Annotated in this window: 60 protein-coding genes and 1 tRNA gene (1 of these 61 cut by a window edge); 27 read left to right on the forward strand and 34 right to left on the reverse strand. The window is 45.4% G+C overall.

Annotated features, from left to right (window positions below; all coding sequences use genetic code 11):
- From recJ to xerD, 3 genes are all read right to left on the reverse strand, one after another.
- Positions 1-1176, reverse strand: partial view of a single-stranded-DNA-specific exonuclease RecJ gene (gene recJ, locus QMA41_RS14955; protein ID WP_281630062.1) — the 5' portion only. The gene continues 561 nt to the left of window position 1, outside the view; 1176 of the gene's 1737 nt are visible here — the first part of the coding sequence; it begins with the start codon at positions 1174-1176; its stop codon lies off the left edge, out of view.
- A gap of 148 nt (positions 1177-1324) precedes the next feature.
- A complete protein-coding gene (locus QMA41_RS14960) occupies positions 1325-2077 on the reverse strand; it encodes a thioredoxin fold domain-containing protein (protein WP_281630063.1) in 753 nt (250 codons plus the stop codon).
- Positions 2078-2116: 39 nt separating this feature from the next.
- Positions 2117-3013 (reverse strand): site-specific tyrosine recombinase XerD, encoded by an 897-nt coding sequence (xerD, locus tag QMA41_RS14965; RefSeq protein WP_129542214.1) that lies wholly within the window; start codon positions 3011-3013, stop codon positions 2117-2119.
- Positions 3014-3176: 163 nt separating this feature from the next.
- Here xerD and fldB point away from each other — a divergent pair, with 163 nt between their 5' ends.
- Positions 3177-3698, forward strand: a complete 522-nt coding sequence (gene fldB, locus QMA41_RS14970; protein ID WP_281630098.1) for a flavodoxin FldB — start codon at positions 3177-3179, stop codon at positions 3696-3698.
- Positions 3699-3825: 127 nt separating this feature from the next.
- Here fldB and ampD read toward each other — a convergent pair whose 3' ends face one another.
- Complete coding sequence (ampD, locus tag QMA41_RS14975) at positions 3826-4371, reverse strand: 1,6-anhydro-N-acetylmuramyl-L-alanine amidase AmpD (RefSeq protein WP_281630064.1); 546 nt, start codon at positions 4369-4371, stop codon at positions 3826-3828.
- A 131-nt stretch (positions 4372-4502) separates the two neighbouring features.
- Here ampD and nadC point away from each other — a divergent pair, with 131 nt between their 5' ends.
- From nadC to yacG, 8 genes are all read left to right on the forward strand, one after another.
- Complete coding sequence (gene nadC / locus QMA41_RS14980; protein WP_038163308.1) at positions 4503-5390, forward strand: carboxylating nicotinate-nucleotide diphosphorylase; 888 nt, start codon at positions 4503-4505, stop codon at positions 5388-5390.
- Positions 5391-5617: 227 nt separating this feature from the next.
- On the forward strand, positions 5618-6058 hold the full coding sequence (locus QMA41_RS14985) for a prepilin-type N-terminal cleavage/methylation domain-containing protein (RefSeq protein WP_281630065.1): 441 nt from the start codon (positions 5618-5620) through the stop codon (positions 6056-6058).
- A gap of 2 nt (positions 6059-6060) precedes the next feature.
- Entirely contained in the window at positions 6061-7707 is a 1647-nt protein-coding gene (gene pilB, locus QMA41_RS14990; RefSeq protein ID WP_281630099.1) for a type IV-A pilus assembly ATPase PilB, read from the forward strand.
- A gap of 8 nt (positions 7708-7715) precedes the next feature.
- Positions 7716-8951 carry a type II secretion system F family protein gene (locus QMA41_RS14995; RefSeq protein ID WP_281630066.1) on the forward strand — a complete coding sequence of 412 codons (1236 nt, stop codon included), beginning with the start codon at positions 7716-7718 and terminating at the stop codon, positions 8949-8951.
- Positions 8952-9000: 49 nt separating this feature from the next.
- Entirely contained in the window at positions 9001-9870 is an 870-nt protein-coding gene (locus QMA41_RS15000) for an A24 family peptidase (RefSeq protein WP_281630067.1), read from the forward strand.
- 1 nt (position 9871) lies between these two features.
- The gene (gene coaE, locus QMA41_RS15005; RefSeq protein WP_281630068.1) at positions 9872-10480 is read left to right on the forward strand and encodes a dephospho-CoA kinase; all 609 of its coding nucleotides are present in this window, start codon (positions 9872-9874) and stop codon (positions 10478-10480) included.
- Positions 10481-10513: 33 nt separating this feature from the next.
- A complete protein-coding gene (gene zapD / locus QMA41_RS15010) occupies positions 10514-11254 on the forward strand; it encodes a cell division protein ZapD (protein ID WP_006958141.1) in 741 nt (246 codons plus the stop codon).
- A gap of 51 nt (positions 11255-11305) precedes the next feature.
- The gene (yacG, locus tag QMA41_RS15015; RefSeq protein ID WP_019277521.1) at positions 11306-11500 is read left to right on the forward strand and encodes a DNA gyrase inhibitor YacG; all 195 of its coding nucleotides are present in this window, start codon (positions 11306-11308) and stop codon (positions 11498-11500) included.
- A gap of 246 nt (positions 11501-11746) precedes the next feature.
- Here yacG and rplS read toward each other — a convergent pair whose 3' ends face one another.
- The 5 genes from rplS to ffh form a co-directional block, all read right to left on the reverse strand.
- Positions 11747-12100 (reverse strand): 50S ribosomal protein L19, encoded by a 354-nt coding sequence (rplS, locus tag QMA41_RS15020; RefSeq protein ID WP_006958143.1) that lies wholly within the window; start codon positions 12098-12100, stop codon positions 11747-11749.
- 41 nt (positions 12101-12141) lie between these two features.
- Positions 12142-12885: a tRNA (guanosine(37)-N1)-methyltransferase TrmD gene (gene trmD, locus QMA41_RS15025; protein ID WP_006958144.1), complete on the reverse strand. Its 744-nt coding sequence runs from the start codon at positions 12883-12885 to the stop codon at positions 12142-12144.
- Positions 12886-12912: 27 nt separating this feature from the next.
- Positions 12913-13461 carry a ribosome maturation factor RimM gene (rimM, locus tag QMA41_RS15030; protein WP_031343344.1) on the reverse strand — a complete coding sequence of 183 codons (549 nt, stop codon included), beginning with the start codon at positions 13459-13461 and terminating at the stop codon, positions 12913-12915.
- A gap of 29 nt (positions 13462-13490) precedes the next feature.
- Positions 13491-13739, reverse strand: a complete 249-nt coding sequence (gene rpsP / locus QMA41_RS15035) for a 30S ribosomal protein S16 (protein WP_005438039.1) — start codon at positions 13737-13739, stop codon at positions 13491-13493.
- Positions 13740-13947: 208 nt separating this feature from the next.
- The gene (gene ffh / locus QMA41_RS15040) at positions 13948-15357 is read right to left on the reverse strand and encodes a signal recognition particle protein (protein WP_281630069.1); all 1410 of its coding nucleotides are present in this window, start codon (positions 15355-15357) and stop codon (positions 13948-13950) included.
- A gap of 205 nt (positions 15358-15562) precedes the next feature.
- Here ffh and QMA41_RS15045 point away from each other — a divergent pair, with 205 nt between their 5' ends.
- Complete coding sequence (locus QMA41_RS15045; RefSeq protein ID WP_038164050.1) at positions 15563-16357, forward strand: inner membrane protein YpjD; 795 nt, start codon at positions 15563-15565, stop codon at positions 16355-16357.
- 122 nt (positions 16358-16479) lie between these two features.
- Complete coding sequence (locus QMA41_RS15050; protein ID WP_281630070.1) at positions 16480-17754, forward strand: CNNM domain-containing protein; 1275 nt, start codon at positions 16480-16482, stop codon at positions 17752-17754.
- Between the two features lie 67 nt (positions 17755-17821).
- Here QMA41_RS15050 and rpoS read toward each other — a convergent pair whose 3' ends face one another.
- From rpoS to folB, 11 genes are all read right to left on the reverse strand, one after another.
- Positions 17822-18805 (reverse strand): RNA polymerase sigma factor RpoS, encoded by a 984-nt coding sequence (gene rpoS / locus QMA41_RS15055; protein ID WP_006958149.1) that lies wholly within the window; start codon positions 18803-18805, stop codon positions 17822-17824.
- A gap of 66 nt (positions 18806-18871) precedes the next feature.
- Complete coding sequence (gene nlpD / locus QMA41_RS15060; RefSeq protein ID WP_065741166.1) at positions 18872-19783, reverse strand: murein hydrolase activator NlpD; 912 nt, start codon at positions 19781-19783, stop codon at positions 18872-18874.
- Between the two features lie 2 nt (positions 19784-19785).
- Entirely contained in the window at positions 19786-20412 is a 627-nt protein-coding gene (locus QMA41_RS15065) for a protein-L-isoaspartate(D-aspartate) O-methyltransferase (RefSeq protein ID WP_038164045.1), read from the reverse strand.
- Positions 20413-20414: 2 nt separating this feature from the next.
- Positions 20415-21158 (reverse strand): 5'/3'-nucleotidase SurE, encoded by a 744-nt coding sequence (surE, locus tag QMA41_RS15070; protein ID WP_172845461.1) that lies wholly within the window; start codon positions 21156-21158, stop codon positions 20415-20417.
- Between the two features lie 11 nt (positions 21159-21169).
- Positions 21170-22216, reverse strand: a complete 1047-nt coding sequence (gene truD / locus QMA41_RS15075; RefSeq protein ID WP_281630071.1) for a tRNA pseudouridine(13) synthase TruD — start codon at positions 22214-22216, stop codon at positions 21170-21172.
- A gap of 46 nt (positions 22217-22262) precedes the next feature.
- Positions 22263-22742 (reverse strand): 2-C-methyl-D-erythritol 2,4-cyclodiphosphate synthase, encoded by a 480-nt coding sequence (gene ispF / locus QMA41_RS15080; RefSeq protein ID WP_281630072.1) that lies wholly within the window; start codon positions 22740-22742, stop codon positions 22263-22265.
- A 3-nt stretch (positions 22743-22745) separates the two neighbouring features.
- Positions 22746-23450, reverse strand: coding sequence for a 2-C-methyl-D-erythritol 4-phosphate cytidylyltransferase (gene ispD / locus QMA41_RS15085; protein WP_171352568.1), 705 nt, complete (start codon positions 23448-23450; stop codon positions 22746-22748).
- 2 nt (positions 23451-23452) lie between these two features.
- A complete protein-coding gene (ftsB, locus tag QMA41_RS15090; RefSeq protein ID WP_019277512.1) occupies positions 23453-23731 on the reverse strand; it encodes a cell division protein FtsB in 279 nt (92 codons plus the stop codon).
- A 112-nt stretch (positions 23732-23843) separates the two neighbouring features.
- Positions 23844-24647, reverse strand: coding sequence for an undecaprenyl-diphosphate phosphatase (locus QMA41_RS15095; protein WP_038164036.1), 804 nt, complete (start codon positions 24645-24647; stop codon positions 23844-23846).
- Positions 24648-24658: 11 nt separating this feature from the next.
- On the reverse strand, positions 24659-25153 hold the full coding sequence (gene folK / locus QMA41_RS15100; protein WP_019277510.1) for a 2-amino-4-hydroxy-6-hydroxymethyldihydropteridine diphosphokinase: 495 nt from the start codon (positions 25151-25153) through the stop codon (positions 24659-24661).
- Positions 25150-25503 (reverse strand): dihydroneopterin aldolase, encoded by a 354-nt coding sequence (folB, locus tag QMA41_RS15105; protein WP_019277509.1) that lies wholly within the window; start codon positions 25501-25503, stop codon positions 25150-25152. Before folB ends, folK begins: the two co-directional genes overlap by 4 nt.
- Before the next feature lie 158 nt (positions 25504-25661).
- On the opposite strand from folB, the gene plsY reads away from it, so the two are divergent.
- Entirely contained in the window at positions 25662-26273 is a 612-nt protein-coding gene (plsY, locus tag QMA41_RS15110; RefSeq protein ID WP_043009255.1) for a glycerol-3-phosphate 1-O-acyltransferase PlsY, read from the forward strand.
- Positions 26274-26290: 17 nt separating this feature from the next.
- Here plsY and QMA41_RS15115 read toward each other — a convergent pair whose 3' ends face one another.
- Both QMA41_RS15115 and tsaD read right to left on the reverse strand, forming a co-directional pair.
- Positions 26291-27106, reverse strand: coding sequence for an alpha/beta fold hydrolase (locus QMA41_RS15115; protein ID WP_281630073.1), 816 nt, complete (start codon positions 27104-27106; stop codon positions 26291-26293).
- A 133-nt stretch (positions 27107-27239) separates the two neighbouring features.
- Positions 27240-28256 (reverse strand): tRNA (adenosine(37)-N6)-threonylcarbamoyltransferase complex transferase subunit TsaD, encoded by a 1017-nt coding sequence (tsaD, locus tag QMA41_RS15120; protein ID WP_006958176.1) that lies wholly within the window; start codon positions 28254-28256, stop codon positions 27240-27242.
- 228 nt (positions 28257-28484) lie between these two features.
- On the opposite strand from tsaD, the gene rpsU reads away from it, so the two are divergent.
- The 5 genes from rpsU (at position 28485) to QMA41_RS15145 (ending at position 33187) form a co-directional block, all read left to right on the forward strand.
- On the forward strand, positions 28485-28700 hold the full coding sequence (rpsU, locus tag QMA41_RS15125) for a 30S ribosomal protein S21 (protein ID WP_001145625.1): 216 nt from the start codon (positions 28485-28487) through the stop codon (positions 28698-28700).
- A 26-nt stretch (positions 28701-28726) separates the two neighbouring features.
- Complete coding sequence (locus QMA41_RS15130; protein ID WP_019277505.1) at positions 28727-29170, forward strand: GatB/YqeY domain-containing protein; 444 nt, start codon at positions 28727-28729, stop codon at positions 29168-29170.
- A gap of 93 nt (positions 29171-29263) precedes the next feature.
- Positions 29264-31021: a DNA primase gene (dnaG, locus tag QMA41_RS15135; RefSeq protein WP_038164023.1), complete on the forward strand. Its 1758-nt coding sequence runs from the start codon at positions 29264-29266 to the stop codon at positions 31019-31021.
- Between the two features lie 97 nt (positions 31022-31118).
- A complete protein-coding gene (gene rpoD / locus QMA41_RS15140) occupies positions 31119-32972 on the forward strand; it encodes an RNA polymerase sigma factor RpoD (RefSeq protein WP_006958179.1) in 1854 nt (617 codons plus the stop codon).
- Positions 32973-33111: 139 nt separating this feature from the next.
- Positions 33112-33187 (forward strand) — tRNA-Ile (locus tag QMA41_RS15145).
- Between the two features lie 61 nt (positions 33188-33248).
- On the opposite strand, the gene djlA is transcribed toward QMA41_RS15145, so the two are convergent.
- On the reverse strand, positions 33249-34100 hold the full coding sequence (djlA, locus tag QMA41_RS15150; protein WP_281630074.1) for a co-chaperone DjlA: 852 nt from the start codon (positions 34098-34100) through the stop codon (positions 33249-33251).
- Between the two features lie 148 nt (positions 34101-34248).
- Here djlA and lptD point away from each other — a divergent pair, with 148 nt between their 5' ends.
- The 6 genes from lptD (at position 34249) to apaH (ending at position 41052) form a co-directional block, all read left to right on the forward strand.
- Positions 34249-36621 (forward strand): LPS assembly protein LptD, encoded by a 2373-nt coding sequence (gene lptD / locus QMA41_RS15155; RefSeq protein ID WP_281630075.1) that lies wholly within the window; start codon positions 34249-34251, stop codon positions 36619-36621.
- Between the two features lie 54 nt (positions 36622-36675).
- Positions 36676-37971 (forward strand): peptidylprolyl isomerase SurA, encoded by a 1296-nt coding sequence (gene surA / locus QMA41_RS15160; protein WP_281630076.1) that lies wholly within the window; start codon positions 36676-36678, stop codon positions 37969-37971.
- Positions 37961-38953, forward strand: coding sequence for a 4-hydroxythreonine-4-phosphate dehydrogenase PdxA (pdxA, locus tag QMA41_RS15165; RefSeq protein WP_281630077.1), 993 nt, complete (start codon positions 37961-37963; stop codon positions 38951-38953). Before surA ends, pdxA begins: the two co-directional genes overlap by 11 nt.
- A 12-nt stretch (positions 38954-38965) precedes the next feature.
- Positions 38966-39772 (forward strand): 16S rRNA (adenine(1518)-N(6)/adenine(1519)-N(6))-dimethyltransferase RsmA, encoded by an 807-nt coding sequence (rsmA, locus tag QMA41_RS15170; protein WP_171354227.1) that lies wholly within the window; start codon positions 38966-38968, stop codon positions 39770-39772.
- A gap of 72 nt (positions 39773-39844) precedes the next feature.
- Positions 39845-40222 (forward strand): Co2+/Mg2+ efflux protein ApaG, encoded by a 378-nt coding sequence (apaG, locus tag QMA41_RS15175; protein WP_019277498.1) that lies wholly within the window; start codon positions 39845-39847, stop codon positions 40220-40222.
- Between the two features lie 20 nt (positions 40223-40242).
- Positions 40243-41052 (forward strand): bis(5'-nucleosyl)-tetraphosphatase (symmetrical) ApaH, encoded by an 810-nt coding sequence (gene apaH, locus QMA41_RS15180; RefSeq protein WP_281630078.1) that lies wholly within the window; start codon positions 40243-40245, stop codon positions 41050-41052.
- Positions 41053-41102: 50 nt separating this feature from the next.
- Here apaH and folA read toward each other — a convergent pair whose 3' ends face one another.
- From folA to rplU, 6 genes are all read right to left on the reverse strand, one after another.
- Complete coding sequence (gene folA, locus QMA41_RS15185) at positions 41103-41588, reverse strand: type 3 dihydrofolate reductase (protein WP_281630079.1); 486 nt, start codon at positions 41586-41588, stop codon at positions 41103-41105.
- A gap of 22 nt (positions 41589-41610) precedes the next feature.
- Complete coding sequence (locus tag QMA41_RS15190; RefSeq protein WP_172845462.1) at positions 41611-42081, reverse strand: threonine/serine exporter family protein; 471 nt, start codon at positions 42079-42081, stop codon at positions 41611-41613.
- Entirely contained in the window at positions 42081-42848 is a 768-nt protein-coding gene (locus tag QMA41_RS15195) for a threonine/serine exporter ThrE family protein (protein ID WP_019277495.1), read from the reverse strand. Before QMA41_RS15195 ends, QMA41_RS15190 begins: the two co-directional genes overlap by 1 nt.
- A gap of 120 nt (positions 42849-42968) precedes the next feature.
- Positions 42969-44141 (reverse strand): Obg family GTPase CgtA, encoded by a 1173-nt coding sequence (gene cgtA / locus QMA41_RS15200; protein WP_006958202.1) that lies wholly within the window; start codon positions 44139-44141, stop codon positions 42969-42971.
- A gap of 277 nt (positions 44142-44418) precedes the next feature.
- The gene (gene rpmA, locus QMA41_RS15205) at positions 44419-44676 is read right to left on the reverse strand and encodes a 50S ribosomal protein L27 (RefSeq protein ID WP_004409945.1); all 258 of its coding nucleotides are present in this window, start codon (positions 44674-44676) and stop codon (positions 44419-44421) included.
- A gap of 20 nt (positions 44677-44696) precedes the next feature.
- Complete coding sequence (gene rplU, locus QMA41_RS15210; RefSeq protein WP_006958203.1) at positions 44697-45008, reverse strand: 50S ribosomal protein L21; 312 nt, start codon at positions 45006-45008, stop codon at positions 44697-44699.
- 272 nt (positions 45009-45280) lie between these two features.
- On the opposite strand from rplU, the gene ispB reads away from it, so the two are divergent.
- From ispB to QMA41_RS15225, 3 genes are all read left to right on the forward strand, one after another.
- The gene (gene ispB / locus QMA41_RS15215; RefSeq protein ID WP_006958205.1) at positions 45281-46252 is read left to right on the forward strand and encodes an octaprenyl diphosphate synthase; all 972 of its coding nucleotides are present in this window, start codon (positions 45281-45283) and stop codon (positions 46250-46252) included.
- Positions 46253-46624: 372 nt separating this feature from the next.
- On the forward strand, positions 46625-48379 hold the full coding sequence (locus tag QMA41_RS15220) for a lysophospholipid acyltransferase family protein (RefSeq protein WP_281630080.1): 1755 nt from the start codon (positions 46625-46627) through the stop codon (positions 48377-48379).
- A 264-nt stretch (positions 48380-48643) separates the two neighbouring features.
- Complete coding sequence (locus tag QMA41_RS15225) at positions 48644-49723, forward strand: TRAP transporter substrate-binding protein (protein WP_281630081.1); 1080 nt, start codon at positions 48644-48646, stop codon at positions 49721-49723.
- Between the two features lie 163 nt (positions 49724-49886).
- Here the strand turns inward: QMA41_RS15225 and QMA41_RS15230 are convergent, their stop codons facing one another.
- The 5 genes from QMA41_RS15230 to QMA41_RS15250 all read right to left on the reverse strand — a co-directional run bounded on the left by QMA41_RS15230 (position 49887) and on the right by QMA41_RS15250 (position 55435).
- The gene (locus tag QMA41_RS15230; protein ID WP_281630082.1) at positions 49887-51281 is read right to left on the reverse strand and encodes a heavy metal sensor histidine kinase; all 1395 of its coding nucleotides are present in this window, start codon (positions 51279-51281) and stop codon (positions 49887-49889) included.
- Complete coding sequence (locus QMA41_RS15235; RefSeq protein WP_281630083.1) at positions 51274-51963, reverse strand: heavy metal response regulator transcription factor; 690 nt, start codon at positions 51961-51963, stop codon at positions 51274-51276. Before QMA41_RS15235 ends, QMA41_RS15230 begins: the two co-directional genes overlap by 8 nt.
- Positions 51964-52057: 94 nt before the next feature.
- Complete coding sequence (locus QMA41_RS15240) at positions 52058-52441, reverse strand: DUF3316 domain-containing protein (RefSeq protein ID WP_281630084.1); 384 nt, start codon at positions 52439-52441, stop codon at positions 52058-52060.
- Between the two features lie 289 nt (positions 52442-52730).
- Positions 52731-54563 carry a glutamine--fructose-6-phosphate transaminase (isomerizing) gene (gene glmS, locus QMA41_RS15245; RefSeq protein WP_281630085.1) on the reverse strand — a complete coding sequence of 611 codons (1833 nt, stop codon included), beginning with the start codon at positions 54561-54563 and terminating at the stop codon, positions 52731-52733.
- A 110-nt stretch (positions 54564-54673) separates the two neighbouring features.
- Entirely contained in the window at positions 54674-55435 is a 762-nt protein-coding gene (locus tag QMA41_RS15250) for a DeoR family transcriptional regulator (RefSeq protein WP_239838562.1), read from the reverse strand.
- Positions 55436-55867: 432 nt separating this feature from the next.
- Here QMA41_RS15250 and pykF point away from each other — a divergent pair, with 432 nt between their 5' ends.
- Positions 55868-57280 (forward strand): pyruvate kinase PykF, encoded by a 1413-nt coding sequence (pykF, locus tag QMA41_RS15255; RefSeq protein WP_006958219.1) that lies wholly within the window; start codon positions 55868-55870, stop codon positions 57278-57280.
- Positions 57281-57311: the final 31 nt, after the last annotated feature.

The following is a 57311-nucleotide window of genomic DNA, read 5'->3' on the forward strand; positions in this document are numbered from 1 at the left end:
GCTCCCTTCACCACCATCCGCGAAGGCAATCACAGGACGATGAAACTTCTCTTTGATTCGAGATGCTAAAATGCCAATCACACCTTGGTGCCAGTCACGTTGAAAGAGCACCAATCCATGAGGCATATCCTTGTCACCAAACTGAAGACGCTCACAAAAAGCCATCGCTTCCTGCTTCATACCTTCTTCAATTTCTTTACGCGTTTGGTTCAGACCATCCAGCTCACTCGCCATACGACGTGCAGCATGGATGTTGTTAGCCATCAAAAGCTCAACGCCAAACGACATATCATCCAAACGACCAGCTGCGTTGATACGCGGACCTAGTGCAAAACCGAAATCGGCAGCGACCAATCGACGCGCATCTCGCTTTGCGACTTCAATCAATGCTTGAATACCAGGTCGTGCTTTGCCGGCACGAATACGCTGCAGGCCTTGGTGAACCAGAATGCGATTGTTTTCATCTAGTGGTACAACGTCAGCAACAGTACCCAAAGCAACCAAATCAATTAGCTCCATCAGTTTTGGTTCAGCCATGCCCTGCTCGGCAAACCATCCGTGCTTTCTCATATGAACACACAACGCCATCATGAGATAAAACGCCACTCCCACGCCAGCCAACGCTTTCGAAGGAAAAGCGCACTCTTCGAGATTTGGGTTGACCATCGCATCGACGTTAGGTAATTCATGGCCCGGCAGGTGGTGGTCAGTAACTAATACCTTTAGCCCTTGCTCCTTGGCGTATCGCACACCATCAATTGAAGAGACACCATTATCGACCGTCATGATCACTTCAGCGCCAATTTCAATCGCCTGATCAACGACTTCTGGGCTAAGGCCATAACCATCTTCAAAACGATTCGGCACCAAATAATCGACGTTATTGGAACCTAGCATTCGTAATGCAATCACCGACAAGGCCGAACTGGTTGCCCCATCGGCGTCGAAATCTCCGACAACGATAATGCGTTTATTACCCTGAATGGCTTCAAATAGCAGCTCGACCGCGGCGTCAATACCGTGCAGTTTTTGATAAGAGTGCAATGCACGCGCCGTCGTTTCTAACTGCTGGGCACTGGTGATACCGCGTGAGATATAAATGCGCTTAAGAAGTGGAGCAATGTCGGTGGAAAGCAGACTGAGATCAACCTCAGGCCGGCGTTGGATTTCGATCATAGATTGGATTGAGCCTTGTTCTTGGGCAGGACGCCTGATTAGCGAACAAGTTAACAGATGAGAATCTTATATCAAACTAATTCATGACATAGGATTCTCATCACAGGGTCGCTTCTCAGGCGCTCAAAACGTGAGTCTGGAGGTTGAGTTACGATTTTTGTGTTTGTTGTAGGCGTTGCAGCATCTGTTCTGGTGGTAAATAGCCACCAACCATTTCACCGTTTGGTAGGAAAATCGCTGGCGTACCGCTGATACCTAACTCACGTCCAAGAGCATAATGCTCTTTGATGATTTCCTGATACTTGGCGAAGTCTTTGCTCTTCTCAGGGAATTCACGTTTTACCTTGCCATTATGCATGGCTGCTTGAGGATCATCTGAACCCCAAATCGTTGCCATTTGATCCGCAACAGAACCCGTTGCTCCCTGGCGTGGGTAAGCCATGTAACGAATAGTAATACCCAAGTCGTTGTAGTCTTTCATTTGGCTATGAAGACGTACACAGTAACCACAAGTAATATCCGTGAAGACAGTGATAACGTACTTCTCGTCTTTGGCCTTAAACTCGATCATGCTGTCTTTGAAGGTTTCAATTTTAGCCGCATTGATCGGTGCCTGACGTTTCGCCAGCACATCTTCATACTGACCATTACCATCAAGCTTATAAAGTGTGCCCGCTAAAAAGTATTCACCGTCTGGCGAAGCGAAAAGAATTCCGCCACTGGTCTGCACTTCGACTAAACCATCGATCTCTGCAGGAGCGACTTGTTTCACTTCTAGTCCTAGCTTGCCAAAACGCTCTTCAAGCTGAGCTTTATCAAATTTTACTTCCGCTGCAGATACTGCCTGTGCTGCCACAAGCAGCGGTAACGTAAGTAGAGTCATTCGGCGTAGTACGCTCATTCAATTCACCTTATTTTTAATATGATAAGAGATAATTCCTTATGCTCTTGGATGATGTTCACTGTGTAGCTGTTTTAGCCGTTCTGTCGCTACATGAGTATAAATTTGTGTCGTCGACAAGTCGCTGTGCCCGAGTAACATCTGCACTACGCGCAGGTCGGCGCCGTAGTTGAGCAAGTGCGTCGCAAAAGCATGGCGCAATACGTGAGGCGATAACATTTCGGTATCGATACCAGCCAAAACCGCATAGTGCTTAATACGGTACCAGAATGTCTGTCGAGTCATCTGGCGTGCTCGTTTACTCGGAAAGACGACATCAGATGTAGTTTCCCCAAGTAACTCAGACCTGCCTTGTTGGATAAAAGTTTCAATCCAATCAACTGCATTTTCACCCATTGGTACCAAACGCTCTTTACCGCCCTTACCTGTAACACGAACAACGCCCTGACGAAGGCTGACGTTTTCCATCGTCAAGCTGACCAATTCGGTCACACGCAAGCCTGTCGCATAGAGTAATTCCAACATGGCTTTATCACGCAGTTCCATCGCATCGTTTGGATCCGGCGCATTCAGCAGCGCTTCAACCTGCTCTTCGCTCAGGTCTTTGGGTAGCCTCTTAGGTAACTTAGGGCTGACCAATAAAGCACTAGGATCATCCGCTCGCACTTTTTCTCGATGCAGATACTGAAATAAGCGACGAATTGCAGACAGCATACGGGCTCGTGAGGTCTGCTTGTATCCCTGATCCATTAACCAACTTTGGTAGTCCTGTAAACCAGACAGGCTAATAAAATCGAGCCTGTAGTTATTTTCAGTCATCCACTGAAGTAGTTTGGATAGATCATTGCGATAAGATGCCAGCGTATTTTCCGACAACCCTCGCTCCAACCACATCGCATCCAGGAACTGCTCCACCATCCCCTGATCGGCCGACATCACTTCTGACACAGTAATCCTCAACTTTATGATATGCGCTCAATGTAAGTGCCACGCAGCAATAAAGCCATTAAAATTGCCATTCGATATGGATATTCGCTGCAAAGCTCGCCATTTTGTGTTTAGAATTCGCTATTGATTCAAAATAATGAAAAAGAAAGTGATGAAAATTGGTCTGTTTTACGGTTCTACGACTTGCTACACAGAAATGGCAGCGGAGAAAATGCGTACCATCATAGGTGAAGAACTGGTGGATATCCGCAATGTCAAAGAAACGCCTCTGGCAGAGATGGCTGATTATGACTTTCTGATTTTAGGCATTTCAACTTGGGATTTCGGCGAAATTCAAGAAGACTGGAATGAGATATGGGATCAAATCGATGGCGTATCACTAAATGGCAAGACCGTCGCATTGTTCGGCTTAGGCGATCAAGAAGGCTATGGCGAATGGTATCTGGATGCAATGGGCATGTTGCACGACGAACTGAAGAAGACAGGCGCTAACCTGATTGGTTACTGGCCAAACGACGAAAGCTACGAGTTTGAAGCATCAAAGGCGCTGACGGAAGATGGCAGCCAATTTGTCGGCCTCGCTCTAGACGAAGATTCTCAGTATGAGTTAAGCGACGAGCGCATTGCGACTTGGATTGAACAAGTCTTAGTGGAATATCAGGAAACGCTATAAAAGCGGGATGCGGGAACGGGCTTCGCTCTTCAGATAAGTGGATAAACTAAACTTGCCCACTTTAATTGGGGGCTCAACTCCAGTTTTCCTGCAGCTCGTTCCCGAAGGACGAAGTTCGTTGTTATTGCTAAGAACGTAGCGCGTTTCGATACCTCACCCAATCAAACACCAAACCCGGATCAGTTTTGCGCAATGGGGCAATATATTGATGACCTGTGATTCTGGGTAAGGTGATTTTAGGGTACTGACGTTGTATCGATTGTGTCAGTTCACTGAGGGCTTGATATTGCTCATCGGTATACGCGATGTAATCACAACCTTCCAATTCAATACCAATTGAGTAGTCGTTGCACTTTTCTCGCCCCGCAAAACTTGATACACCCGCATGCCACGCTCTTGCTGTAAACGGCACAAACTGCACCACTTCACCATCACGCCTTATCAGACAATGCGCAGAAACGCCCATCTGATGAATAACCTTAAAAAACGGATGTTCTTCAGCATTCAGTTGCCCAGTAAAAAACTGCTCGATGTATGGCCCGCCGAATTGGCCTGGTGGCAAGCTGATGTTATGTACCACCAGCAAGGAGATATCTGTTACATCGGTTCGTTGATCAAAAAAGGGAGACGGAACATGTCTGGCACCTTGATACCAACCGCTTTCATCAATCATGTTTGTCTCCTTTTGCTTACTAAGCTCTTGATTTTAGACTTTCAATGGTGAAATACCAGAATAATGGCTGAATTTCCCTCGCAGTCATCGTATCATGCGCACCTTATGTTCAACTGCCTATTAGATTTGCAATGAAAGAAACCCACAATAGCCAAGAACGTCTTGAATATTTGAAGCAGCATTTACCTCTGGAAATCTCTCGCTCCGTTACCGAAACCATAAAAGAAGATCTCGGTGGTACTTTAGATCCAGCCGCTGATATCACCGCAAGTCTAATCCCCGCTGATGCTCACAACGAAGCCACCATCATTACCCGTGAACACGGCGTATTTTGTGGTCAAGCATGGGCTGATGAGGTGTTCAAGCAACTGGGTGGTGAAGTAAAGATTGAATGGCACGTGCAAGATGGCGATGCAGTTGAACCTAATCAGGTACTTTGTCACCTTTCTGGTCCTTCACGCGCGTTACTAACCGGCGAACGTAATGCGATGAACTTTATCCAAACCCTATCAGGTTGTGCCACTATTACTGCAGAGTACGCAAAGCACCTCGAAGGCACAAATTGCCGACTGCTGGATACCCGCAAAACCATCCCAGGCCTACGTAGCGCACTAAAGTACGCTGTTGCGTGTGGCGGTGGTTTCAATCACCGTATCGGTGTTTTCGATGCCTATCTAATTAAAGAAAATCACATTATTGCCAACGGCGGCATCGCTCAAACGATTAAGAACGCTAAGCAGTTGAATCCGGGTAAACCTGTTGAAGTTGAAACAGAAAGCTTAGAAGAACTGACTGAGGCCATTGAGGCCGGGGCTGACATCATCATGCTTGATAACTTCACTACCGACATGATGCGTGAAGCGGTAAGAATTAATGCTGGTCGCGCTGCGCTAGAAAACTCAGGTAATGTCACTCTAGAAACCCTGCGTGAATACGCTGAAACGGGGGTCGACTACATTTCTGTTGGCGCTCTCACCAAGCACGTCAAAGCCATGGACTTGTCGATGCGCTTTAAATAGTCCGATGAAATAGAGAAAAAGGGAGGCGATGCCTCTCTTTTTTCGTTTTGAAAGCCGTCCCTCTCCCAAGCATAAAGTGTCTCAGATCGACTTCACGTGAAACTCGCATGTGAAATACTAACTAATCACCACTTACCTACTCGACTCCCCACTTCACCAAAGTATTCTCAATCTTTCTCTAACAATTACTCTTCAGCGACTCAAATCGAACAGCGTTGGAGAGCAACATGACTTTATCCAGAGTCAATACATCAAGAGGATTTACCCTGATAGAACTAATGATCGTTGTAGCGATCATCGGCATATTGTCTGCTTTTGCCGTACCTGCCTACCAAAACTACACCATGCGTGCCCACGCAAGCGATATGCTAAGTGCCACTTCTTCAATGAAGACAGCTGTGGGGATATGCTTGTCAAATAATGCTTTAACCGCTAGCTGCACTTCGGGCAGTAACGGCATACCCTCTCAGCAAAATTTCAACGGTTTCTACGTTTCAGCTCAGGTAAGCGGAGCTATCAGCATCATCAAAGCCGCGTTGTCTGGAGCGAAAGGATCACTGCCGAGTAACGCCAGCGTAAGTCTGACTCCTGATGCTTCCAACAGCGGGCTATCGTGGACTGTCAGTTGCAGCGGTACAGACAGCCAAAACTGGTGCCCGAGTCACTAGCCATGAGTGAACTGCCCTTCTTGCTGAAAAAAGCCAATAAAATTACTGAAGAACAAGCCCTGCAAGCAATATCAGCTATAGAAACCCGACAAATTGAGGCGTATTCTGCTCTGCTAGAGATTAGTGACCTGACATCCAAACAGCTGACAGCAGCTATCAGTGAACTCTATGCTCTCCCTATCTTGTCGTTAGATGACTTCGATTATCGAACTTGTTGCGAGCAGCTCGGCATTGGCGACTTAATTCGCAGCCACACGGCACTGCCACTAGAAGTAGAGCGACAACATCTTACTCTAGCGCTCGCCGATCCTTCCATTTCCGAGATAGAACAAGAATTTCATTTTGCAACTGGCCTAGCAATCAAACTCGTATTGGCCGAGTTACCGACTTTAGCCCGTGCGATAAACAACCTATATGGAGCTCAAAGCGCCAGTGACTCTTTAGGCTACAAAGAGCTTAGCGCCCTAGACCTTGAACAGTTAGTCGAAGCTGAAGAACATGAATTAATAGACAGTGAGGATCTCAATCACGATAGCTCGCCAATCAGTCGCTATATCCAGCAGATACTGCTGGATGCCGTACGTAAGCAAGCTTCTGATATCCATTTTGAACCTCATGAATCATGGTTTCGCGTCAGGTTTCGTTGTGATGGCTTGCTTGTTGAAGTGCAGCGACCTCCTCAGCACTTATGCCAAAGGTTAACCGCCAGACTCAAAATCCTCGCTAAGCTGGACATCGCCGAGCGCAGACTCCCGCAAGATGGCCGTATCACTCTCAATGTGACTCAAACTGATTCTATCGACATACGTGTATCGACTCTGCCCACCATATGGGGTGAAAAAATTGTCCTTAGATTGCTCGACAACAGAATGACCAGCTTTGACTTAAGCAGCCTTGGCTACAATCACATTCAAAACGAAAGCTATCGTCAGGCGCTGACCAAGCCTCAGGGACTCATTCTAATCACTGGCCCCACGGGAAGCGGTAAGACTCTGTCTTTATACAGTGGACTTAACATCATCAATCAGAATGAGATCAACATCGCGACGGCAGAAGATCCCGTAGAGATTCACCTAACTGGAATCAATCAGGTGCAAATTCAACCTCAAATCGGCTTTGATTTCGCTCAGGCACTCAGAGCCTTTCTACGTCAGGATCCCGATGTGGTTATGGTGGGTGAAATTCGCGATCGAGAAACTGCCGAGATAACCACCAAAGCGGCTCAAACAGGCCATTTAGTCCTTTCAACACTCCATACCAACTCAGCAGCAGAAGCTATTCTTCGCCTCCAGAATATGGGAATAGAAGCTTTCAACCTTGCTGCTTCTCTTAGCCTCATCATTGCCCAGCGTTTAGTCAGATGCCTATGCACTCAATGCAAGCGCCCTACGAGAGCCCGGACAGGTCAATATGAGGCTTCTTCTGAAGGTTGTCAGGACTGCAACCAAGGCTACTCAGGACGAACTGGTATTTATGAAGTACTCACAGTGACACCTGAAATTGCGCAAGCTATTAACGACGGCGCCACAGCTCACCAGATTGAGGACTTAGCGATACAACAAGGCATGCAAACATTACCGCATTCGGGCTTAGAAAAGCTGTCCCAAGGTATCACTAGCCAGGCAGAACTGCAGCGAGTGCTAATTTAGTAACCCGTATGAAAGCCGAAGACTCTCATTTCAAAGCCAAATTGAGACTGTATAAATGGCAAGGTATCAACACATCAGGTGTTCGAGTTAGAGGGAAAATGCTGGCAATATGTGAGGCGCAGGTGATTGACCAACTTAATGAGCACAACGTTCAAGTACGTCTCATTCAGCATCGTTCTCCTTCCAGCTATCAGCGAATGAATCACCGCATAAAAGCCAGTGACATAACCCGATTCACTCGTCAATGGTCAACTATGCTGATGTCCGGCTTGAACATTACTACATCGCTCAAACTGATTGCGAAAAACACTCATTGCGCTGAAATGACATCCGTCCTGTGGCTTATTCAGCAACAGCTCCAATCTGGTCAATCTGTTTCGCAGTCGCTCAAGCAATCATCTCGATATTTTGATTGTCTTTACCTAGATATTGTTCGAGTGGGAGAACAGACAGGTCGCCTTTCCGAATCTCTGGAACGGATTGCGAGCTATCGAGAAAAGTCAGAACAGCTCAAGGCCAAAGTTCTGCGTGCTGCTATATACCCCAGCATAGTGGTCATGACGGCGTTAATTGTCGCATTCTTAATGCTCACCCAAGTTATTCCTGAATTTGAGAGCATGTTTGGCGGATACGGGGCACAGCTGCCTTGGTTCACTCAGCAAGTGCTGGCTTTATCTCAGACAACGCAACATCACAGCATCCATCTCACGACAGGCATTCTTCTCGCAGCCCTGAGCATTACGCTTGGTTATCGCTGTTCGAGTCGCTTTCGCTTTTGGCTTGATGAAATCCAAACCCACTTACCGATTGTTGGCAATGTGCTAGTGAAAGCTTCATTAGCTCGCTTCAGTCATACGCTTGCTATTAGCCTAAACTCTGGATTACCCATCATTTCAAGCTTAAATATCGCGGCACGTACCACTGATAACCGTCACTATCAGCGAATCATCGAACAAGTCACACAGCAGGTAAGCACTGGAGTTGCATTGAATGCGGCAATGCGTAGGTCAGGCAATATTCCCGAGCTTCTATTGCAAATGATCATTATAGGGGAAGAATCCGGTCAACTTGACAAGATGCTCAACCAAATCGCCAATCAATATGAAGCAGAGGTTGAGTCTGTCATCGAGAATCTGGGCAAAGCTATCGAGCCCATGCTCATCCTGCTACTTGGCGGGTTGGTGGGAAGTTTGGTGATCGCTATGTATCTGCCTATCTTTAACTTAATGAACATTATGGGATAGTATATCCGCCATAACTCAAATACGACGTGCACAACCAGCTGAATCATTTATGGATCTGTTTAACTATTACCCGTGGTTGTTTCCCACACTTGCCACTATTTTTGGCCTGATCATTGGCAGTTTTCTCAACGTAGTAATCCACCGTTTACCACAAATGATGGAGCGAGAGTGGCGACGCGAGTGTGCTGAAAGCTTCCCAGAATACGGTATCGCTCCTCCACACGGTACCTATAACCTCAGTATTCCTCGCTCCACCTGCCCAAGCTGTAAAACGCAAATCCGTAATCTCGACAATATCCCGGTTATTAGCTGGCTACTTTTGCGTGGTAAATGTCGTGCCTGTCAGGCCAAAATTAGCCCTCGCTATCCGTTGGTTGAGTTGCTGTCAGGTGCAATGAGCTTTGCTATTGCTTATCAGTTTGAACTGAGCGCTTTTGCCATCGCCCTGCTATTTTTTACCTTCGTCCTGATTGCGGCAACATTCATTGATTTTGATACCATGCTGCTGCCAGACCAGCTTACCTTTCCGCTAATTTGGTCAGGTATTGCTCTTGCCTTATTAGACTTCAGCCCGGTTTCCCTGCAAGATTCTGTTATTGGGGCTATGGCGGGTTATTTATGTTTCTGGTCTGTCTACTGGGGCTTCAAGTTACCCACTGGTAAAGAAGGCATGGGCTATGGAGATTTCAAACTTCTTGCCGCACTAGGCGCTTGGTTAGGTTGGCAGTACTTGCCTGTTATCGTGTTACTTTCCTCATTAGTAGGCCTAGTCTTTGGCATTATTCAACTGCGACTACAAAAGCAAGGTATAGATAAAGCTTTTCCATTCGGCCCTTATCTCGCTATTGCGGGATGGGTCAGTGCCATGTGGGGAGAGAACATCATAAATTGGTACTTCACACAAATCTTGGGGATCTGATATGCCTTTTGTTGTCGGATTGACTGGCGGCATTGCCAGTGGAAAAACCACCGTAGCAAACCTTTTTCAATGCCAATTTGGCATTGAGATTGTTGACGCTGATGTCGTGGCTAGGGAAGTGGTTGAACCCGGAAGTGAAGGCTTAAAAGCCATTGAGGAGCGTTGGGGGTCAGGTATCTTATTACATGACGGAACATTAAACCGAGCTAAGCTTAGAGAAGTCATCTTTGCTAATGAAGAGGAAAAAGCTTGGATCAATGGATTGCTTCACCCCATGATTCGCGAAAAAATGCAGGCTGATATCGCGAAGGTTACATCACCCTACGGTTTGTTGGTGATTCCGTTAATGGTCGAAAACAACCTGCAAAGCTTGGCAGATAGAGTCTTGGTAGTTGATGTAGACAAACAAACCCAAATGCGGAGAACAGTGGAAAGAGACGGTGTTCCACTGGAGCAAGTGGAGTCAATCTTAGCTGCGCAAGCTAGTCGTACACAACGGCTGGCGATCGCAGATGATGTGATTAAAAATAATGCAACAAACCAAGAACTTTTGCCTCAAATCACAGAATTACATCAAAAGTACCTAGAAATATGTAGGGAAAATCGGTGAGAATAAAGGAAGAAGAATCTAAGGCCGCATGTAATGACAACGCACTTTTTTGAACATCCATTAAATGAGAAAACTCGCATATATCTACGCGTAGAAGCTTTGCTGAATCAGTTAAGTGTTTCTTCTCAATTTAGTGATGACATGCAGCACTTGTTGTTCTTTCGTTCCTTGTTTGATCTATTAGAAATCTTCGAGCAAATACAGTTAAAAAGTGAACTGGCTAAAGACATTGAGAAACAGCGCTTAACCTATCGCTCATGGCTTGATGTCGAAGGGGTCGATCAGGACATGCTAAGTAACATCCTGGCTGAAGTCGATAATGTGCACAGTAAGTTGATGGCTGCAGAACGTTTTGGTCAAAGCCTGAAAGAAGATCGTTTTCTCAGTGCTATACGTCAAAGGTTCAACTTACCCGGCGGATCATGCTGCTTTGACCTACCAGCTTTACACCATTGGCTTCACTTACCTGTAGAGCAGAAAACCAGAGACACCAACCTCTGGCTGGATACACTTCAGCCCCTGACAGATGCACTCAAACTTTGGTTGCGCCTAACTCGTGAAACAGGCCACTTCCAACCACAAGAAGCCGCCGCTGGTTTCTACCAAAGTGATGCAGAGGATGCCAATATTCTACGCCTCGAAATTCCAATGCAATACGGTGTGTTCCCTATGATTTCCGGCCATAAAAACCGTTTTGCGATTAAATTCATCAACTTTGCTTCAGGACAAGCTTCCGTTGATAACATTCAATTCCGTCTGGCAGTATGTAGCTAACTGAGATAGCGCTATACTCGACCAGAGTTCAACATTTTCAGAGATAATCTCATGTCCAAAATTACCATCGTACCTTGCCCAAAATGCGGTACAGACGTCGAGTGGGGAGAACAAAGCCCTTACCGTCCATTCTGCAGTAAACAATGCCAAATGATCGACTTTGGTGAATGGGCCGATGAAGAGAACAGTATTCCAGGCGCACCGGATATGTCCGATTCTGATGGATGGTCTGAGGAGCAATATTAACTGAGGCGTGTCATTTACTCAGGCATAGAGGGCTGATGTGAGAACATCGGCTCTTTTATTATCTAATGTAACGCTCAGGTTGATTTATAAAGCTACTTTTAGCTCAGGACGTAGATATCTTTCTGTCTAGAGTTTGGCTATAAAACAAGCGCCGATAGCAACGGCAGAAAGGAAGTTATAAGCAGCGAATAAAAAAGCGGAGGCCTAAGGGCCTCCGCTAATACTATGAGAACGCTAGTTATAGCATTACTTCTTAGCAAGCTTCTCTTTAATACGAGCTGACTTACCAGAACGCTCACGTAGGTAGTACAGTTTGGCACGACGTACTGCACCGCGGCGTTTAACTTCAATGCTATCAACCATTGGAGAGTGAGTTTGGAACGTACGCTCTACACCTTCACCGTTAGAAATCTTACGTACAGTGAATGCAGAATGTAGACCACGGTTACGAACACCGATTACAACGCCTTCAAAAGCCTGTAGACGCTCACGGTCACCTTCTTTTACCTTAACTTGAACAACAACTGTGTCACCAGGTGCAAAGTTAGGTAGGTCTTTTTTCATTTGCTCTTCTTCAAGAGCCTTGATGATGTTACTCATTTTCAATATTCCTAGAATAAACTGATACTAAATTTAATAGGTTACTTCGCGTTATGTTCTTTAATGAACTCAGCGAGTAATAATTCCTGTTCGTCAGTCAGAGCTAGGTTTTCCAGGAGCTCTGGTCTTCTTATCCAGGTACGGCCTAACGACTGCTTGAGTCGCCAGCGACGAATGTCCTTATGGTTACCGGATTTCAGTACCGTAGGTACCTCTTCTCCATCTAACACTTCCGGACGCGTATAGTGCGGACAGTCCAATAAACCATTGGCAAAAGAATCTTCTTCTGCTGACGCAAAATCTCCCAGCACTCCCGGTATAAACCGAGATACCGAGTCGATTAGCGTCATGGCTGGAATCTCTCCACCCGTCATCACGAAATCTCCGATTGACCATTCTTCGTCAACCTCAGATTGGATGATACGCTCATCTACCCCTTCGTAGCGGCCGCAAATCAGAAGTAAATTCTCATTTGTTGCCAGCTCTTCTACCCCTTGCTGGTCGAGTTTACGACCTTGAGGTGATAGGTAAATAACTTTCGTCTTACCCGGTGAGGCTTGTTTAGCGGTATGGATAGCATCACGCAAAGGCTGAACCATCATAAGCATACCAGGGCCACCACCGTATGGTCTGTCATCGACAGTTCGATGCTTGTCGTGAGTGAAATCACGAGGATTCCAAGTCTCAATCGACAAGAGACCTTTCTTAACCGCTTGACCTGTTACTCCAAAATCAGTAACAGAACGGAACATTTCAGGAAATAGGCTAATTACGCCAACCCACATGTTTATCTCGCTCTGATAATTTGGAGTTTAGAATCCAGGATCCCAGTCAACTTCGATCCGTTGAGCTTCACGATCAATCAACTTGATCACTTGCTCTTCAAGGAACGGAATTAATCGTTCCTTTTGCCCAAAAGCATCTTTCAAATTTGCTTTAACCACCAAAACATCGTTGGAACCCGTTTCAAGCATGTCAGAGACAGTGCCTAAGTCATAACCTTTATCAGTTACAACCTGCATTCCAATCAAATCACGCCAGTAGAACTCATCTTCTGGCAATTCCGGCAGTACCGCAGGGTCAATTGCGATTTCAAAGTTAGTCAGTAATTGCGCTTCTTCGCGCACGTCCAGACCTTCCAGCTTTACCACCAAACCTTTGTTATGGCGCTTCCAGCTTTCTACTTTTCGCTCAACCCACTCACCTTTCTGGTTAATAAACCAAGGTGCGTAATCAAATATGCTTTCGGTATTGTCTGTGTAGGAAAAAACTTTAAGCCAGCCACGAATGCCGTAAGTAGCACCAAACTTACCTACAACAATCTTCTCGCTGCTCATTGTTTCATTACCTTTCATCGACATAAGCTAATTACTACTTCTTAAATTAAGAATTAAGCCGCTTTTTGAGCGTCTTTAACTAGCTTAGCTACGCGGTCAGATAGAGATGCGCCTTGACCAACCCAGTGGTTAACGCGATCTAGGTCTAGACGTAGACCTTCTTCTTGACCTTTAGCCGTTGGGTTGAAGAAACCAACTTTCTCGATGAAACGGCCAGTTGCAGCATTGCGGCTGTCCGCTACTACGATTTGATAAAATGGACGCTTCTTAGCGCCGTGACGTGCCAAACGAATGGTTACCATGTCGTCCTCTTTGCTTTCTCAAAAATAAAATTAACCCCAGGAACCGCTTAATGAAAAACAGTTTGGGGTCTCGTGCCAAAATAAAGCTCCGGAATTTTACTCTTATTCCGGAGCAATGCAAGGTATTTAGCTACTTTTTCACCAACATAAAACGAGATCTAAGTTTGTGACCTAGCTAACACCTTGAAATTTTTATCGCAGGGGAATTTTAACGCCCAAATGGGTTGAAGCCTCCGCCTCCACCCATACCACCCATACCACCCATACCGCCCATGCCACCCATCATGCCTTGCATGTTGCGCATCATGCCTTTCATTCCACCCTTCTGCATTTTCTTCATCATCTTCTGCATCTGAGTGAATTGCTTGAGCAGGCGGTTAACATCCTGAACCTGAGTACCAGAACCCGCAGCAATACGTTTTTTACGCGAGCCTTTAATCAACTCAGGACGTTGACGTTCTTTCATGGTCATGGAATTGATGATGGCTTCCATTTGCTTAAACATCTTGTCATCGACTTTATCTTTGACGTTGTCTGGCAAATTGCTCATGCCTGGCAGCTTATCCATCATGCCCATCATGCCGCCCATGTTCTGCATCTGACCAAGTTGTTCACGGAAGTCTTCAAGGTCGAAGCCTTTCTTCTCTTTAAACTTCTTAGCCAGCTTCTCTGCTTTCTCAGTATCAACATTACGTTGTAGATCTTCGATAAGCGACAGTACGTCACCCATACCAAGAATACGTGAAGCAACGCGATCAGGGTGGAATGGTTCTAGTGCATCGGTTTTCTCACCGACACCCAAGAATTTAATTGGTTTACCTGTGATATGACGAACCGAAAGTGCTGCACCACCACGCGCATCACCATCGACCTTGGTTAGGATCACACCCGTCAGTGGTAACGCATCGCCAAACGCTTTCGCTGTGTTTGCGGCATCCTGACCTGTCATTGCATCGACAACAAACAGAGTCTCAACAGGATCAATCGCAGAGTGAAGCTCTTGGATCTCACCCATCATCTGCTCATCAATCGCTAGGCGACCCGCTGTATCGACAAGAAGAACGTCATAGAATTTCTTCTTCGCATGGTCTATTGCAGCATTGGCAATATCAATCGGCTTTTGATCAGGCGAAGATGGGAAGAAATCGACACCAATGTCTGAAGCCAGCGTTTCTAGCTGTTTGATCGCCGCTGGGCGATAGACGTCCGCAGAGACAACCAAGACTTTCTTCTTGTCTCTCTCTTTTAACAACTTAGAAAGCTTTCCAACCGAGGTGGTTTTACCGGCACCTTGCAAACCTGCCATTAGGATCACAGCTGGCGGCTGTGCAGCAAGGTTTAGAGCCTCATTGGACTCACCCATCACGGCTTCAAGTTCAGATTGAACAATCTTAATGAACTCTTGACCAGGGGTTAGAGACTTAGAAACCTCTACGCCCACGGCGCCTTCTTTTACGCGTTTGACAAAATCACGTACAACCGGAAGAGCGACGTCGGCTTCAAGCAGCGCCATGCGCACTTCACGCAAAGTGTCTTTTATATTGTCTTCGGTCAAACGACCTTTACCGCTGATATTCTTCAGCGTTTTGGATAATCGATCCGTTAAATTCTCAAACATCTTAGTCTCTTTACCTGAGCGACTCACAGTGTAGTCGCCCTAAAATGACGACAAATTACTGTGAGTATACCTTAGCCAGTCCTCGCTTTGCACTGCCGCGATAACATTTGATCTCTCCCGTGACACAAATCAGGGAGATAAGTCATAGCCCAAGCTGTTGATGCAAGGTATAATTTGTTAAAAATCCACCAGATCTTAGAGAAGAATGGACAACTTAATCGCCGTTGCTGCTGCAATACTCTATTTCTTAGCAATAGCAACTATAGTACCGGGGCTTGTACATCAAACAGGTATCCGAGCCAAAACTGTCTTGATCAGTGCTTTCTTAGCGCTCGCTTTTCATGCCTGGTTATTAAGTGATTTGATTATTGAAGGATCAGGGCAGAACTTGAGTATCCTCAATGTCGCTTCCTTGATTAGTTTTATTATTTCTCTGGTTTTAAGTCTGGCGATGCTACGAACACGTCTGTGGTTTCTTCTGCCCGTGGTATATAGTTTTGCGGCAATAAACTTATCTGCAGCCGCTTTCTTACCCAGTACGTTTATTACTCATTTAGAGCAAGATCCAAAACTGCTGATTCACATTTCTCTGGCGCTTTTCTCATACTCAACGCTCACCATTGGTGCTCTTTATGCTCTGCAACTGGCTTGGTTAGATCACAAATTAAAAACCAAAAAAGCCTTAGTGATTAACCCGAACCTACCACCATTGCTAATGGTCGAGCGACAGCTCTTTAAGATCATCTTGGTTGGTAACCTGCTGCTAACCGGCACCCTGCTCACTGGCTTTATTTTTGTGCAAGATATGTTTGCTCAAGGAAAAGCACACAAAGGCATCTTGTCTTTTATTGCTTGGGTGGTCTACTCCATTCTGCTCTGGGGTCACTATCAGAAAGGATGGCGTGGTCGAAAAGTGACTTGGTTTGCCGTTGCCGGAGCGACTTTGCTGACACTGGCTTATTTTGGCAGCCGCTTTGTTCGCGAGATCATTCTTAACTAATTAATATTCAAAGGTGCATAGATTGCACCTTTCTTTTACAATACTTCGCCCGATACCTGAGATTGACTTAGCGCTTTTGTTAGGTCATAAATTAATCAAACATCAAAAGGAAAAGATAAGTTTTGGACGACATATCAACGGGTCTCTTGTTTGCGCTACTTGCGTGTCTGATTGTTATTTCAGGATATTTCTCAGGTTCAGAAACCGGCATGATGGCTCTGAATCGCTACCGTCTCAAACACCTTGCGAATAATGGGCATAAAGGCGCGAAACGCGTCGAAAAGCTATTGGATCGTCCAGATCGTTTGATTGGTTTGATTTTAATTGGCAATAACCTCGTCAATATTCTCGCCTCAGCAATCGCGACTATTCTTGGAATGCGCTTATACGGTGACATCGGAGTTGCCATCGCAACGGGTGCGTTAACTATGGTGGTCCTTGTTTTCGCAGAAGTAACACCAAAAACGCTCGCAGCACTCTACCCCGAACGTGTTTCCTACGCGAGCAGTATCCTTCTCAGCATCTTGATGAAGTTACTGTCACCACTAGTGATGCTGGTTAACTTCATTACTAATGGTTTTATACGCTTACTTGGCATTCGGGCTAATCACGGCGGTGATGATCATCTAAGCTCAGAAGAACTGCGTACTGTCGTTAACGAAGCCGGAAGCCTGATCCCAAGACGCCACCAAGATATGTTGATTTCCATCCTAGATCTAGAGCATGTCACTGTTAATGACATCATGGTGCCTAGAAACGAAATCACAGGCATCGATATTAATGATGACTGGAAATCTATTGTTCGCCAGCTAACCCATTCTCCTCATGGTCGCGTCGTGCTATACCGCGACCAGATTGACGAAGTCGTCGGTATGCTGCGCTTGCGTGAGTCTTACCGCCTGATGCTGGAAAAAAACGAATTTAACAAAGAGACTCTGCTCAGAGCCGCAGACGAAGTTTACTTTATTCCTGAAGGCACTCCGCTCAATATTCAGCTGTTGAAGTTTCAGCGAAATAAAGAACGTATCGGACTTATCGTCAACGAATACGGTGACATCATTGGCTTGATTACACTAGAAGATATTCTGGAAGAAATTGTTGGCGAGTTCACCACTTCGATTGCACCAAGTCTGTCTGAAGAAATCACCCCACAGGGTGATGGCAGCTTCTTAATTGAAGGCAGTGCGAATATTCGCGATATCAACAAAGGGTTAATGTGGAAGCTACCAACTGACGGCCCTCGTACATTGAATGGTTTGATCCTTGAGCATTTAGAGGACATTCCTGAAAGCCACCTGAGCGTTCAAGTGTCGGGTCACCCAATGGAAATCGTCGAGTTAGAAGAGAACCGTATTAAGCTGGTAAAAGTGTTCCCAAGTAACGCTAAAGAAAGTTAATAAATAGCAGAGCGAAAAATAATAAAGCCTTGGCAATGCCAAGGCTTTTTCTTTACTTAAGAAGAATTTACTCTTCGTTCATGCTGAACAGGCTTTCCATGTTCAGACCTTGTTTGATCAGGATCTCTCTTAAACGGCGTAGGCCTTCAACCTGAATCTGACGAACACGTTCACGAGTTAGGTTAATTTCACGTCCTACTTCTTCCAGTGTTGACGGCTCGTAACCCAGCAATCCAAAACGACGTGCTAAAACTTCTTTCTGCTTAGGATTCAGTTCATCCAACCAATGGATCAATGAAGATTTGATATCATCGTCTTGTGTGGACACTTCAGGGTCAGAGTTGTTCACATCAGGAATAATATCTAGCAGTGCTTTTTCACCATCACCACCGATAGGGGTGTCTACAGAACTAATGCGTTCGTTGAGGCGTAGCATCTTGCTGACATCGTCGACTGGCTTGTCGAGTTGTGTAGCAATCTCTTCTGCCGTTGGTTCATGGTCCAGCTTCTGTGATAACTCACGAGCAGTACGCAGATAGATATTCAGTTCCTTGACCACATGAATAGGCAAACGTATGGTGCGAGTTTGATTCATCAAAGCACGTTCAATCGTTTGGCGAATCCACCATGTAGCATAGGTCGAGAATCGGAACCCTCTCTCTGGGTCAAACTTTTCAACCGCGCGAATCAAGCCTAAGTTACCTTCTTCAATCAGATCAAGCAGAGCAAGCCCACGGTTGCTGTATCGACGGGAAATTTTCACCACTAAGCGAAGATTACTTTCAATCATTCGTTTACGCGCAGCTTCATCACCTCTTAGGGCACGGCGAGCGTACAAAACTTCTTCTTCTGCGGTGAGTAGTGGAGAGAAACCAATTTCTCCCAAGTAAAGTTGAGTGGCATCCAAGCTTTTTGTGGAAGCGTCAAACTCCTCTTTGGCGTCCTCTGCTTGGGTGCGGTTGGCGGTAGTAAGCCCGTTTGCCTGAATCGATTCCATTGTTGGTTCAAGCTCGAACTCTTCGACTTTCGTTGCTGTATTGCTGATACTCATAGCGCCTCCCCCTGGCGAGCTAGCAAGACATTACTACTTCTAATGTCGCTATTTACCTATTAAGTATTAGGGTAAGTAGCGTTTTGGATTCACTGACTTACCTTGATAGCGAATTTCAAAGTGTAGACGAACACTGTTGGTTCCAGAACTGCCCATTGTTGCGATTTTCTGGCCTGCTTTTACACTTTGTCCTTCGTGTACGAGCAACCGTTCATTATGCGCATAAGCACTGAGGTAGTTATCGTTATGTTTGATAATCACGAGATTACCATAACCGCGCAGCGCGTTACCCGAATAAACAACGGTGCCATTAGCTGTAGACGTTATCGGCTGACCTCGCTGCCCTGCAATGTCGATGCCTTTATTCCCTTGGTCTCCAGCTGAGAAGTTTTTGATTACCCTCCCTTTGGTTGGCCATAACCATTTAGAGATTTTCTCATTCTTTGGTTTAGAGCTACTGACCGATTTGTTAACGTTTTGTTTACTTTTAGAACCAACATACTCCTTTGATTTTGATTGATCAACCTTCTTAACTGGATCTTTTTTAACCACCTTTTGTTTGCTTTGCGTGCTTTTAGAGCTAACCGATTGATTCGAGTTTTTACTCGATTTTATAGATGGTGTTGATGCCACTGCGACAACAACAGGTGCAGATACCGCACCAGCGCCTGTACCACCGTACGCTGGAGGGTTATAGGCAGGTTGCCAAAGTTTTAGTTTTTGACCAGGAAAGATGGTGTATGGCGCCGTTAAGCCATTGTAACGAATGATATCTTTTACATCTTTATCTGTGACGTACGCAATAAAGTAAAGCGTGTCACCTTTCTTGACCTGATAGTAACTGCCTCGATAGCTACCACGTGAGATAGAACTGTAATCTTTGTTGAGACCTGAAACTGGCGCAGGGGAATGAGCAGCACATCCAATCAGTATGCTACTTAAGGCCACAACAGGAATAAACTTAGACCAACACTTCATAGTTAAGCAAGTTCACCAGCAATCAGGGGAACAAAACGCACATCTTCGATAATTTGGGATAAAAACTCATCGCCCTGACGGGTTATTTTTAGCAATTGCTGGACATCTTCTCCGACCGGAATCACCAGAATGCCTCCATCCGAGAGCTGTTCAAGCAGTACAGGAGGAACGGAAGCTGCTGCAGCGGTGACAATAATTGCGTCAAATGGTCCTTTGACTGCCCAGCCTTGCCAACCATCTCCATGCTTCGTCGATACATTATAAATATCCAGTTGCTTAAGGCGACGCTTTGCCTCCCACTGGAGAGACTTGATGCGCTCTATCGAATAAACATGATCCACCAACTGAGCTAGTACAGCCGTCTGATAACCAGAGCCGGTCCCCACTTCTAAGACTTTGCTTGTCGAGCGAAGTTCAAGCATTTCGGTCATCTTAGCAACAATATAGGGCTGAGATATGGTCTGCCCCTGGCCGATAGGTAATGCGTTGTTGTCATACGCTTGATGTACCATCGCCTGAGAAACAAACCGTTCTCGCGGCAAAGCATAAATTGCGTTGATCACGTTTTGATCCTGAATGCCGCTGGCGACCAGAAAGTCGATCAATCTATCGGCATGTGGATTCGTCATTCTTACTTGTCCTTCAACCAGTTATCCATACTGCGTAACGACTCATGAGCCGTCAGGTCTACTTGTAGCGGGGTAAGTGAAACAAAACCCTGCTCGATGGCATAGAAATCCGTACCTTCTCCGGCGTCCTGTTCCTTACCCGGAGGCCCTAACCAATAAATATCATGACCTCGCGGATCTTGCTGCTTGATCATCGCTTCCGCGTGATGGCGCGCACCTAACCTAGTGACACTGATACCTTTCAGCGCATCCGATGGCAGATCGGGAATATTGATATTTAATAATCGATTGGTTGGAATCGGAGCCGTAAGGTGCTGCTCGACAATGTCTCTTGCGATATGAGCAGCCGTTGCAAAGTGAGTTTTACCTACCAAAGAAAAGGCTATCGACTGAACCCCAAGGAAATGCCCTTCCATCGCAGCAGCCACCGTACCGGAATAAAGCACATCATCACCCAAGTTAGCACCATGATTAATACCCGTCAGTACCAAATCCGGAAGGTCATCTTTCATCAGCTCATTTAATGCAAAGTGCACACAATCGGTAGGTGTTCCCTGAACAGAATATATACCTGCCGATAACTCTTTGACACGCAGAGGCTGTTCAAGCGTGAGCGAGTTTGATGCACCAGAACGATTTCGGTCAGGTGCAACAATGGTAATGTCGGCAAGGTCGCTCAATGCTTCAGCCAAAGCATGAATCCCCTCAGCATGCACTCCATCATCGTTACTTAATAATATTTTCAGTGCTTTGTCACTCATTCGTAGCTGCGCTCCACTTCCTGTTCCTGAATAAGCTCACGAATGATTGCTGTGGCGAAGCAGCCAGCATCCAAAGAGAATCGCAATGTTATTGTGTCCTGCTCAACACTCCAAGAAAGATCCTGAGGTTTTAGCGCTACAGGACGACGATCATGGCGCATGCGATTTCCGCGGATAAGAGCCATCAAATCAGGTTCCGCATCCAGATGAGGCTGTTCCAATGCCAGAGCCTTCTCTTTAGTGGGCAAAGCATTATCACCCGCCATCGCTGCCGTGATCTGAGCATCGCCTTGCTTAATGGCCTCGTTAAGTTCTGCCAGTGCTTCTGATTCAGCAATAACAACTCCCTCAGATGTGTGAATACAATCACCTTCTACAGCCAGATTAAACACGTCTTGTTCAATGCGCTGTGACACTATGTTGTTGAAGATCCACGAGCGTGCTGCCGAAAGATACAAGCTTCTTTTGTTTTGATTTCGAGTGCGCACATTCTCACGCCCCCAACGTCTTGCTTCATTGAGATTGTTACCTTTGTTCCCGAAACGCTGACTACCAAAATAATTTGGAACACCGTGTTGGCGGACTGATTCCAGTCGCACAAGTACATCTTCGACATCACTTACTTCTGTCAACGTGATGATGAATTCATTTCCGATTAAGTCACCCGGGCGTAGTTTTTTGTTGTGGCGGCTGGTTTCAACAATCTCAATACTTGGGTGTTGGCTAAGAAATGCTCTGAAATCAGGAGTGTTCCCTTTAGGCAGATGAACACTTAACCACTGCTCAGTCACAGCATGACGATCTTTTAAACCAGCCCAGCTGACATCTTTCGATTTCACGCCACAGGCTTTAGCCAGCTCATTTGCAACGAAGCTGGTATTCTCTCCCGTCTTACGGATACGCACCATCAGATGCTCTCCTTCGCCAGTAAAGGCAAAACCAAGATCCTCGTTAACCTGAAAATGCTGCGGCTGGGCTTTCAACTTCCCCGTGGCTTGAGGTTTTCCATTCAAATAGGCAAGTGAAGATAAAATGTCAGTCATAATGTTACCGTTACCCCTTTCTGCGATAGTCGCCAAGGCGTAGTTTTTATTGTTGTTTTATTATTAATACGACCGCTTCGGTCGCGATACCTTCTTTGCGGCCAGTGAAACCAAGGCGCTCCGTCGTTGTCGCTTTGACATTCACATTGCCAATATCCGTTTCAAGATCTTGCGCAATCACTTCACACATCGCCGCGATATGCGGGGCCATTTTGGGCGCTTGAGCCATAATGGTGACGTCCGCATTTCCCAGTACATAACCTTGTTCTTTCACTCTGCGGTACACGTCGCGCAGTAAATCCCGGCTGTCCGCTCCTTTCCATTTATCATCGGTATCAGGAAAGTGACGACCAATATCACCCGCTGCAATGGCTCCGAGTAACGCGTCACATAGAGCATGCAGAGCAACATCACCATCTGAGTGAGCGATCAGCCCCTGCTCATACGGCACAGAAACACCACCTATAATTACCGGGCCTTCGCCACCAAACTTGTGTACATCGAAGCCGTGACCAATACGAATCATGATTTATCCTTTATTACGATTAAGATAAAACTCTGCGAGCGCTAAATCTTCGGGCTGAGTAATTTTTATATTATCCGCCGAACCCTGTACCAGAGCTGGAGATTGCCCAGACCACTCCATCGCAGACGCTTCGTCAGTAATAGTAATACCTTTCAAAAGCGCCTCACTCAGGGCCGTGGTCAGTTGCTCAGTTTTAAACATTTGTGGAGTCAGTGCGTGCCACAGTGCTTCTCTATCTACAGTATGATCAATATTTTGACCTCTGTTTGCTCTTTTCATTGTGTCTCTGACGGGCGAAGCGAGAATGCCTCCAACCTCATGCTGTAATGACACCTCAATAAGCTTATCTAAATCTTGCTTTTTTACACATGGCCTAGCGGCATCGTGCACCATCACCCAATCGGCAAGCTGATGGTCACAAACGAACTTCAGCCCAGACAAGACGGAATCTGCTCGCTCCTTTCCTCCATCCACTTTTACTACTTGCGGGTTTTGAGCAATAGATAGCAGCGGAAAGTATGGATCACCGTCGGTAATCGATACGATGACTTTATCTATTTTAGGGTGTTGCAGTAGTTTCTCGACTGTATGCTCAAGGACGGCCTTATCGTTAATAGAGAGGTACTGCTTTGGGCGATCTGCCTGCATACGGCTGCCAACACCAGCAGCAGGGACTATAGCAACAATGGAAGGGTTCACTTGCGTCATGCTTAGTTGTCATCTCCGACAATGCGGTAAAACGTCTCACCTTCTTTGACCATTCCCAATTCATGGCGAGCACGCTCTTCGATAGCGTCTAGCCCTTGGCGAAGGTCATCAATTTCAGCAAACATTTCATTGTTTCGATTCTGCAGGTTACCATTAACCTGATGCTGAACTTCAATTTCAGCATTGACCGACTGAAACTCAGAAATGCCATTTTTGCCCAGCCACAAGGTGTACTGCAGCCAGCCTAATAACAAGAGTAAAGTTAGGGCAAAAATTCGCATAAAATATTCTAAGAATGAGAGATATAGAAAGACCACATATATATCATAATGTCTCTTTTCAAGCGAGATTGACGCATGTGGTCTTTACAAAGATATTGATTAACTTATGCGCTTACTGCATTAGTAAGAATGCAAACAAACCGAAGCCGAGGATCAATCGGTAAATCACGAAAGGTGTCATCCCCATCCTAGAGATCAATTTCAGGAAGAAATGAATACATACGTAGGCGCTGATAAACGAGGTTACGATCCCTGTCAGCAAAACACCTAGATGAATAGGGTCGCCACTGCTCACCAATTTCAGACCTAAGTAACCACCAGCCAATAGAATAATAGGGATAGACATAAGGAAGGAAAATCTTGCGGCTGCTTCACGGGTAAAGCCTAAGTACAATGCTGCCGTGATTGTCGCGCCAGAACGAGAAGTGCCTGGAATCATGGCTAGTGCCTGAGCAACACCGATAAACAATGCTTTCTTCCAATCTGCCTGATACTCATCATCCGCGAGGCTTGAATTTTTATCGACATACCACAGCAATAAGCCAAAAACGATGGTTGTGGTCGCAATCACCCAAGCACTACGTAGATACAACTCTATAAAGTCTTTCATTAGCAAACCAAACACACACGCAGGTATGGTTGCTAAAATGATCATCCACGCCAGTTTTGCTTCTTTACTGCGATCACCCTTAAAAATAGACGCGAAAAAGGCCGACAGTAACGACACTACTTCACTACGGAAATAGATCATGACGGCTGCCAACGTACCAACATGCACTGCCACATCGAACGCTAAACCTTGATCTTCCCAGCCCAATACTGCTGAAGGCAGGATTAAGTGCGCCGAGCTGGAAATAGGCAAAAACTCAGTAAGACCTTGTATTAAGGCCAGAATAAACGCTTCAAAATAACTCATTAGATACTCAATTATGTTTGGTAATCAAACCAGAGGTCGACTTTGTTTAAGGTTTCTGGATAAGACGATTCGCGCCAGATTTGGCGTATGGTTCGACCATCACCTGGCACACAAAGTTCAGCGCACAACTCATTAAGTGGCTCAATAACAAAACCGTATTTATAGATATCGCTACGAGGCAATTCTGGAGCCTGTTCAGAGACATGATGACCAAATAAGATGATGTCCAGATCAACGGTTCGCGGCTGAAACTTCTGCGCATATTCTTCGCGCCCCCATTTGAGCTCAATATGACGCAGTTGTCGTGAAAATTCCGTTAAACTTAACGGCGTTTTCATTTCTACGACAAGGTTATAGAAGGTATCCCCCTCGAACCCAACCGCTTCACACTCGTAAATCGTGGACAATCGAAGATCCTGACCTAGCTCAGACAACTCAACTATCGCGGCTTCAATATGTTTGCGCCTTTCTACATTGGATCCTACTCCAATGTATGTGGTGTTCATGCCACGCCTCGTTCAATGATAACTCCAACACCCGAAGCTTGCGGTACCGCACCAGGTTTGGTGAGGCGAATCTTGACCCATGGCACACTGAATTGTGTCATGATCAGTTGAGCCACTTCTTCAGCCACACGCTCGACAAGTAAAAAACGGCCAGATTCAATATGAGATAACACTGCTGAGCTGACTTGCGCGTAGTCAAGCGCATCAACCACATCATCACTTTTACCTGCTGGTTGGTTGTCATGAGCCATTTCAATATCCAAAACCAGCTTTTGTTTGATTTCCTGTTCCCAATCGTAAACGCCGATAGTGGTGATCACTTCTAACTGCTCGATAAATACTTTATCCATGCGCTTTGCTTCCTTTAGAGGTCGGATACCCAAATCAGGTAAAAAGTCGTACTATTTTTATCTCAAACGCCACGCAGTTGGTAGTTTGAGTATTCTAAGCGCGATATGATATCAATTACTTGCCTAGCTAACATCTCTTTATAACGAGTAACTTTACTATGACGCCACTAGCACTTGTCATGATCATCTTTGCCTATCTATTGGGCTCGATCTCGAGTGCAGTTTTGATCTGTCGCGTACTCAGACTTCCTGACCCTCGTGGAGTCGGCTCTCACAATCCGGGGGCAACCAACGTGTTAAGAATTGGAGGCAAAAAGGCAGCTGCGGCAGTGCTGCTGTGCGATATGCTCAAAGGGACTATTCCCGTCTGGAGTGGTTACTTCCTGAGTATCGACCCGATCATTCTTGGCGTAATTGCGATCGCAGCCTGTTTAGGCCATATGTATCCGATCTTCTTTCATTTTAAAGGTGGTAAAGGCGTTGCTACTGCCCTAGGCGCCATAGCCCCAATAGGGCTAGACTTAACAGCAATGATCATTGCGACATGGTTGTTGGTTGTATTGATTTTTCGTTATTCATCTCTGGCTGCCATCGTCACTGTACTGTTAGCCCCTTTATATACGTGGATGATCAAACCTCAATACACATTACCTGTCGCTATGCTATGTTGCCTGATAGTGTTCAGACACCACCAAAATATCAGACGCTTGTTTGAGGGAACGGAGCCCAAAGTCGGCGAGAAAAAGAAAGGGCTCAATAAGGCCTCATGAAGAGGCCTCATTATTGTTTAACTGTATACCTTAGAAAGGAAATTCTGCAGCATTGCAGTAACAAATTCCGGTTGCTCTAGGTTAGCAATGTGACCAGCTTTCGGCACCTGAATAAGTTCTGAGCCCGTAATGCAATCGTTCATTAAATACGATTCCAGAACGGGACGAGGAATGTCTTCTTGCCCTACAGCGATCAGCACAGGTAACGCGAACTTCTCAATATCTTCGATTTGGTCTCGACGGCCAAACACCATTCGCCCCATACGTGCGACTTCCGCAGCTTGCTGACCTTTCAGATTAGATAACTTCTCTCGAAACCCAGCCACTAAATCAGGTGACTCTTGCTCTGCATTTCGCGCAAAAAACATCGGAGTAACAATATCAACGATAGGCTCTGGCACCATTTGTGCGGCCGAAATAGTTTCCAACATAGTGAAGTATTTTTTGTGGGTCACTTCTGGTTCTAAACCGACAAACGTATCCATCATAACCAGAGATTTGACACGCTCAGGTGCTAGATTCACCACTTCACTGCCCCACATACCACCAACAGAAAGCCCGATAATCGAAAACTGCTCAACTTCCAGATGGTCCATTAACGCTATAATCTGCTGAGCATAATCCACCAATGAGGTAGTTGAAGCCGGAGCAAACTCAGAGTGACCATGAGCCCAAAAATCCGGCACTACGCAGCGATAGTTTTGACTCAATACTTCAATTTGAGGCACCCACATTTCGCTGTCCCACAGATAGCTGTGACCAAAAACGATAACTGGGCCTTGGCCAACATCTTGATACGCCATTTGATGGCCATCTACAGCAAATTTATTCACAGTTTTTTCCATTGGTAATATTTATAAAATCCAAGAGTATCATTAATGACAAAGTTAACACCTCGGATGTTTTCACTTTATCCGATAAAAAGAAAAAAGGCCGACTATCAAGAGCGGCCTTATAACAAGCAATCTATGCGATAGGTTCAAGCTGATCGATAGGCCAACGTGGCGTTGCCTGAACCGATAAATCTGCCAGCTCACCATTTTTCAATCGTTGCATACCTGCATACGCGATCATTGCACCATTGTCGGTACAAAACTCGGTACGAGGGTAATAAACCTCACCGCCAATTTTCTGCGCAAGTTGTTCTAGGTCAGCTCGTAATCGACGATTAGCACTCACGCCACCCGCTATTACGATGCGTTTAAAACCCGTTTGTTCTAGCGCTCGCTTACATTTAATCGTTAGTGTAGCGCACACCGCTTCTTCAAAAGCCAAAGCTATATCAGCACGCGTTTGTTCGTCGTCACCATTCGCTGCAATGGTATTAGCAGTGAATGTTTTCAGCCCAGAGAAGCTCATATCTAAGCCCGGTCTATCTGTCATTGGACGAGGGAATTTGAAGCGCCCTGGCGTGCCTTTTTCAGCTAACTTAGAAAGCAGCGGACCACCTGGATAATCCAAACCCATCAGTTTAGCTGTTTTATCAAATGCTTCCCCTGCGGCGTCATCAATCGACTCACCGAGAATCTTATATTCACCAATGCCGTTCACTTCGACCATCATTGAGTGACCACCAGAAACCAAGACTGCGACAAATGGGAAGGGAGGGGGATTATCTTCGAGCATAGGCGCAAGAAGGTGACCTTCCATATGATGGACAGGCACAGCAGGCACCCCCCAAGCATACGCCAAGCTACGACCGATTGTTGCACCAACAAGCAACGCCCCAACCAAGCCTGGGCCTGCGGTATACGCCACTCCATCAATATCCTTTGGCGTCAGATTCGCTTCGGCCATTGCGGCTTTGATCAATGGGATCGTCTTCTTTACATGATCTCGTGAGGCAAGTTCAGGTACCACACCACCATAATCGGCATGGAGCTTAACCTGACTATATAGCTTATGAGAAAGCAGCCCTTTCTCATCGTCGTAAATCGCGATGCCTGTTTCATCACATGAGGTTTCAATACCAATAATGCGCATGGTTTAACCTAGGTGTCTTAATCTCTGATTCAAAATTGGCGCAATCTTACCTCGGCTTGGCTTCGCAAACAAATTTTGTATACTGAATAGACTACAAAGGGCTTTACAAAGCCTATGTGATCGGATTAAAATTCCGCACCATTTTTGATCAAGCTGATTGTAGACCCAGCATTAAAGCTCGGTACTGTGAAATCAGCATTAACGAATAACCCCTGAGGTGAAAGGCATATGCCAGTAGTTAAAGTACGTGAAAACGAACCGTTCGACGTTGCTCTACGTCGTTTCAAACGCTCTTGCGAAAAAGCAGGTATCCTTTCTGAAGTGCGTCGTCGTGAGCACTACGAAAAGCCAACTACAGTTCGCAAACGCGCTAAAGCAGCGGCTCAAAAGCGTCACGCTAAGAAGCTAGCTCGCGAAAACGCTCGTCGCGTTCGCCTGTACTAATAGCTAAGTCCAAAAGGATTCTAGTTATGGCTCTGATTGATACTCTCAAAGAAGAGCAAAAATTAGCGATGAAAGCCAAGGACAAACTTCGCCTTGGCACTATTCGTTTAGCTCTTTCCGCCATTAAGCAACGTGAAGTTGACGAACAGATTACTCTGGGCGACGACGATATTCTCGCTGTGCTGACGAAAATGGTTAAACAACGTCGCGACTCTGTCGCTCAATTCGAATCAGCAGGTCGACAAGATCTGGCTGACGCTGAGCAAGCTGAGATTGCTGTACTTGAGGACTTTATGCCTCAACCGCTAACTGATGAAGAAGTGGCGGCACTTATTGAGAGTGCTATTGCTGATTCAGGTGCTGCGGGCATGCAAGACATGGGTAAAGTAATGGGCGTGCTTAAGCCTCAAATTCAAGGGCGTGCAGATATGGGTAAAGTAAGCGGTTTAGTTCGCGCTAAACTAGGTTAATTACCCAACCCAAATTGCAGCAAGCCGTGCTATCCTCTGGAACGCACGGCTTGTTTGTATCTAGATTAGTCTTTTCTTTCTTTGTTAGGTTTTATGGCAGGACACATCCCCCGCAGTTTTATTGATGACCTACTGGCTCGACTGGATATCGTCGATATCATTGATGCTCGGGTAAAACTTAAGAAAAAAGGCAAAAACTACGGCGCATGCTGCCCTTTCCACAACGAAAAAACACCTTCCTTTAGTGTTAGCCAAGAAAAGCAGTTTTATCACTGTTTCGGCTGTGGGGCACACGGCAATGCCATCGACTTCATGATGGAATATGAGCGCCTTGAATTCCCTGAAGCCATTGAAGAACTCGCCTCTTATCTTGGGATTGATGTGCCAAGAGAGCAGCGTCAGGGTGGCCGCTTTCCTTCCAATCAGCCTCAAGCAAATACCGAGCAAAAACGTAACCTCTACGATTTGATGACTGGGATTGCGCAGTTCTATCGAGACCAGCTCAAACTTTCTACCAGTAAGGTCGCAATTGACTACCTCAAAGAGCGTGGTTTATCTGGTGAAATCGTTCAGAAGTTTGGCATCGGATATGTCGCTGATGAATGGGATCTGGTGCGGAAAAACTTTGGTCAGCAGAAACAAGCGCAAGATATGCTTGTATCAGGTGGGATGCTGATTGAGAACGACAAAGGCAACCGCTATGACCGCTTTCGCGGCCGGGTAATGTTCCCAATCCGTGATCGTCGAGGTCGAGTGATTGGTTTTGGTGGACGAGTTATTGGAGATGGTACACCAAAATACCTTAACTCTCCTGAAACACCTATTTTCCACAAAGGTAAAGAGCTTTACGGGCTATACGAAGTAACCCAAGCATACCGCGAGCCTCCTCAGATTCTTGTCGTCGAAGGCTATATGGATGTAGTCGCGCTAGCGCAATATGGTGTCGATTATTCAGTGGCCTCACTTGGTACGTCTACGACCGGTGATCATATTCAACTGCTGTTTCGTCAAACCAATACCGTTGTATGTTGCTATGATGGCGACCGCGCGGGTAAAGAGGCGGCTTGGCGTGCGCTAGAGAATGCGCTGCAATACCTGAAAACAGGTAATACTCTGAAGTTTTTGTTTCTTCCTGATGGTGAAGACCCAGATAGCTATATCCGAAAATACGGCAAAGATGCCTTTGAGCAGCAAATGCATCAAGCCATTCCGCTTTCACGCTACCTATTTGAAAATTTAATCGAGATTCATCAGCTCAACTTAGGAAGCAATGAAGGTAAGTCGGCGTTAAGAGCCCATGCAAGTAGCTTAATTAACAAAATTCCAGATCCTTATTTCCAAGAGTTACTGGAAAAGTTACTTGATGAACGTACAGGGTTTGATAACCGACTGCGCCAACCGCGCAGAAAGACAAATGAAACCAGACCTCAGCCACATAAGGAGCTCAAGCGCACTCCAATGCGTGAGGTTATCGCTTTGCTTATTCAAAATCCGAGCTATGCTCAAATGGTACCTGACCTCTCAAGCGTGAAAGGCTTATCGGTACCGGGATTAAGTTTATTTGTTGAGGTGCTTGAATATTGTCATCACCACCCCAATGTAAACACAGGCCAGTTGACCGAACACTGGCGAAATACGAGCCATGACGCTCTACTGTCTCGCTTAGCCGGATGGGAAATCCCGCTCGACGAAGACAACGAACAAGATATATTTTTAGACTCGCTGGACAAAATACTGGCTCAGTGCGTCGAAAAGCAAATTGAGAATCTGCAGGCCAAAGAAAGAAGTGTCGGTTTATCAACCGAAGAAAGAAGGGAGCTACTAGCACTAATGCTAGATTTAAAAGCGTAACCCTGTTCGAATAGTCAGCAACAAATTAATTTGTTAATATGTGTGGTTTGCACTCGCATACTAATTCCTTCACCAGATACTAAGTTGGATACCGTCTATGGATCAAAATCCGCAGTCACAGCTAAAACAACTTGTCATTAAAGGCAAGGAACAAGGCTATCTGACCTACGCAGAAGTAAACGACCACCTGCCAGCAGAAATCGTAGATTCCGAGCAGGTCGAAGATATCATTCAGATGATCAACGACATGGGCATTCGAGTAGTGGAAACCGCTCCGGATGCTGATGATCTTGCACTGAATGATGACGATACAATCACCGATGAAGACGCAGCCGAAGCTGCTGCTGCTGCGCTATCAAGCGTAGAGAATGAAATCGGCCGCACCACTGACCCAGTGCGCATGTACATGCGCGAAATGGGTACCGTAGAACTGCTGACTCGCGAAGGTGAGATCGATATTGCAAAGCGTATTGAAGATGGTATCAACCAAGTTCAAAATGCCGTTGCTGAGTATCCAGGAACCATCCCTTATATTCTTGAGCAGTTTGATAAGGTTCAGGCAGAAGAACTTCGCCTAACCGACCTTATCACGGGCTTCGTGGATCCAGACGCAGATGAAACGGCGGCACCAACAGCTACGCATATCGGTTCTGAACTTGCAGAATCAGATCTTGAAGATGAAGATGCTGAAGAAGAAGACGCGGAAGAGTCTGAAGACGATGAAGAAGAGGAAGATACAGGCATTGATCCTGAGCTTGCTCTAGAGAAGTTCACGGCTTTACGTAACACTTTCCAGAACTATCAGCTTGCTTGTAACGAGTATGGCAACGAGAGCCCGAAAGCGACACTTGCGCATGAAATGGTTATCGACGTCTTCAAAGAGTTCCGTCTAACACCTAAACAGTTTGACTACCTAGTTGAAGAGCTACGCACCTCAATGGAGCGTGTTCGTACTCAAGAACGCCTGATCATGAAAGCCTCTGTTGAGTATGGCAAGATGCCAAAGAAATCGTTCATTACCCTCTTCACGGGCAATGAGTCTAGCGAAGCTTGGTTAGACGAGATTCTCTCTTCAGATAAACCGTACGCGGAAAAAATCCGTCGCAGCGAAGATGATATTCGCCGTTCAATCATGAAACTAAAAGTGATTGAAGAAGAAACGTCGCTTACGGTTCAAAACATCAAAGACATCAGTCGCCGCATGTCTATCGGTGAAGCGAAAGCTCGCCGTGCTAAGAAAGAGATGGTTGAAGCAAACTTACGTCTGGTAATTTCTATTGCGAAGAAATACACCAACCGTGGCCTACAATTCTTGGATCTGATCCAGGAAGGTAACATCGGTCTGATGAAAGCAGTAGATAAGTTTGAATACCGTCGTGGTTACAAGTTCTCGACTTACGCGACTTGGTGGATTCGTCAGGCGATCACTCGTTCGATTGCTGACCAAGCACGAACTATCCGTATCCCGGTTCATATGATCGAGACGATCAACAAACTTAACCGTATCTCTCGTCAAATGCTTCAGGAGATGGGTCGCGAGCCGTTGCCGGAAGAACTTGCAGAACGCATGCAAATGCCGGAAGACAAAATCCGTAAAGTTCTGAAGATTGCCAAAGAGCCAATCTCAATGGAAACACCAATCGGTGATGACGAAGATTCACATCTAGGTGACTTCATTGAAGATACAACGCTTGAGCTGCCTCTTGATTCGGCGACTTCTACAAGTCTAAAAGTGGCAACGAAAGACGTTTTGGCTGGCTTAACACCTCGTGAAGCGAAAGTCCTACGTATGCGTTTCGGTATCGATATGAATACTGACCACACATTAGAAGAGGTTGGTAAACAATTTGACGTAACACGTGAACGTATTCGTCAGATTGAAGCGAAAGCACTACGTAAGCTTCGCCACCCTAGCCGCTCAGAAACTCTGCGCAGCTTCTTGGATGAATAACTAAGCAAATTGATTAAAAGGCGAGCATTAGCTCGCCTTTTTTGTATCCAAATGATTTAAGTGAATAAAATCTGAGCGCATTTACCCTATCAAGTATCTAGACAGCCCGATCTGCATCCCCTATAATCCTCCTCCTAACGGCCCCTTAGCTCAGTGGTTAGAGCAGTCGACTCATAATCGATTGGTCCGCAGTTCAAGTCTGCGAGGGGCCACCAAATACAAAAAAGCCTGATGAAGAAACTCATCAGGCTTTTTGCTTTTTCGATTTCGATTGCCTCAGAAACCTTTGGCCTTTTTGATCAAGTCGTAGGCATTTTGAATCTCTTGTGCTTTTTCTTTGGCCACATTCATCATTTCTGGTGGTAAACCTTTTGCCATTAGCTTATCGGGGTGATGCTCATTCATCAGCTTACGGTAAGCACGTTTAACTGTTTTTGTATCAGCACTACTATCGACCCCCAGTAACTTGTATGCATCACTTAATTGATCCGCAGTCGAGGCTTGTTGCCAACTGCCAGACTGATGGGAATGTCCACTGCCTGAATGCCCTCCGAAGCCTCCTTGTTGAAAGCGGAACGCCGCTTCCTGCATACGCAAGCGCTGCTCTAGTTGGTCAGAAGAAAAGCCTAGCCCTTTCGCTACCTTATGTAACACACTGCGTTCGCTTGGATGAATATCACCATCCGCAAACGCTGCCGAGATTTGCAGTTCTAAAAAGAACTGCATTAAATCAAATCGACCACCGGATGAAATACGAACTCGCTCTAAAACAGTGTCTAATGGGAAGTCGGCGTCTTTACCCTCACGAAAAGCATTCTGTGCGGCGCGGCGTAACTCTCCATGTAGATTCATTCGTTCCATCATGGTGGTCGCCAGCTGAATTTCTTCACGAGTGACCTGGCCTTTAGCTTTCGCTACATGCCCCATTACCGCAAACGCAGCTTTGAAAAACTCTTCTTGCCGCTCAGCTTGACTAGGTCCGCCGCCAAAGCCCGAATTAAATCCAGCTTGGCGTAGACGGCGGGCTTTATCGAACTGGTGACCTAAAAATAGACCGAATATCGCACCAAATGGTCCTCCCATCAGAAAGCCAAAAAAAGTGCCGAGTATTTTGCCGAAAATATGCATTATGTGCTCTCAATCTCTGAATTTTTTCTTAGTAAAGCGGTCTGATAGTGCCGTAAGCGACAAATTCCTTTATTATAAGGACCGTTTTATTTTACATTCGGTCATCTATTCACCGGATATATCAAGTTCAACAGGATAGTAAAACTCGATGCCACGTTTTTCTCGCACCTTGTTAGCCACTTCTATTAGTGCCGCGTTTCTTATGCCCCAAGCTCAGGCTGAAGACATCCCTCTCGATACTTCACAAGAAATGCCTTTCATTGGCGAATGCCAAACATTAGACCTTATTGACCAATGTCTGGTCAATGAAGAGGAGCCTGAAAACGCAAATCAACTGCCAATTAACGTTGAAGCCGACAGTTTAGAAGCCATCAATGGTGACAAAGCCACCTACAGTGGCAATGTTACTGTCGTTCAAGGCAAGAAACGTATGAAAGCAGACAATGTTACCTTGCATCAGCAAGATAACATTGTGGTGGCAGAAGGTAACGTGACATTCAGTGATGGCGAACTGAAAACTATATCAGATAAAGCTGTCAACAAACTCAATACTGAAGAAGTGACACTAGAGAACACTAACTATAAGTTTTTATGTGAGCCTGGTCGTGGTGAAGCCGTCTATGTCTCTAAAACGGGCAAGGCTGTTTATGAGATAGAAGATGGGACGATTACATCTTGTCCAGAAGGCGATAAGTCTTGGCGAATGAAAGCATCAAGTATCGATATCGACCAGAACGAAGAAGAAGCTACCTTCTATAATCCACGCTTTGAAATCCTCAACGTGCCTGTTTTTTATCTGCCGTTTTTAACAGTTCCGATTGGTGATACACGTAAAACAGGATTCTTGTACCCAACGGTATCTTATGGCTCCAGTGATGGCTTTGAAATGGAAGTGCCGATTTACTGGAACTTGGCACCCAACTATGATTTAGAAACCACACTAAAGTACATGCAAGAACGAGGTACTCAGCTAAACAGTGAGTTTCGTTACCTGTCAGATCTCGGCTATAGTACATTGAAATCTGAATACCTACCTGATGATAAAAAATACCCAGAACAAGGAGACCGATGGGGATTTCAATGGCAACACAACGGTATTTTCCAAGAAAGCTGGAAATTCGAAATAGATTATTCCAAAGTCAGTGACATCAGCTACTTTTCTAATGTCGACTCAAGCTTGGGGAATCAATCAGATGGTCAACTTCTGCAAGAAGCGCAAGCTACTTATCGTTCATCAGCTTGGGATGCCACAATCTTAACTCGAGATTTCCAAGTATTAACAACTAGTAGCAATACTCCATACCGACTTTTGCCCCAAGTAGAGTTTAACTACTACGCTCCTGAGCTAATGCGCTATCTTGATTTTGATGTAATCAGCCATGTTTCTCAATTTGACACTGACGATCCAGATAAGCCATCGGCTACACGAGTGCATGTTGAGCCCGGTATAAAAATCCCAGTTGGTACCACTTGGGGGACTTGGACAACAGAGGCTCGAGTACTAGGCACCTACTATCAACAAGACTTAGATGGTCTTAACCTTGCTGCCTTTAGCAACGATGGTTACAACCTAAAGGAGTCCACTTCTCGAGTGATTCCAGAGTTTAGAACTCATGCTGGCGTGGTTCTTGAAAGAGATACCGTTCTGTTTGATAACTACACTCAGACGCTGGAACCGCAGATCCAATATCTGTATGTTCCAGAAGAAGATCAAAGTGAAATCTACCTCTATGATACAACGCTGCTACAAACCGACTATTACGGGCTATTTCGTAGTCGTAAATATAGTGGCGTCGATCGTATTGCCGCAGCTAACCAATTCAGCTATGGTGCCTCAACACGCTTCTTTGATGAGCAGTACAAAGAGCGCCTGAATATCTCATTCGGTCAAATCTTCTACCTAGATAAAGATACCAAGAATTCAGCCCTAGATAACCAAGACAATAAGTCCAACTATTCGGCTTGGGCAGTGGAGATGGACTTCAACTACGATGATTATCTCTTTTATCATGGCGGTATTCAGTATGATATCGATACCAGTGAAGTACAGTTAGGTAACAGTACTCTAGAATATCGATTCTCAGATGGTTATATTCAGGGCAATTACCGCTATGTAACTCGTAGTTACATAGAAAGTACTTTAGGAGATAGCATTGGAGACCTAAATACCATAACGGAAGATGGTATTTCGCAAGCAGGCTTGCTTGCGGGCTACCAGCTGACACGAAATTGGTATGCCAATGCACAGTATTTTTACGATTTAACTTCTGAAGAAGCTTTAGAATGGTTAGCAAACTTAAGTTACAGATCTGATTGTTGGTACATTGGCTTTTCATATAGCAAACAGTTGCAAAGTGGCTTGCTTTCTGAGCCACCACAGCCGTTATACGAAAATAACTTCAGCTTTAACTTTGGTATTATTGGCTTCGGTACTAATTTAGGATCTAGCTCGGGTGTTACAGGGGTAGCTGGAGCAAGTAACTCCCTTGGCTACGGGCGTCCGTTCTTCTTAAACAACTAATTTAAAAAGCTTGTGGTCTAACACCACAGACTAGATATTCTCACAGGAAATTTAATGAAACTTTGGAAGCAAACCTTGCTTGGACTGATTGCAGCCAGCCAGCTTTCTTTTGTACAAGCCGAGCCTGTCGAACTGGATAAGGTAGCGGTTATTGTTAATAGCGGCGTGGTATTGCAAAGTGATATCGAGACTTCGCTTAAAACCATTCGTGCGAATGCGAAAAAGAACAACCAGTCCCTTCCAGATGAAGCGACTCTACGTGAGCAAGTCACAGAAAAACTGATTGTCGACACCATCCAGCAGCAAGAAGCGGAACGAATTGGTGTTCGCATAGACGACAACCGTCTAAACGAAGCGATTGACGAGATAGCTAAAAACAACAACCAAACACTTGAGCAGTTGAACACCTCGATTACAGAAGAAGGGCTAAGCTACGCTCAATTTCGTGAACAAGTACGTAAAGAAATTGCCGCAAATGAAGCGCGTAATGCGTTAGTTCGTCGTCGTATTAATATTTTGCCTGCTGAAGTCGATAATCTTGCTAACATTCTAGCCAAAGAAACCAACGCGACCGTGCAATACAAAATTGGCCACATCCAGCTACGCGTAAATGATGGTGATGACAAAGCCGCCATCGAAGAAAAAGCCAATCAAATCGTTAAAGAGCTCAACCAAGGCTCTGATTTCAGCACCATGGCTTACACCTACTCAAAAGGTCCTAAAGCTTTACAAGGCGGCGATTGGGGATGGATGCGCAAAGAAGAAATGCCAACCATCTTTGCCGATCAAATCAATTTGCAGAATAAAGGCAGTATTATCGGCCCATTTCGCAGCGGTGTCGGTTTTCATATCCTAAAAATTGAAGATGTGAAGGGGCTAGAGACGGTTGCGGTCACTGAGGTGAATGCCCGTCATATTCTGATTAAACCAACCGTGATCCTTAGTGATGAAGGCGTACAAAAAGAGCTTCTAGACATTACTCAACGTATTCAATCAGGTAAGGCTACCTTTGCAGAAATGGCTCAGCAATACAGCCAAGACCCTGGCTCTGCAGCCCAACAAGGTGAGCTAGGTTACCAAACTTCTGATCTTTATGTACCTGAATTCAAACATCAGGTCGACACACTACCTGTCGGTCAAATCAGTGAGCCATTCAAAACCGTACACGGTTGGCATATTGTTGAGGTGATGGATAGACGTGAGGTCGACCGTACTGATTCAGCACTAAAGAACAAAGCGTATCGAATTATCTTTAACCGTAAATTCAACGAAGAAGCCAGTGCTTGGTTGCAGGAAATTCGCGCCAGTGCATTTGTTGAAGTGGTCAAGGAAGAACAGGATGACAATTAAGCGCATCGTTGTAACCGCGGGCGAACCCGCGGGTATCGGCCCAGATCTGGTCCTAGCTCTTTCTAAGCAAAGCTGGCCACACCAAATTGTGGTTAGTGCGGATAAGGGTTTGCTGGAGCAACGCGCTAAGCAACTCGATATCGACGTACAACTTATTGATTATGATGCAGCTGCTCTTCCTACTCCTCAGCAAGCCGGCTCTTTAGTTGTCGATCATATTGCGCTTAATGTCCCTGCGAATGCGGGTCAGCTCGATGAGAAAAATGGCCACTATGTACTAGAAACACTAGAAAGAGCCGCTTTGGGCTGTATGAATGGTGAGTTTGATGCTATTGTCACCGGCCCTGTGCACAAAGGCGTAATTAATCGTGCTGGCGTCGCGTTTAGTGGTCATACTGAGTTCTTTGCTGACAAATCAAATACGCCACTGGTGGTGATGATGCTGGCTACCGAAGGACTCAGAGTTGCTTTGGTGACGACTCATATTCCATTGGCTTACGTTTCTAAAGCAGTAACCGAAGATAGGCTAAAGAAAATAGTGAATATTCTCCATCAGGATTTGGTTGAGAAGTTTGCTATTTCATCACCTAAAATATATGTCTGTGGATTGAATCCACATGCAGGAGAAGATGGCTGTCTGGGTCGGGAAGAAATTGACACCATCACGCCAACACTGGAGAAGCTGCGTCAGAAAGGCGGTATTGATCTTGTCGGGCCACTCCCTGCCGATACGATTTTTAACGAAAAGTATCTCAATGAGGCAGATGCCGTATTAGGCATGTACCACGACCAGGTGCTTCCAGTGCTAAAATACAAAGGTTTCGGTCGCTCAGTGAACATAACTCTGGGCCTACCATTTATCAGGACATCCGTGGATCACGGCACTGCATTAGACCTTGCAGGGACAGGTGATGCAGACACAGGAAGTTTTACAACGGCATTGACTCACGCTATTGAGCTTGTCGATAAGAAAACCAGTTAACTTGAGAACACTATGAGAAACGATGTCCATTTAGGGCACAAAGCACGTAAACGCTTTGGTCAAAACTTCTTAAACGATCCATACATCATTGATGGTATTGTCTCTGCGATCAATCCTAAGCCAGGTCAAAACTTGGTTGAGATTGGTCCCGGCCTAGGTGCAATTACAGAGCCAGTTGGTCGAGAAGTGGATAAGTTCACTGTGATTGAACTTGACCGTGATTTGGCTGAACGCTTAAGAACTCACCCAGAATTAGCCGAAAAGCTAACCATTCACGAAGGCGATGCCATGCGTTTCGACTTCACTCAATTGGTGAAGCCTAACAATAGATTACGCATTTTTGGTAACCTGCCATACAACATCTCTACTCCGTTGATGTTCCACCTCTTTGAATACCATAAAGATATTCAAGATATGCACTTTATGCTGCAGAAAGAAGTGGTTAACCGTTTAGCAGCAGGTCCAGGCACAAAAGCTTACGGCCGTCTAACAGTTATGGCGCAATACTATTGTAAGGTAGTTCCTGTGCTGGAAGTCCCACCGACGGCATTCGTTCCACCACCAAAAGTCGATTCTGCTGTTGTTCGTCTGGTCCCTTACGAGACGTTACCTTATCCAGCGACAAGCCTTAACTGGTTAGATCGCGTATGTCGTGACGGCTTCAACCAAAGACGTAAGACAGTCCGAAATTGTTATAAATCTTTGGTCAATGCTGAGACTCTAGAACAACTGGGCATCAACCCAGGAATGCGCCCAGAGAACTTAACATTGGAGCAATTTGTCGACTTAGCTAACTGGTTAGACACAAACCACAAATAATCTTCATATAATTAGAGTTGTAACCTATTGGTCTACAACTCTAATTTTTTTGACTTGTACGCAGGAGTCTACATGGAAGCTAACCCTTGTATTAAAGTTCAAGTTCATACCAAGTACATCTCAGAGCAGTCTCAGCCTGATTCAGAACGTTACGTCTTCGCCTACGTCATCACAATAAAAAACCTCAGCAATCAAACCGTCCAACTCATTAGTCGTCGCTGGCTAATTACTGACGCCAACGGCAAACAGATGACCGTGGAAGGTGATGGTGTGGTTGGCCAGCAGCCTTTCATTCCGGGAAGTGATGAGTATACTTACAGCAGCGGTACCGCTCTAGAAACACCAGTCGGTGTGATGCAAGGCCAATATATTCTCCTCGATGAAAAAGGCCGAGAGTTTATCACCGAAATAGAACCTTTCAGGCTCGCTCTACCGAATATTCTCAACTAATACCCAACACAGGAACTTTTGTGTCTAATTACATCGTCGGTGATATTCAAGGCTGCTTTGATGAGCTCAAGCTGTTGCTCAAACAAGCGAGCTTCAACCCTCAATCTGATACGCTCTGGGTCGCTGGTGATCTGGTTGCCCGAGGGCCAAAATCTCTAGAGACACTGCGCTTTATTAAAGATCTAGGTCAATCAGCTAAAGTAGTTTTAGGTAATCATGACCTGCATTTGCTCGCCGTCTCAATGGGTATACACAAAGTTAAGAACAAAGATAAGACGGCTCCTATCTTTGAGGCTGACGACAAAGAAGAGCTACTCAATTGGCTCCGGCAGCTACCCCTTCTCGCTGAACATGATGAGTTCGTGATGTGCCATGCGGGCATTTCACCGCAGTGGTCGCTTGATGTCGCTAGAAACAGTGCCAGAGAAGTCGAAACCGTTTTACAGAGCAACGAATGGCATTGGCTGATCAAAAACATGTACGATAATCAACCCGACTCATGGTCTGACAAGCTCGAAGGCATTGAGCGCTACCGTTACATCATTAACGCCTTCACGCGAATGCGCTTCTGCTTTTCCGATGGAAGGTTAGACATGGCTTGTAAGCGTCCACCAAAAGACGTCCAAGATAGTCATTTAACGCCATGGTTTGAACTTAACAATCGTATTCCGCTGAATAAGACAGTGTTGTTTGGCCACTGGGCTGCATTGGAAGGTTATACCGGCAAGGATGTCATTGGATTAGATACCGGCTGCGTATGGGGTGGCAGCTTGACGATGTTGAGATGGGAAGATAAGACGTTTTTTACACAAAATTCGCTAGAAAGCTAGAGAGCCGACAACAATCAGCTACTCCAGCTCATAAACTGTTAACTAATCTGCTAGCCCTGTCGCTCTAAAACAACAAATCGCATATCGTACGCATTTTTCTCATCCGCTGCGTAGTTTTCAGAATGGCTTTCTTTAAACATATCTCCCCAAGACGGAAATTGGGTATCGCCTTCTATTTGGGCATCGATATAAGTCACGTAGAGCTTGTCAGCTTGAGGAAGGCAGGCTTTGTAAATCGCACCACCACCGATGATCATCACTTCGTCTACCTCACCAGCAGCCTCTAAAGCCTGCTCAATCGAGGTCACTGTCGTGACGTCTTCAATGGCTAAGTTAGCATCACGACTGATCACAATATTCTGACGACCTGGAAGTGGTCGACCAATCGACTCGTACGTCTTACGCCCCATAACAACAGGCTTGCCCATAGTACAACGTTTGAACCAAGCAAAATCTGCGGGCAGATGCCACGGCATTTGATTGTCTTTACCAATTACTCGATCTTTTGCCATGGCGGCGATCATGCTGATGATCATTGCTGATGCTCCTTTAAACGTCTCAGACTATCGATTTCCGGCGATAGAATAGCAATCCCGGCATCGCTAAGCCAACCGCTAATCCCGCAATTATAAACATTGCTTTAAGGAAGTTTTCCGCCAACATCGCCACTAACTCATGGCTGTATCCTCTATGATTAAGCTCCACTAAGGCTATCATTGCCTTAAACGCAAATACACCTGGAACCATAGGAATCAACGCCGCTACGGTGAACACTTTCGGATGAGCGAGAAAGCGATGAGACCAATGGATACCAACGATACTAACCAACATCGCGGCAAAAAAGGTGGCCCATTCGATAGGGATACCAAAATGCATCATCAAATAACGTGAACCATGACCAATTGCCCCCCCGATTGCACAATAGACCAAGGCTTTTTGGGGAACATTAAAGACTAAAGCAAACCCCACAGCGGGAATCGCGGCAAACAGCATGTCGTTGAGCAAAGCAACCAATAAATCAAACCACATCACAACACCCACCCCCAGACACCAACTAGGCTCATGGCCGCGACGATACCAAGGCAGGTTGCCAAGGTAAGCAAGCTTGCCATAACAAAGCGAGCAATGCCCATATTGATATAGCCTTTGAGCATATCAGCGACAGCATTAATTAGCGGGAACCCTGGCACCAGCATAAGTACCGAAGAGGCCATAACCAAAAACGGCGAATTACCTAGCCCATAAATTACCGCTTGCGCTGACACAACGGTTGTAACAAACGCTGTCGCGGCAAAGTTCATCAAGGGGTTAAAGTGGCGATGGCCGATTTCTTGCCTGACTATCATCCCGATCGAAGAAGCGATGAATGTCATAGCAAAGACCACCCAATCCCCTCCCGCTAGTCGACTAAATGCAGCGCAAGATAAGCCGATCATACCTACAACTAGCCATCTGTTATAACGTTCGGGACTAATTCTTTCCAGTTTATGCTGAGCCAAGGCATGATCTATGATTCCCCTTTCAAGCATGATACAAATCCGTTGTATCTGGGTGATGACCCTCATGTTGATTCCGCGATCAGGGCTGCGGCGTGCAGTGGTAATACAGTGCTCCTGATAAACAGTCGTCACTACTAACGAACTGGCAGACAAAGAAACTTCCACCTCATCCATGCCACTCGCAAGTCCAATGCGTCGGGTAATGTCCCCTACTAAAGTGCTCTCTGCTCCATGCGCAAGCAGCATTTGCCCGGCTTGAGCAATAAGGCGAGAAACACTGCGTTGTTTTGAAACCATAAATCAATCCTACTCCTTTAGAATCCTGCTATTGTGGCGAATCACGCCGACGATTGATTTGATTTAAATACAAAAAAGCCGCAATGCTTTAAACATTGCGGCTTTCAATCAACTTAAGGATTATTCGCGGACATAAACGACATGCCCGTCGTCTTCTTCATCGTCCCAATCATCCCAGTCATCGTCGTCTTCAGTAATGACGTCTTTGCCTGACATTGCGTCTTTATGGTAATCATCCCACATGAAGTCAACTTTCTCTTCTTCAGAGATCTCTTCTTCTTCACGAGGTAGATTCTCCATAAAGTCAGCCAACTTGTAACAAAGCTCTTTGGTTCCTTGCTTATTCACCGCGGAGATCTTGTAGTAATCCTCTTCCCAACCTAGAGCATCGAGAATATTTTGGATCACTTCGTTCGCTTCTTCTTCAGGCATCAAATCAACCTTGTTGAAGATCAGCCAACGCGGCTTGTCTGCTAACTTCTCACTGTACTGCTCAAGCTCATCAATGATGGTTAACGCATTCTGCACAGGATCACTTTGATCAATCGGCATGATGTCGATCATATGCAGTAGAACTCGACAACGCTCTAAATGCTTCAAGAAGCGAATACCAAGGCCAGCACCATCCGCAGCGCCTTCGATCAATCCAGGAATATCCGCGACAACAAAGCTCTTTTCAGGTACGACACTGACTACACCCAAGCTAGGGATCAAAGTCGTAAATGGATAGTCAGCTACTTTTGGCTTAGCCGCTGATACCGAGCGAATAAAGGTTGATTTACCTGCATTCGGCAAACCAAGCATACCCACATCAGCAAGCAGTAGTAACTCTAAGCGAACTTCACGGATTTCGCCTTTGGTACCCAACGTCTTTTGACGTGGTGCACGGTTGACTGACGACTTAAAACGCGTGTTACCTAAACCGTGCCAGCCACCTTTTGCGACCATGATTTTTTTGCCATGCTCTGCAACTTCCGCCACGATTTCATTGGTGTGAATATCCACAGCGCGAGTACCAACAGGCACACGTAGAACTTTGTCTTTACCACGTTTTCCAGTACAGTTACCGCCACGGCCATTTTCACCACGTTCTGCTTCATAGAAGCGCTGGAAGCGATAATCAATTAGCGTGTTAAGGTTTTCATCAGCTTGGATGTAAACATCGCCGCCATCACCACCGTCACCACCGTCCGGACCGCCTTTCGCAACGAATTTCTCTCGCCAGAAACTCACTACACCGTTACCGCCGTCTCCGGCCTGAACTTTAACTACCGCTTCATCAACGAATTTCATCTCTTACTCCGCCCAATTGCTACATCACGTAGCTGCGTTGCAAATATCATCTCACTGACCGTGTTTCGGCAAGTGAATGATATAAATTCTAGCAGATCCCAATTTCAGATCGATCACCTAAAATCCCAGATCGTTCTGCTACTCAGGAATATATAATGAGGGACTTTTTACAAAGTGCCTTAGTATCGATTCCATCTCGCTACAAATAAAAAACCCCGCCGAATCGGCAGGGCTTTTGAATTCAGCTAGAAGCCTAAATTCTTAATCTCAGCGAGAATTACTCAGCTTCGATGCTTACGAATTTACGGTTCTTAGGACCTTTCACTTCGAACTTCACTTTACCTTCAGTAAGAGCGAATAGAGTGTGGTCTTTACCGATACCAACGTTAGTACCAGCGTGGAACTTAGTACCACGTTGACGAACGATGATGTTACCTGCAAGAACAGATTCACCACCGAAACGCTTAACACCCAGACGTTTACTTTCTGAATCGCGGCCGTTACGAGTAGAACCACCAGCTTTTTTGTGTGCCATTGTTAAACTCTCCTAATAAATTAAGCGTTGATACCAGTGATCTTCACTTCAGTGAACCACTGACGGTGACCCTGTTGCTTACGAGAGTGCTTACGACGACGGAACTTAACGACTTTAACTTTGTCGCCACGACCGTGTTGTACAACTTCAGCAACTACTTTGCCGCCCTCTACTAGAGGAGCGCCAACTTGAACGTCTTCGCCGTTAGCAACAAGAAGAACTTTATCAAATTCAACAGTTGCACCAGTTTCTACGTCTAATTTCTCTAAACGAAGAGTTTGACCTTCGCTTACACGGTGTTGTTTACCACCAGATTGGAAAACAGCGTACATATCTTACTCCGCTTTTTCCGCACAGCCTTATGCTTATTTAATGAGCATCATGGGTGTGCGCTAAACTAATCATCAATAGGGCGCAGATTCTACAGAAGAGATGTCCCTATGACAAGCCATATTTTGAAAAAATTGGCGAAAAGCTAATCGCCAGATAAAAGTGCGGCAATCATGCCCTTTAGCCATGTATTAATCAACGTTTTTTAGTGTATTATTCACTAATTAAATCAGATAAGAAGACCTTACTAGTTCTAACTTCAGCCGGATTTACAATGGATTTTAAAGCTATCCAAGCGCTAACTGCCGATGACATGGCAAAAGTGAATGAAACAATTCATGCTCAACTCAACTCAGACGTATCTTTAATCAACCAATTAGGTTTTTACATCATTAGTGGTGGTGGTAAGCGCATACGTCCCCTTTTAGCTGTGCTGTCAGCTCGTGCTCTGGGCTACCAGGGTCAGGCGCACACCACAGCAGCAGCGTTTATTGAATTTATTCACACAGCTACACTGCTACACGATGATGTTGTCGACGAATCCGATATGCGTCGCGGAAAAGCAACCGCCAATGCCGCTTTTGGTAATGCGGCCAGCGTATTGGTTGGTGACTTTATCTATACGCGCTCTTTTCAGATGATGACAGAGCTAGGATCCATGAAGATCCTTAAATTGATGAGTGATGCGGTCAACATCATCGCTGAAGGTGAAGTTCAACAGTTAATGAACTGTAATGACCCAGATACCACTGAAGAAAGCTACATGCAGGTTATCTACTCTAAGACTGCACGTCTGTTCGAGGCCGCTACTCAAATTGGCGCTATTCTTAATGATGCTCCATCGGAAGTAGAAACCGCTCTGCAAAACTATGGTAAATATTTGGGTACCGCATTCCAGTTGATCGATGATGTCATGGACTATACATCTGATGGCGATGAAATGGGTAAAAATGTTGGTGATGATCTTGCCGAAGGTAAACCAACGCTGCCGCTGCTCTATGCGATGCAACACGGTACACCCGAGCAAACCCAGATGATTCGTGAGGCGATTGAAAAAGCCAACGGTATGGAGAAGCTCGATTCCATTATGGAAGCCATGGAGCAGACAGGTTCCTTAGAATATACCCGCCAAAAAGCGTATCAAGAAGCGGATAAAGCAATTGCAGAATTATCTGTCCTAAGCGAGTCTCCTTATAAGGAAGCTCTCGTAACACTGGCACATATGTCAGTACATCGCTCAAAATAACTTCATATGTAACAACGGGAACCCTAAAGTTCCCGTTGGTTCCAGCCCAGCAAATCGAAGGTCTATTGACTCTGCTATTACTAACTCCGAGCTAAGTCTAATGCCGCACTTTTGTTAGTAATAAGTCTTCCCCGCTCTTTCAACCTAGCAGTAAATGACCAACACGGGCAAGCATTCCGTACATTTTGCGACCAATCGTATTGTTCGTTCAAGCAAGTTGCCACTGTTACACCCGAAATTAGCATCACGCTGCCATTTATTATTGGATCACGAAAGCGTCATCGCTCGTTCATAAATCTCTCACTCCACTGACCTCAAACTGCAATCAAACCGACCTAATCTCGGTTTGAAAATCGTAGAACCGAGGACAATATGGAAGTTTCGAGCCCTTTTCGTTTACCACGTAAGACACCTTTTGGTTTAGGAGAAAACTTAGCCGAGTGGGCCACTGGTCTACATAAGCTTGACCAATATTACGCGCAAAGGCCAGTAGGCTGTGATAGCAAAGCATTTCTTCGATTTACTCTAGAGATTCTCGGTATTGATTATCAGGTAATTAAAGGCTCTTTGACGCATATTCCTACCCAAGGAGCAACAGTGGTCGTGGCCAACCATCCTCTTGGCTGCGTTGAAGGGGTGATACTGGCAGAGCTACTGCTGCATGTCAGAGACGATGTACAGATATTGGCAAACCAGTATTTAAAAACTGTCCCTGAGCTGGATAAGCTGTTTATCGGTGTCGACGTATTTGAAGGCCAGAACGCCCACAAAGCGAACCTTAAAGCGCTTCGACAGGCTCACCATCATTTAGATCAAGGTGGGCTATTGCTCCTTTTCCCTGCAGGGGAAGTCTCCCAGCTGGTTGATCGTAAGACTCAACGTATCGAGGATAAGGAATGGAGCCGTTCGGTGAGCAGCTTAGTGCGTAAGGCCAAAGCGAGTACCATACCAATGTTTATCGATGGTCAAAACTCCAAGCGCTTCTATATGGCTGGCAAAGTGCACCCTCTACTAAGAACCTTGATGCTTGGCCGCGAACTACTCAATAAAACCCAACAGCCGATCAATATATCTATCGGGTCGGCAATCAAATTTAAAGAAGTCAACGGCCTAACAGATGCGCAAATTGTTAACTACCTTCGCCTGAATACCTACTTATTACAAAACAAAACGTTAACTGGTGGGCACAGCGAAGAGTTAGAGTCTAACCCTTTACCTGTCGCGCAAGCTTTACCTGTTCAAGATCTTAAAACTGACCTTGCCAAGCTACCAGTTGAACATCACTTATTGACCAGTGGTGAGTTTGACGTCTATTGCACTGACGCCGAGCATATTCCTTCATTACTGCATGAAATAGGCAGGCTGAGAGAGAGTAACTTTCGCAAAGTGGGTGAAGGCACAGGCCTCGCTTTAGACATCGACGAATTTGATCGTTACTACAAGCATTTGTTTATCTGGGACAGAGATAATGAATGCCTAGTTGGCGCCTATCGTCTTGGGTTAATCGATAAGCTTATGCAGAACAAGGGGCTGTCCGGCCTTTATTCGAGAACCCTTTTTCATTATGGCGAAGACTTTCTCAACACCATGGGCAAATCGATTGAAATGGGTCGCTCGGTGATTGATGAACGTTATCAGAAAAGTATGGGCGCTCTGCTATTGCTCTGGAAAGGGATCGCCACTTTCGTCCACCGCAACCCAAGCTATACGCATTTGTTTGGCCCTGTCAGTATCAGTAACGATTACAGTGAGCAAGCAAGACAACTGCTTGCCGATACCATGACTCTCCATCATTACGACTCAGAGAAAGCCGAATACGTGACACCATCGAACCCTCTGCCAGTTCAACCTAAAAATTGGAATACTAGCATGCTGACCGCGTTGGGCGATCTCCAGCTATTGTCGCGAGTAATTGCTCGTATTGATGACGGCAAAGGGGTTCCCGTATTGTTGCGTCAATATTTGGGCCTGAATGGTAAATTAGTGTCGTTCAATGTCGATCCTTCTTTTAACAATACATTAGATGGGTTGATCATGGTTGATCTTCAGCAAGTACCGGTCAAAACACTAGCCCGTTACATGGGCACTTCTCAAGCCCAGCAGTACCTAGCGCATCACACCCCTTAACTTGGTTGAACAACAACGAAAATGCTGCGTGACTTACGCAGCACTTTTGCTATCCAGAGAATTCACTTGATTTAAAATAAATTTCAAAGCGATCTTTCACACCGTAACTCAGTAACAAAGCAACAATCTTTCATTGCTGCTAAAAAACCGACTTTTATATTGATTGACCAAGATTATGCCAATCAAAAATCCATTGACGGAACTATCATCTAACTGAAATCTAGGGGTAACGATAATCACAATAACAAGGAAGTAACCTCCATCATGATGCCATCTCATAAAACCATTCGCTCTACAGTTACTGGCGCCATCGCGTTGCTATTAGGTTTAGCGTCTGTCACCAGTTTCGCCGCAGAAAAAGTCTATCGACTCAAGCTAGCTGAAACTTGGGGACCAAATACTCCAATTCTAGGTGATGCCACTAAGAACATGGCTCAATTAGCAGAAGAGATGTCTAACGGTCGCTTTCAAATTCGCATTGATTCTGCCAATAAGCACAAAGCGCCATTGGGCATTTTCGATATGGTCAAGTCAGGTCAGTACGACCTTGGGCACTCCAGTTCGTATTATTGGAAAGGTAAAGTACCTAACACACTGTATTTCTCTTCCATGCCTTTCGGGATGATCACGACCGAGCAATACGCTTGGTTTTATCGTGGTGGTGGTATGGAGTTGATGGAAAAAGTCTACGCTCCGCATAACTTACTTTCCTTCCCTGGTGGCAACTCCGATATTCAGATGGGCGGCTGGTTTAAAAAAGAGATCAATTCCGTTGAAGACCTAAAAGGTTTAAAAATTCGTATTCCTGGATTTGCCGGTGAAGTGATGGCCAAGGTTGGAGCAAAACCAACCAACATAGCTCCTGGCGAACTGTATACCTCACTTGAACGAGGCACAATTGATGCGCTTGAATGGGTAGGCCCTGCTTTCGATCTGCGGATGGGCTTTCAAAAAATCGCCCCTTATTACTATACCGCGTGGCACGAACCTGGCTCTGAGACTCAATTCCTGGTCAACAGGAAAACGTGGGACAGGCTACCTAAAGATCTTCAATCGATCCTAGAAACAGCTTTCAGGGTAGCGGCATTTGATATGTACACACAGGCACTCGATGCTAATGCCAACAGCTGGGCAACCATGACTCAAGAATATCCTGATATCAAGGTTCGAGACTTCCCACCGCAAGTCCTCGAGGCAATGCAGAAAGCCACACAAGAGTTGCTTGAGGAACAAGCGAGTAACGATCCACTGGCAAAACAGATCATCGAATCTCAGCGCCAATATTTAGCCAAAGTCCGAGCGTGGACTGAAATTTCAGCCAAGGCCTACCTAGATTCAAACTAAGCAACTTCTTGGCAGAGGCTCCAAGTCTCTGCCATTCCCTCTTTACCGACTACTCCTTCGAGAGCATGTACCTTGTTCCAAAAGACTAGAATCAGAAAATGTCACGCAGTCATGAGTTCTGATTTACTCCCACCTCTGCCAGAACCGGAAAGCAAAATAACGCTCAAAACGTCTCTAAAGAACGTAATTCCGCTGCTTGATCAGCATGAATGGCTGGGAGCATAATGCAAAATTGAGTTTGGTTGTTCTCTGAAGCCACACTAATCTGACCATCATAAGCACCTACGATTGATTGCGTGATCGATAAACCCAGCCCAGCCCCAACACTACCTGTATTTTGACGTGACTTATCAACCCGATAAAAACGCTCAAACAAATACGGCAAATAGGGGCTAGGTATCGTCTCTCCTGCGTTCGTGACCGTAATGCTCACTTGCCCTTCCCCTTGTGCGACCTTAATAGAGATCACAGTCTCGTCATACGCATGTCGAATCGCGTTCGAGAGCACATTTCCCACTGCCCGCTCAAACATATTGCGATCCATAAACAACATAGCTTGACCCGAAGTGGTGATGGTCAAGGCAGAGTCTTCCGCCCAGATGTCAAAGTACTCGATTATGCGCTCAATCTGCTCCTCAACAGCAAAGGTTTCATTGTGCCGATGGATGAGCTTGTTCTCCGCTTTCGCGATGTACAACAAATCATTGATGGTTTTGGTAATGCGGTTTAACTCTTCAAGCGTAGAGGCGATGGCTTCTTGATATTCCTCCGACGTACGGCACGCGCCTAATATCACTTGGTTTTGGGTCGTAATATTGGTCAGAGGCGTTTTAAGTTCATGGGCAATATCAGAAGAAAATTCACTCAAACGATGGAAGCCCATTTGCAAACGATCCAACATCGCATTGTGCTTAGCGGCCAGTTCATGCAGCTCGACTGGCAGACTCTCAGGATCAATACGAATATCCAATTGCTCTGGTGTGATATGTTGAATGTGTTTATTTAAGGCCACAATCGGCTTCAAGCCTCGGTTTACTATTACTCGGCTAAACAATGTAGACGCGATAAATGCAAAGCCTAAAGACCAGAATAAGATCCAGCCAAGTTTACTTAAGAACAGCCGATGATGGTTGATGCTCATGCCGATCACAACAATGGCGTCTTTGTTTTTAAACGCAAAAGCTCGAATATCTAATGAGTTTTCACGCCACTCGATGGCATTGTTTCGATCTAAGATCTGCGGAGAACTCAGCGTTAAAGATAAGCCATCGGGGATAGAGAGTGTCGAATTCTTATAAGTCAGGTTTTTATCTTTATATGCCCACATATAAGCAGAGCTATTGTCGATAATGAGGTAAGCAGACTCAGGTGAGACCAGCATCGTCTTTTCTATCGCGTTATATTTGGTCACGATGTCGCTGTAATCTTGATTAAAGAAATGACGCTCGATGGTGTAATAGAGAATAAATGCTAATGCGAGATACACCAACAATGTCGTACCAACGAACATCAGTACAAGTTTGTTTTGCATGGATAAGCTGGCGGGTAATTTAAGCATCAAGTGCTTCCAACTTATAGCCCATTCCTCTAACGGTATGAATCAAAGACGTCTCAAACGGTTTGTCCACCTTTTGGCGCAATCGCTTAATGGCAACGTCGATAACATTGGTGTCACTGTCAAAATTCATATCCCACACCAATGAAGCAATAGTAGTGCGTGAGAGAATTTGCCCCTCTTTACGCATTAGAAGTTCAAGTAGAGCGTACTCTTTCGCTGTTAACGTCATGGATTGCCCACTTCGCGTCGCGACTCGCTTGATCATATCCAGCTTTAGATCGGCAATTTGAAGTGTTTGCGGCGAGGTTAGCACTCGAGAGGAAGTATGATGACGAAATACGTTTTGTATTCGCGCTAACAGTTCAGCAAACGCGTAGGGTTTAACCACATAATCATTGGCACCGAGCTCAAAACCGCGAACTCGATCTTCAATCTGCTCTTTGGCCGTCAGCATAATGACTGGGGTATGAATATCACTACTGCGTAAAGTATTTAGCACTTGCCAACCGTCCAGTTTGGGTAACATGATGTCGAGAAGAATCAGGTCATAGAGTTCACTGGTTGCGTGATACAGCCCATCAACACCATCTCGTACCCAGTCAACCACGTAGCCAGACTCCACCAGCCCTTTTTGCAAGTATTCCCCCGCTTTCACTTCATCTTCTACAATCAGTAATTTCAATGTCTACCCTCTATCTCAGTGAGTTGCGCACAGCGCCGACAAGCGTAAAAAGAGTACGATGTCGATGACATCATACTCTTCTCATTGAAGCTTGTTATCGATTGCTATCGCGCTCTGCGTAGTTCACTTTGACATTCACAATGCCCAAATATTCCAATTGACCGTTTTCATTCATGCGCTCTTGTACTGTGACAAAGCCGCCATCTTGAAGGCGTGTACTATTGTTCGCAACATCGAAACTCAAGAGGCTGATGTTCAGCTTTTTATCGAGCTCGCGAGACGACATACCTTTTAAAGCGTTTAGCTCAACCAAAGCTTGTTGATAGGCAGTATCTGACGTTGCGGCTGGCTCTACAGAAATGGTCTTCATCTCTTCTCGGTTAATGTATCTACCACCATTGAAAGTAGGTTGAGCAAATACTGATGCGCTAGTGATTGCTAGTGTTGTTACAAGGAGAGCGGTTTTCAGTGCTTTCATATTGATGACCTTTGAGTACGTTTGTTTTCAATGACTTCATTATTCAACAACACACCTGACATCAACCTATCTCGAAGATGACATTTTTGTCATACACCCCAGAGCGATTAGATCCATAACCGTTGTACAAAACCAATGAACACCTATTGCTCAGTTTGCGAGTGAGCATTGACGGGATATTCCATTAGCATTAAGGCAGATATAAAAAAGCGAAGTCATATGACTTCGCTTTAGGCTTTCGCTAGTTGTATAGCACATTATCAACAAATGTAATTACATCTTGCGTGGCTTACTCTACCGTTACTGCTTTGGCCAAATTGCGTGGTTGATCCACATCCGTACCTTTGATCAGCGCCACATAGTAAGACAGCAACTGCATTGGAATCGTGTAGTAGATTGGCGCAGTGATGTCGCTGACGTGAGGCATAGTGATGATCTTCATCGTCTCATCGGCTTCAAAGCCCGCCTCTGCATCAGCGAAGACATACAGCAAGCCACCACGCGCACGCACTTCTTCAATGTTCGACTTAAGTTTTTCAAGCAGTTCATTACTCGGTGCGACGACAACCACTGGCATATCAGCATCAATCAGCGCAAGAGGACCATGCTTCAATTCACCCGCAGCATAAGCTTCTGCGTGAATGTAAGATATCTCTTTCAGCTTCAACGAAGCTTCCATAGCAATCGGGTAAAATTCACCGCGGCCAAGGAACAAGGTGTGGTGTTTATCTGCAAAATCTTCCGCTAGGGCTTCAATATCTTTCTCAAACGATAGTGCAGAGTTGAGCTGTTTTGGCAATGCATGCAGTGCTTCAACGATCTCTTTTTCTTTCTCTTTGCTTACACGGTTTTGCTGCTTACCAAGTGCCGTCACTAGCATTAGCAGTGCTGAAAGCTGAGTTGTGAAGGCTTTAGTTGATGCAACGCCGATTTCTACGCCAGCACGTGTCATGAAAGCAAAATCAGACTCACGAACTAACGAAGAGCCTGCAACGTTACAAATCGTCATTGCCGCCATGTAGCCTTTCTCTTTAGCAAGGCGAAGCGCTGCCAAAGTATCAGCCGTTTCACCTGATTGAGATAAAGTGATCAGCAGGCTATTTGGACGAGTCACAAATTTGCGGTATCGGAATTCAGACGCAATTTCCACATCACAACTCACGCCTGCAATATCTTCAAACCAGTAGCGCGCAGTCATTCCCGCATTATAAGACGTGCCGCATGCGACAATCTGTACATGCTCAACTTTACTCAAGATTTCTGCCGCATTAACACCAATAGCTTCGGTGACGACTGAATCCGATGTTAGGCGGCCTTCCATTGTGTTAATTAAAGCCGTTGGTTGTTCGTAGATTTCTTTTTGCATGAAGTGACGGTACTTACCTTTGTCACCCGCATCGTGCTCTGCATTTGACTCAATGATTTCACGCTCAACACGCTCACCAAAAAGATCAAACACGTTCACTTCACGACGAGTAATTTCAGCCACATCGCCTTCTTCCAGATACATAAAGCGACGGGTCACATTTAGCAATGCAAGCTGATCTGAAGCGAGGAAGTTTTCACCGACACCAAAACCAATGACGATCGGGCTGCCAGAGCGAGCAACAACAATGCGTGAAGGATCTTTGCGATCAACAGCAACTGTACCGTAAGCGCCTTCAAGTTGCTTGGCTGTTTTCTGAACCGCCTCAAGTAATGAGTCAGCAGTGCGTAGCTCCCACTCAACCATATGAGCAATAACTTCAGTGTCCGTTTGGGAGTCAAATACATAGCCACGAGACTTTAGCAGCTCACGCAGCTCTTCATGATTTTCAATGATACCATTATGCACAACAGCAATATCACCTGACATGTGCGGGTGTGCGTTAGCCTCTGAAGGCTCACCGTGGGTTGCCCAACGCGTGTGTGCGATACCTGTCCCACCGACCACTTCTGCTGCGTCCACAGCGTCCGCCAGTTCCTGAACTTTACCCAGACGACGAAGGCGAGTCAGATTAGAATCACCATCAACTACAGCAACACCTGCAGAGTCATAACCACGGTATTCAAGGCGGCGTAAGCCTTCCACCAGAATTTCAGCCACATCTCGTTGTGCTACTGCACCGACGATTCCACACATATTTGTATCTCCGTTTTGGTATCCCTTCCTCATCCGAGGTACGCAATCTAGACAGCAAGCAAAAAAGCCAAATTGACGGGATTAAATTGATTACATTGTTTTAAATAGCTTTATACGCAAATAACTTTCACATCTTGAGATTCAATTTGCTGTTTGAACTCAGGATTCAAGTCTTTGTTAGTAATTAAGATATCGATGGAAGTCCAAGCCAGTTCGAGGTTTGGAATCTTACGACCAATTTTTTCAGATTCGACCATCACAATGACTTCACGTGACACTTCAGCCATCACTTTACTTAGGCCGACCAATTCATTAAATGTTGTCGTACCTCGCTCTAAGTCAACGCCATCAGCACCAATAAATAGCTGGTCAAAGTCATATGAGCGTAGTACCGACTCAGCCACTTGTCCTTGAAAAGACTCAGAATGTGCATCCCAAGTCCCGCCCGTCATCAATAACGTAGGCTCACTTTCAAGCTCATTAAGCGCGTTCGCCACATTGAGTGAGTTGGTCATCACAACCAAACCACGCATACCATCCAGTTGCTTGATCAATGAAGCGGTTGTACTGCCACTGTCGATCACAATGCGATTGTGCTCGCGGATCAGCTTGGCGGCCGCTTGGGCGAGCTCATTCTTACGAATCGAAACATTTTCGCTCAATTCATCGCTGACGACTTCTTTTGGTAATGCGATAGCACCACCATAGCGACGCAATAATTGGCCATTTTTCTCTAAAGAGGCGAGATCCTTTCGAATTGTGACTTCAGAAGTCTCAAATTGGAGAGACAAAGCCTCAACACTGACCTCACCTTTTTCATTTACCAAATTAGAAATTGCGTGTCTTCTTAGTTGCGTGTTTCGTTTCGACATCTTAATTTCATTCAATAAGTTTCGTTGTGAAAGAAATTATAGTCAAACCGAAACTTTAAAGTCCATTTATTTCGAACCAAAAAATAAAAAATAGCGGCAAAACCTTGTCCTAAGACAATTCTTAAACAGTGATATTGGCGTGAATCAGTGGTAGAATTCGCCACCGAAAAGAAAAAAAATTACAGAATTGACCGTTATTTTTTTGCAACTAACCGCATATATCCTAGGTTAGTCACAGAAATGCTGAGTATTATCCAGACAGTTTGGTCATAAAATGACTAAACTTGTTGAAAGACTTTCAGTTCTGAAGTCGACGACAACATTGATGTTCTCTTGTATATAGAAGGCACGAAATGCCAGGCGGGAACCCTCGACTTCAGCGAGATAAATGACTTTCAGATTGTAACTATTATTGACCGGAGAATATCTTCCATGAAAAAGACCAAAATCGTATGTACGATTGGCCCTAAAACTGAATCTGTAGAGAAGCTAACTGAACTCGTAAATGCAGGCATGAACGTAATGCGCCTAAACTTCTCTCACGGTGACTACCAAGAGCACGGCACTCGTATTGCGAACTTCCGTAAAGTAATGGAAGAGTCTGGTAAGCAACTGGCTATCCTTTTAGATACTAAAGGTCCAGAGATCCGTACTATCAAGCTAGAAAATGGCGACGATGTTGATCTGGTTGCTGGTCAGGAGTTCACTTTCACAACTGACACTTCAGTTGTGGGCGACAAAGACAAAGTAGCGGTAACTTACGCAGGTTTCGCAGCAGACCTTAACGTTGGTAACACTATCCTAGTGGACGACGGTCTGATCGAAATGGAAGTACTTGCTACTTCAGAAACTGAAGTGAAATGTAAGGTACTAAACAACGGCGCACTAGGCGAAAACAAAGGTGTTAACCTACCTGGCGTTTCAGTAAACCTACCTGCTCTATCCGAAAAAGATAAGAACGACCTTAAGTTTGGTTGTGAGCAAGGCGTTGACTTCGTTGCAGCCTCTTTCATCCGTAAAGCATCTGACGTGAAAGAAATTCGCGAAGTACTTGCGGCTAACGGCGGTGAAAACATCCACATCATCTCTAAGATCGAAAACCAAGAAGGTGTTGATAACTTCGATGAGATCCTAGAGCTGTCTGACGGTATCATGGTTGCTCGTGGTGACCTAGGTGTTGAAATCCCAGCGGAAGAAGTGATCTTCGCTCAGAAGATGATGATCGAGAAATGTAACCGTGCACGTAAGATGGTTATCACAGCAACTCAGATGCTTGATTCTATGATCAACAACCCACGTCCTACTCGTGCAGAAGCTGGTGACGTTGCGAACGCAGTGATGGACGGTACTGATGCTGTAATGCTTTCTGGTGAAACAGCCAAAGGTAAGTACCCAGTTGAAGCGGTAACTATCATGGCTCAAATCGCAAACCGCACAGATGCAGCACTAAAAGCTGAACTAGGTTCTCGCCTAGACAGCCCTCGTCTACGTATCACAGAAGCAGTATGTAAAGGTGCTGTAGACACAGCTGAAAAACTAGCGGCTCCACTGATCGTTGTTGCAACTGAAGGTGGTAAATCAGCTCGTTCAGTACGTAAGTACTTCCCAACAGCAAACATCCTTGCACTGACTAACAATGCAAAAACAGCAGCTCAGCTTGTGCTAACAAAAGGTGTTCGCCCTGTGTTGGTTGATTCAATCGACAGCACTGACGCATTCTACGTACTAGGTAAAGAGCTAGCACTTGAATCTGGTCTAGGCAACAAAGGTGACATCGTTGTTATGGTATCTGGCGCTCTAGTCGCTTCTGGTACAACAAACACAGCTTCTGTTCACGTTCTATAAGAACCGAATAAATATTCACTTTTTAAAGAGG

This window comes from Vibrio sp. St2 (assembly GCF_947311885.1).
GTDB lineage: Bacteria > Pseudomonadota > Gammaproteobacteria > Enterobacterales > Vibrionaceae > Vibrio > Vibrio coralliilyticus.

Bases quoted from the DNA above. Each gene is read 5' to 3' on its own strand.
- QMA41_RS14960 (WP_281630063.1), bottom strand. From the start codon at position 2,077: ATGAGCGTACTACGCCGAATGACTCTACTTACGTTACCGCTGCTTGTG.
- xerD (WP_129542214.1), bottom strand. From the start codon at position 3,013: ATGTCGGCCGATCAGGGGATGGTGGAGCAGTTCCTGGATGCGATGTGG.
- fldB (WP_281630098.1), top strand. From the start codon at position 3,177: ATGAAAATTGGTCTGTTTTACGGTTCTACGACTTGCTACACAGAAATG.
- ampD (WP_281630064.1), bottom strand. From the start codon at position 4,371: ATGATTGATGAAAGCGGTTGGTATCAAGGTGCCAGACATGTTCCGTCT.
- nadC (WP_038163308.1), top strand. From the start codon at position 4,503: ATGAAAGAAACCCACAATAGCCAAGAACGTCTTGAATATTTGAAGCAG.
- QMA41_RS14985 (WP_281630065.1), top strand. From the start codon at position 5,618: ATGACTTTATCCAGAGTCAATACATCAAGAGGATTTACCCTGATAGAA.
- pilB (WP_281630099.1), top strand. From the start codon at position 6,061: ATGAGTGAACTGCCCTTCTTGCTGAAAAAAGCCAATAAAATTACTGAA.
- QMA41_RS14995 (WP_281630066.1), top strand. From the start codon at position 7,716: ATGAAAGCCGAAGACTCTCATTTCAAAGCCAAATTGAGACTGTATAAA.
- QMA41_RS15000 (WP_281630067.1), top strand. From the start codon at position 9,001: ATGGATCTGTTTAACTATTACCCGTGGTTGTTTCCCACACTTGCCACT.
- coaE (WP_281630068.1), top strand. From the start codon at position 9,872: ATGCCTTTTGTTGTCGGATTGACTGGCGGCATTGCCAGTGGAAAAACC.
- zapD (WP_006958141.1), top strand. From the start codon at position 10,514: ATGACAACGCACTTTTTTGAACATCCATTAAATGAGAAAACTCGCATA.
- yacG (WP_019277521.1), top strand. From the start codon at position 11,306: ATGTCCAAAATTACCATCGTACCTTGCCCAAAATGCGGTACAGACGTC.
- rplS (WP_006958143.1), bottom strand. From the start codon at position 12,100: ATGAGTAACATCATCAAGGCTCTTGAAGAAGAGCAAATGAAAAAAGAC.
- trmD (WP_006958144.1), bottom strand. From the start codon at position 12,885: ATGTGGGTTGGCGTAATTAGCCTATTTCCTGAAATGTTCCGTTCTGTT.
- rimM (WP_031343344.1), bottom strand. From the start codon at position 13,461: ATGTCGATGAAAGGTAATGAAACAATGAGCAGCGAGAAGATTGTTGTA.
- rpsP (WP_005438039.1), bottom strand. From the start codon at position 13,739: ATGGTAACCATTCGTTTGGCACGTCACGGCGCTAAGAAGCGTCCATTT.
- ffh (WP_281630069.1), bottom strand. From the start codon at position 15,357: ATGTTTGAGAATTTAACGGATCGATTATCCAAAACGCTGAAGAATATC.
- QMA41_RS15045 (WP_038164050.1), top strand. From the start codon at position 15,563: ATGGACAACTTAATCGCCGTTGCTGCTGCAATACTCTATTTCTTAGCA.
- rpoS (WP_006958149.1), bottom strand. From the start codon at position 18,805: ATGAGTATCAGCAATACAGCAACGAAAGTCGAAGAGTTCGAGCTTGAA.
- nlpD (WP_065741166.1), bottom strand. From the start codon at position 19,783: ATGAAGTGTTGGTCTAAGTTTATTCCTGTTGTGGCCTTAAGTAGCATA.
- QMA41_RS15065 (WP_038164045.1), bottom strand. From the start codon at position 20,412: ATGACGAATCCACATGCCGATAGATTGATCGACTTTCTGGTCGCCAGC.
- truD (WP_281630071.1), bottom strand. From the start codon at position 22,216: ATGACTGACATTTTATCTTCACTTGCCTATTTGAATGGAAAACCTCAA.
- ispF (WP_281630072.1), bottom strand. From the start codon at position 22,742: ATGATTCGTATTGGTCACGGCTTCGATGTACACAAGTTTGGTGGCGAA.
- ispD (WP_171352568.1), bottom strand. From the start codon at position 23,450: ATGACGCAAGTGAACCCTTCCATTGTTGCTATAGTCCCTGCTGCTGGT.
- ftsB (WP_019277512.1), bottom strand. From the start codon at position 23,731: ATGCGAATTTTTGCCCTAACTTTACTCTTGTTATTAGGCTGGCTGCAG.
- QMA41_RS15095 (WP_038164036.1), bottom strand. From the start codon at position 24,647: ATGAGTTATTTTGAAGCGTTTATTCTGGCCTTAATACAAGGTCTTACT.
- folK (WP_019277510.1), bottom strand. From the start codon at position 25,153: ATGAACACCACATACATTGGAGTAGGATCCAATGTAGAAAGGCGCAAA.
- folB (WP_019277509.1), bottom strand. From the start codon at position 25,503: ATGGATAAAGTATTTATCGAGCAGTTAGAAGTGATCACCACTATCGGC.
- plsY (WP_043009255.1), top strand. From the start codon at position 25,662: ATGACGCCACTAGCACTTGTCATGATCATCTTTGCCTATCTATTGGGC.
- tsaD (WP_006958176.1), bottom strand. From the start codon at position 28,256: ATGCGCATTATTGGTATTGAAACCTCATGTGATGAAACAGGCATCGCG.
- rpsU (WP_001145625.1), top strand. From the start codon at position 28,485: ATGCCAGTAGTTAAAGTACGTGAAAACGAACCGTTCGACGTTGCTCTA.
- QMA41_RS15130 (WP_019277505.1), top strand. From the start codon at position 28,727: ATGGCTCTGATTGATACTCTCAAAGAAGAGCAAAAATTAGCGATGAAA.
- dnaG (WP_038164023.1), top strand. From the start codon at position 29,264: ATGGCAGGACACATCCCCCGCAGTTTTATTGATGACCTACTGGCTCGA.
- rpoD (WP_006958179.1), top strand. From the start codon at position 31,119: ATGGATCAAAATCCGCAGTCACAGCTAAAACAACTTGTCATTAAAGGC.
- djlA (WP_281630074.1), bottom strand. From the start codon at position 34,100: ATGCATATTTTCGGCAAAATACTCGGCACTTTTTTTGGCTTTCTGATG.
- lptD (WP_281630075.1), top strand. From the start codon at position 34,249: ATGCCACGTTTTTCTCGCACCTTGTTAGCCACTTCTATTAGTGCCGCG.
- surA (WP_281630076.1), top strand. From the start codon at position 36,676: ATGAAACTTTGGAAGCAAACCTTGCTTGGACTGATTGCAGCCAGCCAG.
- pdxA (WP_281630077.1), top strand. From the start codon at position 37,961: ATGACAATTAAGCGCATCGTTGTAACCGCGGGCGAACCCGCGGGTATC.
- rsmA (WP_171354227.1), top strand. From the start codon at position 38,966: ATGAGAAACGATGTCCATTTAGGGCACAAAGCACGTAAACGCTTTGGT.
- apaG (WP_019277498.1), top strand. From the start codon at position 39,845: ATGGAAGCTAACCCTTGTATTAAAGTTCAAGTTCATACCAAGTACATC.
- folA (WP_281630079.1), bottom strand. From the start codon at position 41,588: ATGATCATCAGCATGATCGCCGCCATGGCAAAAGATCGAGTAATTGGT.
- QMA41_RS15190 (WP_172845462.1), bottom strand. From the start codon at position 42,081: ATGTGGTTTGATTTATTGGTTGCTTTGCTCAACGACATGCTGTTTGCC.
- QMA41_RS15195 (WP_019277495.1), bottom strand. From the start codon at position 42,848: ATGGTTTCAAAACAACGCAGTGTTTCTCGCCTTATTGCTCAAGCCGGG.
- cgtA (WP_006958202.1), bottom strand. From the start codon at position 44,141: ATGAAATTCGTTGATGAAGCGGTAGTTAAAGTTCAGGCCGGAGACGGC.
- rpmA (WP_004409945.1), bottom strand. From the start codon at position 44,676: ATGGCACACAAAAAAGCTGGTGGTTCTACTCGTAACGGCCGCGATTCA.
- rplU (WP_006958203.1), bottom strand. From the start codon at position 45,008: ATGTACGCTGTTTTCCAATCTGGTGGTAAACAACACCGTGTAAGCGAA.
- ispB (WP_006958205.1), top strand. From the start codon at position 45,281: ATGGATTTTAAAGCTATCCAAGCGCTAACTGCCGATGACATGGCAAAA.
- QMA41_RS15220 (WP_281630080.1), top strand. From the start codon at position 46,625: ATGGAAGTTTCGAGCCCTTTTCGTTTACCACGTAAGACACCTTTTGGT.
- QMA41_RS15225 (WP_281630081.1), top strand. From the start codon at position 48,644: ATGATGCCATCTCATAAAACCATTCGCTCTACAGTTACTGGCGCCATC.
- QMA41_RS15230 (WP_281630082.1), bottom strand. From the start codon at position 51,281: ATGCTTAAATTACCCGCCAGCTTATCCATGCAAAACAAACTTGTACTG.
- QMA41_RS15240 (WP_281630084.1), bottom strand. From the start codon at position 52,441: ATGAAAGCACTGAAAACCGCTCTCCTTGTAACAACACTAGCAATCACT.
- glmS (WP_281630085.1), bottom strand. From the start codon at position 54,563: ATGTGTGGAATCGTCGGTGCAGTAGCACAACGAGATGTGGCTGAAATT.
- QMA41_RS15250 (WP_239838562.1), bottom strand. From the start codon at position 55,435: ATGTCGAAACGAAACACGCAACTAAGAAGACACGCAATTTCTAATTTG.
- pykF (WP_006958219.1), top strand. From the start codon at position 55,868: ATGAAAAAGACCAAAATCGTATGTACGATTGGCCCTAAAACTGAATCT.